This is a genomic window from Arenimonas oryziterrae DSM 21050 = YC6267 (genome assembly GCF_000420545.1).
GTDB lineage: Bacteria > Pseudomonadota > Gammaproteobacteria > Xanthomonadales > Xanthomonadaceae > Arenimonas > Arenimonas oryziterrae.
The window spans coordinates 111,895-168,223 of sequence record NZ_ATVD01000006.1 but is presented as its reverse complement, the minus strand read 5'-3'; the positions used below and the strand labels follow the sequence as shown (position 1 = coordinate 168,223).

The following is a 56,329-nucleotide window of genomic DNA, read 5'->3' as shown; positions in this document are numbered from 1 at the left end:
GATGAATACCTTGCTACCCCAGGTCGGGCGCATCCAGTACCGCGAAGTCGCGGCGACTTCGTTGCGCGGCTATCGCGTCTTCCTGCCGGCGGCGGGCAATCGCGAACAGGCCCTGGCGACGGCGCGCGAACTCGCCGCGCACGGCATCACCGATTACTACGTCGTGACGGCGGGCGACCAGCAGAACACGGTTTCGCTGGGTATTTTTCGCGACCTGGCCAATGCGCGCACACGCCACGACGAGATCGCCGCGCTCGGCTACGACGCCACCATCGAAGCACGCACCGAACAGGCGCCACAATGGTGGATCGATGTCGCAGCCAGCACCGGTTTCGACTGGCGGCGCGTACTCACCGATCCGGCCCTGCAATCGGCAAGCGCCGATTGTTTCTGACCGGCATGCGGACCGGATTTCGGTTTGCCGCGCGAGGCGGCTAGAATCACGCCCATGCCGGCATAGCTCAGTTGGTAGAGCAACCGCCTTGTAAGCGGTAGGTCCCCAGTTCGAATCCGGGTGTCGGCACCAGTCTTGAGCGCGATCGCGCTTGTCTCGCCGCGTTTTGCTGGCAAGGAGAAGTCATGTTGCGCATCGTCCTGCTTTTCCTGGTTCTGAGTCTGCCCGCGCGCGCGACCGAGCCGGCCGTGACACCCACGGAGCTCGCCGCACAGATCGCCGCCGGTAATGCGCCGCTGATTCTCGATGTGCGCACCCAGGAGGAATTCGATGCCGGTCATGTGCCTGGTGCGGTACTGATTCCGCACGATCAGATCGAGGCGCGTATGTCCGAGCTTGGCGAGCCGCGCGACGTCGTCGTGTATTGCCGCAGCGGCCGGCGTTCGGCCTTGGTCGAGCCGGCGCTGGAAAAGCTGGGCTTCCGCGTTCACCAGCTCGACGGTAGCTGGTTGGCGTGGGACGCCGCCGGCCTGCCGGAAGAAAAAAACGAAGACACCACCAAGGAATCCCGATGAGCACCCGCACCATCGCGCTGATAGGCGCCCCTACCGACATTGGTGCCGGCCACCGCGGGGCATCGATGGGACCGGAGGCGCTGCGTGTCGCCGGACTGGCCGAAGCCTTGCGCGAGCGCGGCCTGACCGTCATCGACCGCGGCAATCTGAGCGGTCCGGTCAATCCCTGGCTGCCGCCCGTGGATGGTTACCGCCACATCGATGAGGTCGTGCACTGGAATCGCGTCACGATGGACGCGGTGTATCTGAGCTTGGGACGCGGCGAATTGCCGATCCTGCTTGGTGGCGACCATTGTCTGGGGATCGGCTCGATCACGGCGGTTGCGCGCTATTGCCGCGAGAAAGGCAAAACACTGCGCGTGCTGTGGCTCGACGCCCATGCCGATTTCAATACGCATGAAGTGACGCCGTCGGGCAATGTGCACGGCATGCCGGTGTCCTGTCTGTGCGGACTCGGCCCGAAGGCCCTGACCGAACTGGGCGGCAGCGCGCCCGCCGTGCGCCCGGAGGCATTCCGCCAGATCGGCATTCGCTCGGTGGACGCCGGCGAAAAGAAGCTGGTCAAGGAATACGGCCTCGATATTTACGACATGCGCTACATCGACGAAATCGGCATGAAAAAGGCGATGGAAGAGGCTTTGGAAGGGGTCGACGACAACACGCATCTGCACGTGAGCTTCGACGTCGATTTCCTCGATCCGGCGATCGCGCCTGGAGTCGGCACTACCGTCCCCGGTGGCCCGAATTATCGCGAGGCGCAATTGGTCATGGAAATGATCGCCGATGCCGGCCATGTTGGTTCCATCGATATCGTCGAGCTTAATCCCGCCTTTGACGAACACAACAAAACCGCGCAGTTGGCAGTGGATCTGGTCGAGAGCCTGTTCGGAAAGTCGACCCTGATGCGCGACTGAGCCGATGTCGGGCAAGTTGCGCGACGCATGGCGTATTGCACGACAAAAGAAGCGCATCGACACGGAATGATGTCGCTGCGTTGACACCTTCGACACGAAGCTGAATCTCACTTGCGTCGCGACCGGACGAACTCTTCGCATCGGGGCAGGAGCGAACTACATTTGCTCCGCCCCCAACCCCGGCGATGGAGAATCATATGAAACGTTTCGTACTCACCCTGTTGTTGCTCAGCGTCAGCTCGTCCTTTCTCGCCGCCTGCCACACCATCGAAGGTGCGGGCAAGGACGTGAAGGAAGTGGGCGAGGAAGTGGAAGAAACCGCGAAGGATGCCCGCAACTGATCGCGTGACTCGCGTGTTTGCGGCAGAAACGAAAAGGCCGGGCAAGGATGCCCGGCCTTCTTGTTTTTCAGCCCCGCTTACCAGCGCGGCGGATCGGGAACGAAGCCCACCGGGAACGGATCGGGCCGGCCGTCGCGGCGATAACCGCGCGACGGAATGACGCCGCGATCGGCCAAGGCATCGGTGGAGTCGTAGAACAGCGACACGACCTGGTTGGGACGCGAGCTCTCGCGTTCGAACACCGTCTGCGTCACCGGGTCGTAGCGGCGTTCGCCATGGCCCGTGCCGATCTGCTGCGCCGTCGCGCGGCGTTCGCTGCGGGCCGCCGACGGCGCTTCGGCCGCGGCATCGGAAGCCGCCGAAGCATTGCCGCGTGCGTACGGCGCCGGGGCACCCGCATCGCGTTCACTGACCGAGGGTGCCGGGTAGTAGGGCGTCGGCTCGTAACGGCGTTCGCGGAAGGCCGCCACGCCGACGACACCGACGTTCTGGGCGCGCCCAGTTCGGGCGGCATAGCTGTCGGGCAGGTCGGTGAAGTAGAACTCGGCGACTTCCGAGTAATTCTTGCGCCAGCCACGAATCTCCACGCGCTGCCAGGGCTCGAGCACGTAGCCCGATTGCGCGGCGCTCGCGGTCTGGCCGCTGATCGCGTTGACACCATCGACCGAGAGCACGGCAAGAACACGCTCGCCGGTGAGGTTCTGCAAGGTCACCGAGAAGCGGTGGCCGGGCTGGCCTTCGAGGTATTCGCGACCCCGATAGGGCCAGCGGGGCAAGGTATTGCCGGCATCCAGATCCACGACCTGGACATCGACGAGGTTGGCCGAGCGCGCGCAGGCGCTCAAGGGCAGCAGGCTGAGCAACGAGAGTAGAAGGGCGAGCGAGCGTTTCATGGCGGTCTCCAAGTGGGGCGATCGGTAAAACGCGCCGGGTCCGAGGGCGGGGTTAGTGCGGGTGACGCGGTAAACTAGCCACGGACCTCCAGAACCCTTCCCATGAGCCAGCAGCGCGTCCTCACCGGCATCACCACTTCGGGTACTCCGCACCTGGGCAACTACGCCGGCGCCATCCGCCCGGCGATCGCCGCCAGTCACCAGGCGGGCGTGGAAAGTTTCTATTTCCTCGCTGACTACCATGCCCTGATCAAGGTCCAGGATCCGGCGCGCGTCCAGCGTTCCACCCTAGAAATCGCCGCGTCGTGGCTGGCGTGCGGGCTCGATCCCGACAAGGTGTGGTTCTATCGCCAATCCGATATTCCGGAGATCCCGGAACTGACCTGGCTGCTGACTTGCGTCGCTGGCAAAGGACTGCTCAATCGCGCGCATGCGTACAAGGCCGCTGTCGACAAGAACACGCTGGACGGGGAAGACGCCGATGCGGGCATCACCGCCGGTCTGTTCATGTATCCGGTGCTGATGGCTGCAGACATTCTCGTTTTCAACGCCAACAAGGTGCCGGTTGGTCGCGATCAGGTTCAGCACATCGAGATGGCGCGTGATTTCGGCGCGCGCTTCAATCACCTGTACGGCGAACATTTCCGGCTGCCCGAAGCGGTGATCGATGAAAGCGTCGCGACGCTGCCCGGCCTCGATGGCCGCAAGATGAGCAAGAGCTACGACAACACGATTCCTCTGTTCGCGTCGCCCGCGGAAATGAAGAAACTCATTCTCGGCATCAAGACCGATTCGCGCGCGCCCGGCGAGCCCAAGGAGACGGAGGGCTCGGCCCTGTTCCAGCTCTATCAGGCCTTCGCGACCCCGCAGGAAAGCCAGGCGATGGCCGAGGCTTTCGCCAGTGGCATCGCTTGGGGCGAAGCCAAGCAAGCCTTGTTCGAGCGCATCGATCGCGACATCGCTCCGATGCGCGAGAAGTACGAACATCTGATGGCGCGTCCCGGCGACATCGAAGACATCCTGCAGGCCGGCGCTAAAAAGGCGCGAGCCATCGCGACGCCGCTGTTGACGCGCCTGCGCCACGCTGTAGGTCTGCGCGACTTGCGCGAAGCGCCGACACGTGCGGACAAGGGCGTGGTGAAGGTCGCGCTGCCGGTATTCAAGCAGTACCGCGAGTCCGACGGAAAATTTCATTTCAAGCTGATCGACGCGGACGGAGCCTTGCTGCTGCTGAGCAGTGCGTTCGATTCGCCCAAGGAAGCCGGACGCTGCCTCGGCGAGCTGAAAGCCGGCAACGCGGCGGGGGCAGCGATGTTGCAGGACGGTTCGCTGATCCTGGGTCCGGGCGTGTCCGCGGCGCAGGTAGAAGCCGCGCTCGATACGCTACGTCGCGCCGACGACGAGAAGCCCTGATGCCCTTGCTCGCGCTGGTCCTGTTCGCTCCCTGGTTCGCCATCCTCGGATGGGCGTACTGGGCGTATCCGAAATCGCATGCCGTGACCCCGGCGCGACGCAGGTTGGACGTGATCGCGCTGTTGCTTGCCGTCGTGTCGAGCGCGATCGCCATGTACCTGGCGTATTTCCTGCCCTTCGACGGGGTCGGCAAGATGTGGCCGCAGGTCATTGCCACTCTCGCCGGATATCACGCCTTCCTGCTGGTGCTGGTCGTGGCGTATTTCATCCGCCGGAAAAGATTCCGCTCAGTCTGACGCCGCCCAGCGATTGGGCGTGATGCCGGTCTTGCCCGGCTGTTGGCGAACGACACAGAAGCGATGTCCCGTCGGTGCCTGCATCACCCACCAGCGTTTGCGGAACTCCACGCGGGTCGCACCGAGCTTTTCCAGGCGCGCGGTTTCGGCATCGAGATCATCGGTTTCTATATCCAGATGCACGCGCGGGTCGTGGTCCACGCGCTGCAGCAGGACGAACGGTTCATCCTTGGCCGAGGCGAGTTCTGCGTATTTCCCATCGCCGTCCTGATCGCGACTGACGATCTTGCGGTCGAGCGCGGCGCTCCAGAAATCGACGGCCGGACCGAGATCGCCCTGGCAGTCGATGACGATGGCGATGAGCACGCTCTGATGCGCAGGTTTGCGCGCGTTGTGCGCCGGCGCGGGAACCCGCGGCTCATCGTCGCGCCAACGCACCACGCAAAACCGTTGCCCGGTCGGCGCCTGCATGACCCACCAGCGCCCGACCGGATTGCCGACGCGCGTCGCCCCCAGGCCTTCCAGGCGGTCGGCTTCGGCATCGATGTCTCTCGCTTCGATATCCAGATGCAGGCGCGAGGGATGCGACACGCACTGGGTTTCGATATGCCAGCCGCCCGGCCCCTTGCCGAGCAAGGCGTAACGGCCGGCATCACCCTCGTCGGGATCGACGATCGGCAAGCCCAGTGCCTGGCTCCAGAAGCGACGTGCCATGGCGAGATCCTCGCCCTGGCAGTCGATCATGAATCCGGCCAGCCGACGCATGCTCAGCGCGCGCGTTGCAGGTCGTCGATCATCACGCGCAGGAACCGCGCCGCTTCGCCGCCGGTCACGGCGCGATGGTCGAAGGTCAGCGACAGGGGCATGAGGCGATGCGTTTCCAGTCCGCCCATGACCGGAACGACGGCATGGTGCAGGCGCCCCGCGCCGACGATGCACACGCAAGGCGGGACGACGACGGGCGTCGCGTACTTGCCAGCGAAGACGCCGAAATTCGACAGCATCAAGGTGTAACCGGTCAGATCTTCCGGCGGCAGGCTGCGCGTCTTGACGCCATCGCGCAGGCGATTGAGTTCGGCGCGCACCTGTTGCGGGTCGAGTCGTTCGCAATGGCGCAACGCGGGCACGAACAGACCTTCCGGCGAATCGACGGCGATGCCGACGTCCACACGCGAATGCCGGCGCAAGGTGCCTTCCTTGGCATTGAGCCAGGAGTTGAGCGCGGGCTCGGCTCGTGCAGCGGCCACCAAGGCACGGATGGATCGCGCCATGATGTCCTCGCCCGGTGCCCACGCATGCAAGTCGGCATCGTCCATCAGCGTGGTCGGCACGACTTCGGCATGCGCGGCACTCATCGTGCGCACCATGTTGCGACGGACGCCGCGAATGGGCTCGTCGGTGTCGAGATTCGCGGATGCACGTGGCGCCGGGTCCGCCGCCGCACGCGATACGGCGGGCGTGGACGCGGTCGCGCGATACGCGCTCGGTTCCGGCGCTCGTGTCGGCGCCACCGCACCGAGTTTCGCGCTGCCGGCCTGCGCGGCGTTCTTTACGTCGGCCAGTGTGACCACGCCTTCGGCACCCGTCGGTGTCACGCGCGCGACATCGACGCCGAGTTTCTTCGCGAGCGCGCGCACGGCGGGCATCGCCTTGACACCGCCGATCGCGATGGCCTGTTCGCTGCGCACGGCATCGGAAGTCTGCATCGCTCCGACCACGGTGCCGGCATCGGCGCTCGCCGCTTTCGCAGGAGCGGCCTGGGTAGCGACCGCGGGATCGTTCTGTTCCTCTTCGACGACGACTTGTGTCGCGGCGGGCGCGGCATGGCCGCCGCCATGATGGTGCCCGGTGTCCTGTGCGTCGGCGCGCTGCGGCAGACTCGGATCGAGCTCGACTTCGGCCAGCACGCTGCCGGTCACGATCACGTCACCAGCGGCGCCGGCGAGGCGGATAACCTTGCCCGAGAATGGCGAGGGCACGTCGACGACGGCTTTCGCGGTCTCCATCGATACCAGCGGTTCGTCGAGACGAATGATGTCGCCGACCTTGACGTGCCACTCGACGATTTCCGCGTCGGGCAGGCCTTCGCCCAAGTCAGGCAGGTGGAAGGATTTCTTCTCGCTCATGTCGGTCCTCTCAGCTGGCCGCAAGCGAACGCTTGCAGGCCGCGATGATCTTTTCCACGCTGGGCAGATATTTCATCTCCAGGCGGAACAGCGGGATATGGGTGTCGTAGCCGGTGACGCGCTCGACCGGCGCCTGCAGGTCGTACATCGATTCCTCGGCCAGGCGCGCGGCGATCTCGGCGCCGAAGCCGGCGGTCTTCGCTGCTTCGTGCACGATCACGCAGCGCCCGGTCTTGGCCACGGATTCGCGGATCGTGTCGAAATCCAGCGGCTTGAGCGTCGCCACGTCGATGACTTCAGCGGACACGCCTTCCTTGGCCAGCGCGTCGGCCGCCTCCAGCGTTTCCTTCACCTGTGCGCCCCAGGTCACCAGGGTCACGTCGGTGCCGTCGCGCAGCACGAAGCACACGTCCAGCGGCAGGGCTTCGCCGTCGTCGGGCACCTCTTCCTTGTACTGGCGATAGATGCGCTTGGGTTCGAAGAAGATCACCGGGTCGGGGTCGCGGATCGCCGCGAGCAGCAAACCGTAGGCGCGCTGCGGCGAAGAAGGCATGACCACGCGCAGGCCGGGCACATTGGTGAAGATCGATTCGTTCGCTTCCGAATGATGCTCGGGCGCGCGGATACCGCCGCCCCAGGGCACGCGCAGCACCATCGGGCAGGTCAGACGGCCACGCGTGCGGTAACGGAATCGCGCCGCGTGACAGACGATGTGGTCGACCATCGGATACATGAAGCCGTCGAACTGCGCTTCGGCGACGGGCTTCATGCCCTGCGTAGCGAGGCCGACGGTGAGTCCGGCAATCGTGGTCTCGTCGAGCGGCGTGTCGAGCACGCGCTGCGGACCGAACGTCTGCTGCAGGCCGGCGGTCGCGCGGAACACGCCGCCGTTCACGCCGACATCCTCGCCGAGCACGACGACGCTGTCGTCATGCTTGAGCTCCCACGCAAGCGCCTGGGTGATCGCTTCGATCAGGGTAATCGCCGCCATCTCAGCGACCCTCCCACTTGAGCGCATCGGCGCGCTGCGCGGCGACGTCGTGCGGCATGTCGCCGTAGAGATAGTCGAACATCGCTTCCACCGGCTGCACCTTGGTTTCCAGATAGGCATTGACCTCGATATCGGAGAGCGCGTTGCACTCCTCCTTCCAGGCGGCCTCCTGTTTTTCGCTCCAGACCTTCTCGTTGATGAGGAAGGTGCGCAGGCGCGACATCGGCTCGCGTTCCCAAGCGGCTTTTACTTCCTCGTCGCCACGATAGCGGCGCGCGTCATCGGCGGTGGTGTGATCGGACAGACGATACGTCACGAATTCCAGCACGCTGCCGCCATGGCCGTTGCGCGCGCGCTTGAGCGCGTGGTCCATCGCCGCGCGCACGGCGATGATGTCGTTGCCGTCGACCTGCAGACAGTCCAGGCCGCCGGCGATGCCTTTCTGCGCGAGCGTCTTGGCGCCGGTCTGCGCGCTGCGCGGCACCGAAATCGCCCACTGGTTGTTGATGATGCACTGGATGAACGGCAGCGTGTACGCGCCGGCCGAGTTGATCGCCGCATAGGTGTCGGTCTTGGACGAACCGCCGTCGCCGACGCAGGCCACCGCCACGCGCGGTTCGCCGCGTAGCTTGAACGCGAGTGCCGCGCCGGCCGCATGCAGGTTCTGCGTACCGATCGGCACGCACCAGGAATAGTCGTGCGGCGGGCCGGAGAAATCGTTGCCGCGTTCGTCGCCGCCCCAGTACATCAGGATTTCGCGCGGCTTTACGCCGCGGACGATCTGCGCGCCGTACTCGCGATACGAGGGTGCGAAGACGTCGTCGTACTGCATCGCACTGCCGATGCCGATGTGCGTGGCCTCGTGACCCAGGCAGCTGGCATAGGTGCCGAGCTTGCCCGTGCGCTGCAGGGCGACCGCCTTGGTGTCGAAACTGCGCACGAGCAACATCTGCTTGAGCAGTTCGACGAGATTGTTGCGATCCTGCGCGAACTCCGGCAGGTCATCGCGAACCAGTCGGCCGTCGGGGCCGAGATACTGCAGGTATTCGATTTCGAATGTGGCGACGGTCGGCATGTTGCCCTCCCAGACAATCGGCCTAGTAGAGCCTGTCCGGCCCCGCACTGGCAACCCGTGACCCCCGGAAAAGGAAAGGCACCGCGATGGCGGTGCCTTCCAGTGTGCAGCGTATGGATTTTGACGCGGACCTAACGCGGTCCGCGCGTCGACTCAGTCGAGTCGCGGACTCGGCACCGGCTGCGGCGGAATGCCGTGGCCGACGACGGGGACCGACACGGTGCCCACATTGTTGCCGGCGTTCGGATCGCGCCAGTCCCATTCGCCGCGCACGGTCCTCAGCGTCGCTTCGACGGTCAGCGCGCCGTTGCCCTGTGCGAACGTCGGGGCCACCGTCACCACGATCGCCTTGCTGGTACCTGCGACCAGGACTTCGCCCGACAGCGGTTCGCAAACCCAAACGCTGTCCGTCGGCGTGTCCTGCCCGGCAAGGCAATCGTACTGCGGCGACACGATCTGCCGAACGGCGCCGGCGGGCGCATTCACCCGGACCGAAAGCAGTTGGTGCGTTTCGTCTGCCTGGCCTTCGTTGGCCATCGTCACCAGGAACTTGGTTTCTTCGCCGACCTTCAGAGGGCCTGCGGGGCCTTGCACCTGCGCCACCAGATCGCGCGTGGCATAGATGCTGTGGGAGCGGGTCGCGGAATTGTCGGCAGGATCGGAATCGGTCGCCGAACTCGAAACCGCCGCGCCGAGCGAGACGACGATGTCGTCCAGCGCCAGGCTCGTGGTCATCGTCACGACGAAGGCGTTGCTCGGCGCAATCGACGAGGTGCTGCTCGTGCAATGCGCGAGGAAGTAGCCGGCCGTGTCCTCGGCGAACGCGCCGCAACTCCAGCCCGAGGGCACATCCACCGACAGCAGCGCGGGGAAATCCACGGCGGGCAGGGGCGCGCCGGGTGCCGATCCGAAGAACGGATGGATGGTCAGATCCAGCTTGATATTGCCGACCGGGGCATCGCCGGCATTGCCGACATTCACCACGAAGTCCATGTCGTCGCCGGCGACGACGTCGAAAGGCGGGCCGGGCATCGTTACCGACAAGGCCGTCGTGCGGAAACTCGCCTCTTGCAGGAACAGTACCACCGGGTCGTGATCGGACACGCGCACCGGCACGGCGAAATCGCCGTAGTTGTCGATGCCGAAGTCGGCGTTGATGCGCGCATGTTCAGCGCGCACGCCGGCGAAGCTGTCGAGCACGGCCTGGTTGACGACCATGTGGTCCAGCGACTGCGCATTGCCGTCGAACGAGAACGAATAGCGCTCGGCGGCCGGCGCGAGCTCGGCGGTGTTGGTCAGCGGCGTCGTGATCGGGCTGTCGACATAGCGCAGCACCTGGGTCGGGCCGGCTTCACGGCCGGTCACGATACCCATCGAATCAACGAAGCCGTCATTGAACTCGAACGCGTTGAAGTCGCCGAGCAGCACGATCTTCTCGTTCGGATTCGCCGTCTGCCGCGCCTGGATCAGGGCGGCGAGGAAACGTGCCTGCTCGCCACGCTTGGCGCGCACGCGGTCGCCGACCGTAGCCCAGCCCTTGGTGCCGACAGTGGTGGTGTTGACGTCGATCAGCGAGCGCAGATGGTTGGCGATCACCGTGACCGTCTGGCTGGCGCCGTTGGCCTGGTTGATGCGCGCGACCAACACCAGCGGCGGACGGTCGTTGAGCAGCTCGGTGCTGTTGTCGGCATTGGTGAACAAGGCGTCCTTGCCGATCTGTTCGATGCTGACCACTTCCACGCGCGGTTTGCCCGCCGCGACTTCCGTGGTCTTGAGCAGGAAGCCGACGTCGATGCCGCCGATGTCGTTGCCCTCGATCAGGTAGGCCTGGTAGTGCGGGTTCTCGCTGCAGCTGTTGGGGAACAGCGCATTGCCGCCGTTGGCATTGATGCTGTCGGCCAGATCGGTCAGCGCCTTGATGTGCTCGACTTCGATCACGCCGAGTACATCGGGGTTGCGCGTGTAGGCGCAGATCGCGTTGCCGGTTTTCTTCAGGCGGTTCTGGTAGGCCAGGGTGGTGAGCTTGGTCGCGCCGTTTCCGTCGGCGACGTCGTCGAAGAAGTGCAGCAGGTTGAAACCGCCGATGGTGATTTCGTCCGTCGCACGCGCCGACACCGCCGTCGCCTGCGAACCGAGCACGACGCTCGCGCCGGCCGCCGGGTCGGGCGTGATCGTGTAGTAGGCGAAGCCGTAGTCGAGCACGCCGACGAGGCCGTTGACGGTGTCGCCGACATCCACGCTGATGATCGGCGCGCCGGTCTGGCCGTTGCTACGCACGCGCAGCATTTCCGGGTTGTGGTCGAACACCGGCGGGGTGACGCCGGGCGGCGGCACGATCGGGTCGAGCACGTCGATGCCCGGTTCGCGCATCGGACGCGCAATCGTCGGAAGCACGCCATAAAACAGGCCGTTGCTCGAGGACACCGCCGAGGATTCGGTAATGTTGCCGTCCACCGGCGCGATCACCTTCAGACTCGGCACGCTGACGCGCATGCCTTCATAGCGTTCGAGCCAGCCGAGCGGGCTCGCGGCATTGGCATCGGCGACCGTCAGCACGATCGGCGCGGGCAAGGGATTGCCCGAGCCGACTTGCACGACCGTCGCGTTCTTGAGTTCGGTCAGCGGCAGCTGGCCGCCCGGGTTGTATTCGTCGAGCGTGGCATTGATGCGCACGCGGTTGCCGACTGCGGCACTCGCCGGCGGCGCCGTGCTGGTGAACACGAACACGCCCTCGGACGTGGCGGGGTCCGCGTCGACCTCGGCATCCGGCGTCTGCACGAAGAAACCGTTCGAGGTGCGCGCGGTCACGATGCCCTCGGTCGCGACGATGCTGCCGACCGCGTACGGGGAAACACTGCCGCTGCCCTGAATCGCATGCACGGGCACGAGCACGAAGTCGTCGTTCTGGATCGTGCCGATCGCCTGGGCGTCGGTGACATTCGCGCCGGTGACGGTGTCGATGTCGACCAGAAAGGTTTCGTTCGCTTCCGGCGTGGTATCGCCGTTGATCTGGACGGTGAAGATGCCACTGGTCGATCCCTGCGGAATCGTCTGGCCGTCGAAGGAGGCGGCGACATAGTCGCCATCCGCGACCGTGGCACTGCCGTCGCTCGTGTGGATATTGAACTGCACGCCGCCCGGCCCGGCCGCGCTGCTCAGCGTGATCGTGAACAACATCGTATTGGAACCGCTGTCGCCTTCACCGAAAGCAACGTCGCCGATCGCGAGATTGGGCGTTACCGGTCCAGCGTTCATCGACAGCAGGAAATTGTCGATCGCCAGGCCGTCGTCGGAACCGGAGACATCCACATCCGTCCAGCGCACCCACAGCGTCGCGCCGGCGGGAATGGACACGCCGAGGTTGTGACTGAGCTGAGTGCGGTTCGCGGCGACATTGCCGTCTTTCGCGCCAGTGGGCGCTGCGGTGGCAGGAGTGACGAAATCCAGCGGCGAACCGACGATCGCGCTCCAGGTGCCCGTGCTGAGGCTGGTCGCGTCGGTGCTGTAGTTGAATACCAGCGAATCGGTGCGACTGGCGGCGCCAAGGCGCCATTCTTCGCCGATGTACTCGAGCGCGACCGAGCTGAGCGGCGCACCGGTGTCATTGACGAAACAGGCGCCCACGACCGGCGCCAGGGAGCCGCTGCGCAGCATGCCCAGTGCGCGATCGGATGGCGTGGTCGCCGAGCCGAAGCTATAGGTGTCGCCAGACGTGCCCGAGCCCGTGCCCGCGGTGTAGGTCGTATTGGCGGCCGTGCCGCTTTCGAGCATGTACCAGCCGGCGGGCAGGGTGGTGTTCGCGGCGGTGCCGGTGCCGGCGAGGGAATCGAAGTTCTGGCCGTAGTTGCCGGCCGCGAGACTGACGCAGGTTTGCGCGAAGCCGTTGCTGCTGGCCGCGAGGGCGAGCAGTGCGATCAGGAGTTTGCCGGCAGAGCGGTCGGCGACGAAAACGTGGCGATGATGAAGCGCTTTTTCGGACAACAGCTTGGACCACCACGAAACGCGGTTGTTACGACCCATGTACTTTCCCCGGCAATGTTGAACGACCCACCCCGGCGGGCCGTTTGAAGTACGGGATAGTACGGGCAGATCGGCGTCCGTTCCATGACATGGGCGAGGGATCGGGCGGGGCGATGCGTTACCCTTCACCTCCCCCTGCCGGTTTCCGTCCCGCCGCCCATGTCCCAGCCACCGAACCAACGTCCGATTGAGCAAGGAATAACCACCGACCTCAAGGATCGCCTGAGCTATGCGGGCTATCTGCAATTACCGACCCTGCTGTCGGCGCAGAAGCCGCTGACCAATCCGCCGCAGCACGACGAGCTGCTTTTCATCATCCAGCACCAGACCTCGGAGCTGTGGATGAAGCTGGTGATCCACGAACTGAGCGCGGCGATCGAGCATCTCCAGCGCGACGACCTCGATCCCTGCCTGAAGATCTTCGCGCGCGTCAAACACATCCAGCGCCAGCTCACCGAACAGTGGTCGGTGCTGGAAACGCTGACGCCGAGCGATTACCTCGGCTTCCGTCACGTGCTCGGTCCGGCCTCGGGATTCCAGTCCGCGCAGTACCGCATGATCGAATTCCTGCTCGGCAACAAGAACGCCGACATGGTGCGCGTGTTCGCGCACGACCCCGACGCACGCGCCGAACTCGAGCGCGTGCTGCATGCGCCGAGCCTGTACGACGAATTCCTGCGCCATCTCGCCCGGCGCGGCCATGCGATTCCGGCCGAGTGCATCGAGCGCGACTGGTCCTTGCCGCATACCAGCAACCCCGGCCTGCTGCCGGTGTTCGAGGCGATCTACGAAGGCACCGACGCGAATTGGGATGCGTACCACCTGTGCGAACAGCTGGTCGACATCGAGGTGAATTTCCAGTTGTGGCGCTTCCGCCACATGAAAACCGTCGAGCGCATCATCGGTTACAAGCGCGGCACCGGCGGCAGTTCGGGCGTGGCCTTCCTCAAACAGGCGCTCGAGCTGACCTTCTTCCCGGAGCTTTTCGAGGTCCGCACCCAGTTGGGCGCGCGCTGAGCGCGGGGCCGAGAATCCGGTCACGGTCCGGGCGGGCCAAACCCGTTCAGGTTTGACTCCCATGCGCCCAGCGGTTAAACCTTCCGGGCCCCCGGGGCCCCGTACCTGGCTGTCCGGTTCGCTGCAACGACCACAAACCACAAGAAAACACAGGGAGAGACCGCATGAGCGGTGCCGCCACCACGCCTGACTCGGGCGCGCCTATTCCAGATTTCAAACAGCTGATGGGACATCCCAAGCCGCTGTGGATGTTGTTCATGACGGAATTCTGGGAGCGCTTCGCGTTCTACGGCATTCGCTGGGCGTTGGTGCTCTACATCGTCGCGCAGTTCTATGGCGGCAGCCCGACCGGCGAAGAATCGGCGAGCAAGCTCTATGGTGCCTATCTGGCCCTGGTCTATGCCGCCGCGATTTTCGGCGGCTATGTCGCTGACAAAGTGCTCGGATACCAGCGATCGATCCTGCTCGGCGCGGTCATCATGGCGGCTGGTCTGTTCATGATCTCGATGCCGAACCAGGAAGTCTTCAAGCTCGGCCTGGCCACGATTATCGCCGGCAACGGCCTGTTCAAGCCCAACATCTCCACGATGGTCGGCAAGCTCTACAGCCAGGCCGATGAACGTCGCGATTCCGGCTTCACGATTTTCTACATGGGCATCAACGCCGGTGCGTTCATCGCGCCGATCCTGACCGGCTGGATGGCCGAGCAGTGGTTGGGCACGCCGGAAATGCCGGCTTACAAGTACGTGTTCATCGCCGCTGGCGTCGGCATGCTGATCAGCCTGATCTGGTTCTGGTTCGGCCGCCGCGAGCTGCAGGGCATCGGTCGACCCGCAGAAGGCGAGGGCGGCAAGCAGAAGGTCCTGTACGTGCTCATCGGTGCGCTGCTGGCTATTCCGCTGATCTATTTCCTGCTGACCATCGATGCCAAGTCCTTGCAGTGGTACGTGCTGGCGCCGATGTTCGTGGCCCTGTGCGGCCTGTTGCTGGTCGAAGGCGTGCGCGACGGTCCGGTCGCCCGCGACCGCGCGATCGCGATGCTGATCATCTTTACGTTCAACATCCTGTTCTGGATGTTCTTCGAGCAGGCCGGCAGTTCCTTCACTTTCCTTGCCGACAAGATCGTGAACCGCGATCTGGGCGGCTTCGTGTTTCCCAACGGCTGGTTCCAGTCGGTGAACTCGATCGCGATCATCGCGCTCGCGCCGATCATCGCCTGGATCTGGGTCAAGCTCGGTCGCGCGAATCCGAACATCCCGCGCAAGTTCGGCCTGGGCATCATCTTCAACGGCCTCGCGTTCCTGCTGCTGATGTACGCCCTGACCAGCCTGATTGGCGCGAACGGCAAGATCCCGTTCTGGACGCTGTTCATGGTCTACGTGATCCAGTCGGTCGGCGAGCTGTGTCTGTCCCCGATCGGTCTGTCGATGACCACCAAGCTCGCACCTGTGCGTCTGGTCGGCTTCGGCATGGGCGGCTGGTTCCTGTCGACGGGTATCGGCAACAACCTGTCCGGCATCTTCGCGGGCGAGGTGAGTGGCGAGGGCGGCATGACCACGGCCTCGGCCCTGAGCGGCTACACCTTCGGCTTCTGGGTGTTGCTTGCGGGCGGCGTGGTGTTGTTCCTGATCGCCCCGCTGATCCAGAAGATCATGCACGGCGTGAAGTAATTCAGGCCGCAAACGACGAAAACGGCGACCTTCGGGTCGCCGTTTTTTTTGGCGCAAAGGTCAGGGCTCGCGCGTGGCCAGTTCGCTTTCTTCCATGCGCGTGAGCAGGCGGTCGAGCGCGGCGCGCTCGTCTTCGCGCAATCCGGCCAGCAGGCGACGCTCGTAGGCCAGTGCCAGCGGTGCGACTTCGTCGTACACCTTGTAGCCCTTGGCCGAGAGTTTCAGCACCGAGCGGCGGCGGTCCTCGCCGTGCAATTGCCGCTTGAGCCGGCCGCTGCCGAGCAGGGACGTGACGGCGCGACTGACCGCGACCTTGTCCATCGCCGTGCGTTCGGCGACTTCGTTCGCCGACAGGTCCGGATAGCGACCGAGCACCGCCAGGATGCGCCACTCGGTGACGTTCAGCCCGAAACGTTCGCCATACAGCGCGGCGATGTCCTGGCTGATGCGGTTCGACAGCACCGACAGCCGGTAGGGCAGGAAGCGGTCGAGTTCGAGCACGGCGTGGTCGGGCGGGGCTTTCTTGTTCATGTTCGGCACGGGGCGGGGCGGACTTGCCAATAGTTTCACATGAAACTATATAATCCGGTCCTCGACCGCAAGCCGTTTCGCAGGAGTTGCCCCATGAGCGCCCAGCCCCACCCCCAGGCCCCGAACCTCGGCATGCAGCCGACCACCTTCGAGAACCCGATGGGCATCGATGGTTTCGAATTCGTCGAATTCGCCGCGCCCGATGCCGCGCCCCTGCACGCGCTGTTCCAGCGCATGGGCTTCAGCGCGGTGCTCAAGCACAAGACGCGCAACATCACCGTCTATCGCCAGGGCACGGTGAACTTCGTCATCAACGAAGATCCCGATTCTTTCGCCGCCGATTTCGCCAAGGCGCACGGTCCCTGTGCCTGCGGTTTCGCGATCCGCTTCAAGAAGCCCGGTGCCGACGTATTGGCGACAGTCGTCGGCAACGGCGGCGAAGCGATCGATCACAAGGAAGCCTCGAAAGTCGTCAACGCGCCGGTGGTCAAGGGCATCGGCGACTGCATGCTGTATCTGGTCGACCGTTACGGCGACGCCGGCAGCATCTTCGACGCGGATTACGCGCCAATCCCGGGCGCGGACCCGAATCCGCCGGGCTTCGGTCTGACCTTCATCGACCACCTCACGCACAACCTGTATTTCGGCAACATGCAGAAGTGGTCGGACTACTACGAGCGCCTGTTCAACTTCCGCGAGATCCGCTACTTCGACATCAAGGGTGCCAAGACCGGCCTGGTGTCCAAGGCGATGACCGCGCCGGACGGCGTGGTGCGCATCCCGCTCAACGAATCGTCCGATCCGAAGTCGCAGATCAACGAATACCTCGACGCCTACCACGGCGAGGGTATCCAGCACATCGCCTGCTTCACCGACGACATCTATGCGACGGTCGAAGCGATGCGCGCGGCCGGCTGTGAATTCCTCGACACGCCCGATACGTATTTCGATGTCATCGACGTGCGCGTGCCCAACCATGGCGAGGACGTGCCGCGCCTGCGCAAGAACAAGATCCTCATTGACGCCGATCTGGAAACCAAACAGCGCAAGCTGTTGCAGATCTTCACCCAGAACGCGATCGGTCCGATCTTCTTCGAGATCATCCAGCGCAAGGGCAACGAAGGTTTCGGCGAAGGCAACTTCCAGGCGCTGTTCGAGAGCATCGAGCGCGACCAGATGCGCCGCGGCGTGCTCTGACCCGACAAGGCCCTGCCATGACGTCCTCTTACCAATCGGGTTTCGGCAACGAGTTCGCGACAGAGGCGCTGCCGGGCACCCTGCCCGAAGGCCGCAATTCGCCGCAGCGCGTCGCCCACGGTCTGTACGCCGAGCAGTTGTCCGGCACGGCGTTCACCGCGCCGCGGCACAGCAATCGGCGCAGCTGGCTGTACCGCATCCGGCCGGCCGCGATGCATCAGCCGTTCGCCCTGCTCGACGATGGCGCGTTCCACAATCGCTTCGAGGAGCTGCCGGCGACGCCGAACCAGCTGCGCTGGAATCCGGTGCCGCTGCCGGTGGTCGCGACCGATTTCCTCGACGGGCTGTTCACGCTCGCCGGCAACGGCAGCGCGGCGGCGCAGACCGGCATCGGTATTCATGTCTATGCGGCGAACCAGTCGATGCAGGGCCGTTTCTTCTACGATGCCGACGCCGAACTGCTGATCGTTCCGCAGCACGGTCGCCTGCGCATCGCCACCGAACTGGGTGTGCTCGATGTCGAGCCGCAGGAAATCGCGGTGATTCCGCGCGGCATCCGCTTCCGCGTCGAACTGATCGACGGCTCTGCGCGCGGCTACGTCTGCGAGAACTTCGGCGCGGCCTTGCGCCTGCCCGACCTGGGCCCGATCGGCTCGAATGGTCTGGCGAATGCGCGCGACTTCCTCACGCCGGTCGCGGCCTTTGAGGAAGACGAGGGCGATTTCGAACTCGTCGCGAAGTTCCAGGGCCGCCTGTGGACCGCGGCGATCGCACATTCGCCGCTCGACGTCGTCGGCTGGCACGGAAATTACGCACCGTACAAATACGACCTGCGCCGCTTCAACACGATCGGCTCGATCAGCTACGACCATCCCGATCCGTCGATCTTCACCGTGCTCACCTCGCCCAGCGACACGCCGGGCACGGCGAACCTGGATTTCGTGATCTTCCCGCCGCGCTGGCTGGTGGCGCAGGACACGTTCCGGCCGCCGTGGTTCCATCGCAATATCGCCAGCGAGTTCATGGGCCTGATCGCGGGCGTGTACGACGCCAAGGCGGAAGGTTTCCTGCCCGGCGGCGCCTCCCTGCACAATTCGATGACCGGCCACGGCCCGGATGCGGACACTTTCGACAAGGCGTCCACCGCGAACCTTGCGCAGCCGCATGTCATCGTCGATACCATGGCCTTCATGTTCGAAACGCGTGCGGTGATTCGCCCGGTCCGCCAGGCGCTGGCCGCCGAAACCCTGCAGCGCGATTATTTCCAGTGCTGGCAGGGGTTGCGCAAGAACTTCAAACCCGCCTGAGCCCCGGCCGCTCCCCTTTCCAGACGCGCTCCGGCGCACGCATCACGGACTCGACATGAAACTAGCGTCACTCAAGGAAGGCGGCCGCGACGGCACGCTGATCGTGGTCTCCCGCGACCTGTCGCGCGCGGTCAAGGCCACCGGCATCGCGCCGACGCTGCAGCGAGCGCTCGAGGACTGGGAAACCACGGCGCCGCGCCTCAATGCCGTGTCCGAAGCACTCGACGGCAGCGCCGCCGAGACGATCAATGGCGAGCCGGTGTTCGCCGTTGATTTCGCTGCATTCGCCGCGCCGCTGCCCCGCGCCTACGAATTCGTTGACGGCAGTGCCTATTTGCCGCACGTCGCACGCGTGCGCAAGGCGCGTGGCGCCGAGGTGCCGGAGAGTTTCTACACCGACCCGCTGATGTACCAGGCGGTCAGCGCCGGCTTCTACGGACCGCGCGACGCCGTGCGCGTGCCCGACGCGGCCTATGGCATCGATCTGGAAGCGGAGGTGGTCATCGTCACCGACGACGTGCCGATGGCGGCGACGCCGGAACAGGCGGCGGCGCACATCCAGCTCATCGGCCTGGTCAACGACGTGTCGCTGCGCAATCTCATTCCCAACGAGCTGGCCAAGGGTTTCGGCTTCCTGCAGTCCAAGCCGCGGTCGGCCCTGAGCCCGGTGTTCGTCACGCCCGACGAACTCGGCGAGGCCTGGCGCGACAACAAGGTGCACCTGCCGCTGCTCACGCACATCAACGGCGCCTGGTTCGGCGCGCCCGAGGCCGGCGTGGACATGCAGTTCGATTTCTCGCAGCTGGTCGCGCATGCGGCCAAGACGCGGCCGCTGTCGGCCGGCACGATCGTCGGCTCGGGCACGGTCGCCAACGAGGACACCTCGCTGGGCGCCTCGTGCTTCGCCGAGAAACGCACCGTCGAGACCCTGGAGACCGGCAAGCCGGTCACGCCCTTCATGGCTTATGGCGACACCGTGCGCATCGAGATGCTCGACCGCCACGGCGTGTCGGTCTTCGGCGCGATCGAGCAGCGCATCGTCCCCGCCTGACCGGCCCGGTTGGCCCGCGCTCGCGCGCGGGTGTAGGCTAGAACCCGCGCGGGCCGCTGGCCTGCCACAGCAGGGAGGCCAGTCATGTCGGCAGGGTTGCTTCGGCTGTATTCCTATTGGCGGTCCAGTGCCGCCTATCGCGTGCGCATCGCACTCAATCTCAAGGGCCTGGCCTACGAAACCGTCCCCGTGCACCTGGTGCGCGATGGCGGCGAGCAGCACGCGGCCACCTTCAGCGAACTCAATCCGCAGGAACTGGTGCCCGTGCTCGTGCACGGCAGCCGCATCCTCAAGCAGTCGATGGCGATCATCGAATACATCGACGAAACCTGGGCGACCGCGCCGGCACTGATGCCCGTGGTGGCGCGTGACCGCCAGCGCGTGCGCGCGATCGCGCAGGTCATCGCCTGCGACATCCATCCGCTGAACAACCTGCGCGTGCAGCAATACCTGGAATCGACCTTCGGCGCGACCCAGGAGCAACGCGACGAATGGACGCGGCACTGGCTGCGCAACGGCCTGGCCGCGCTCGAGCACATCCTCGGCGACAATCCCTCGACCGGCGACTACTGCGACGGCGAAGCGCCGACGCTGGCCGACTGCTGCCTGATCCCGCAGGTCTACAACGCCAAGCGGTTCAACATCGACATGACGCCGTATCCGACCGTGCGCCACATCAACGAGACCTGCCTGGCGCTCGAAGCCTTCGACAAGGCGCGACCGGAAAACCAGCCGGACGCGCAGACCGCCGGCTGAGAAAGCGAAGGTGAACGCGGAGCGGGGCGACGCTTAGGTCGTGCCGTACATGTCCGCGTAGGGATCGTGCTCGCCGCTGGAGCCTTCCGACAGGCGGATCTTCAGGGCCAGGCCATCGCGCGAGTCGGCCTTGCGCAGCGCTTCCTCGAGTTCGATCTTGCCGTCCTTGAACATCTTGAACAGCGACTGGTCGAAGGTGTGCATGCCTTCCTGCAGCGACTTGTCCATCGCTTCCTTGATCTCGTGCACCTCGCCGCGACGGATGAGGTCGCGGATCATCGGCGTGTTGATCAGCACTTCGCTGGCGGGCAGGCGCTTGCCGTCCTTGCCGACGACCAGGCGCAGCGAGATGACCGCCTTGAGGTTCAGCGACAGGTTCATCAGGATGTTCTTGTGCGCCGATTCCGGGAAGAAGTTCAGGATGCGCTCGAGCGTCTGGTCGGCGTTGTTGGAGTGCAGCGTCGCCAGGCACAGATGGCCGGTTTCCGCGAACGCGATCGCCGATTCCATGGTCACCGCGTCGAGGATTTCGCCGATCAGGATCACGTCCGGGGCTTCGCGCATCGCGTTCTTGAGCGCGTTGTGGAAGGCGTGGGTGTCCAGGCCGACTTCGCGCTGGTTGACGATGGATTTCTTGTGCTTGTGCAGGAACTCGATCGGATCCTCGATGGTGAGGATATGACCGGTGTTGTTGGAATTGCGGTGGTCGATCATCGCGGCCAGCGCGGTCGACTTGCCCGAGCCGGTGGAGCCGACCACGAGCACCAGCCCGCGCTGCTCCATCACGATGTCCTTGAGGACCTGCGGCAGCTTGAGCTGGTCGATGGTCGGGATCTCGCTCTTGATCGCGCGGATCACCATGCCCACTTCGCCACGCTGCTTGAAGCAGTTCACGCGGAAACGGCCGGCGTCCTTGACCGCGATCGCCATGTTGAACTCGAGATCGCGCTCGAAGGTCGGGACCTGGCCCTCGTCCATGAGCGAGTAGGCGATCTTCTTGACCATGCCGGCCGGCAGGCCGGTATTGCCCAAGGGGTAAAGTTTGCCTTCAACCTTGATGTAGACCGGCGCGCCCGTGGTCAGGAACATGTCCGAGGCGTTTTTTTCCGTCATTAGCTTGAGGAAATAGCCGATGTCCATTTTCGATTCCTTCGTTTCCCTGGGCCGCCCGTTGCACGGGGCTGGGCGGCTGCTGACAATAACGCGTATAAGCTATCCGCGAATGCGCCTTATGACACTATCCCATAGAAAAATCTATCTCGTGCTGGCCCTTCTGGCTGCCAGCGCGGTGGCTTTTGCTGCAACGCCGCCAACGGCGGAAATGGCTGCCGCGCAAGCGGCCATCGCCTCTGCCGAACGTGCCCAGCCGCGGGGTGAGGCCGCCCAGGCCCTGGACGAGGCGCACCAGCTGTACGCGCAGGCGCAGGCGGCAATGGCCAAGAAGAAATACAAGGACGCCCTGCGCTGGGCCGACGAGGCCCATGCCTCGGCCGACCTCGCTGGCGCACGTGCGCGCCTGGCCAATGCCCGCATCGAGGTCGAAGAGAAATCCGCGCGCAACGCCGATCTGCGCCGGCAACTGCTGGTGGTGCCGCAGCGATGAACCTTCGTCCCGCCACCCTGAGTCTGACCCTGTGCCTGGCCCTGGCGACGCTGCCGGTCCTCGCACAGGACGCCAATGCGGATGCTGCCCGTCTCGCTGCCGATATCGCCGCGCTCGATCAGGATCCCTCGCTGGGCGATCTGGCCGGTCTGGAGCGACTCAAGGCGCGGCAGGCCATCGCGGTGCTGCAGGCCGCGCGCTCGCGCGACCGCGAACACGCCCTGTTCCTCGCCGAGCGCTGGGTCCAGGCCGCGCAGGCTGCGGCCCAGGCCGAGTCCCTGCAGCGGCAGTCTGTGCAGCTTGACCGCGAGCGCGACCAGATCATGGTCGAAGCCAGCCGCCGGGACGCCGAACTCGCGCGCCACGAAGCCGACCGTCTGCGCCTGCAAAGCCTCGCCCGCGAGGAAGAAGCCGAGCGCCTGGCCGAGACCAATGAAGCCGAGCGCCTCGCTGGCGTCGCCAGCACCGAAGCCGCGAACGCGCAGGCCGCGCAGGCCCGCAAGCTCGCCGACGCGCGCGCGCGCGAAACCGCGCTGGCGCGCAAGGAAGCCGAACTCGCCGCCGCCGTCGCTGCCGATTCGATGTCGACCCCGGCGACCGGCAGCAACAAACCCGCGACGGCCAGTGCGACCGCGAGCAATCCGCCGCCGCGCACCTCCGCGACCGCCAGCGCTACGACGGCGTCGGCGCCACCGATTCCGACCGGTCGTCCGTTCTTCACCCTGGCCGGCACCGCGTTCGCGACCGGCCGAGCCACGCTCACGCCAGCGGGTCAGCTCAGCGTGCAGCGCATCGCCGCCAAGTTCGCGCCGCGCGGGGCGATCTATATCGAAGGCCACACCGACAGCCAGGGCAGCGACGCCGCCAACCTCAGCCTGTCGCGTCAGCGTGCCGAAGCCGTGCGCCAGGCCCTGATCAGCCACGGCGTGGCCGGCAGCCGGATCCGGGCCACCGGGCGGGGCGAAACCATTCCCGTGGCCGACAACGGCAGCGAGCCGGGCCGGGCGCGCAACCGGCGCGTCGAGATCTTCGTCGAATAGCTACGGAAAACAGGCGCTTGCGCCCTGGGCCGGGCGACCGTACGGGCTAAGTGCTTGAATTTTTTGAGCTCGGCCCAGACCGGAAAATCACCGGCTGAATTTCGGTGATTACCAGCAAAATCAATAACTTAAAAAATCTCTTGCGGCCCCCGAAACCCGGGAGTAGCTTCGATATCCCATGTGGCGCGTTGCCGCATGGCGAACCGAGCCAGGCCGATGAAAGCAGACCTCGTCCTCACGGAAATCGCCGCCCCAATAGCCGGGGCGGGCGACCTTTCTGGGGACGCCCGCGCTAACGACCTGACCTTTCATTTCAATCCACACGCCCGGGCAACCCTGCTTGGGCGTTCGTGTTTCTGAAGGAGGTCAACGATGTTTGAAGGGCAACCACAAACCGAAGTGGACGCGATGATGAAGACCGATCCGGAATTCCGGCAGCTCTACCATCGCCATCGCGAACTCGACAAGCAGGTGCTGGATGCCGAGCTGGGAGTGCTCCCGCTCGACGACAACACGCTTGCGAAAATGAAACGCGAAAAGCTCTATGCGAAGGATCGACTCCTGCGCATGTACGACGCCAAGCATCACTGACCCGCACCTAGCCAGTTCACCGCTGTGGTGGCGGCGGCCCTCCTCGTCGGGCCGCCGCCACCCGCACCTGGGCCCGCCGACCTGACCGCGCGCGCCTGGTCCTCCGCGCTACAATCGACCGTCGGCCCCCGGCCAAACCCGCGCAGCAGCGCCTTTATGACGGTCCATCAAAACGTCCTCGAACTCATCGGCGAAACCCCGATCGTCAAAGCCCGCCATCTCGATGCGGGTCTGTGCGAGCTGTATCTCAAGCTCGAATGCATGAATCCCGGTGGCTCGATCAAGGACCGCATCGGTCTGAAGATGATCGAAGCCGCGGAAAAAGCCGGCAAGATCAAACCCGGCGACACCCTGGTCGAAGGCACCGCCGGCAACACCGGTATCGGACTGGCCCTGGTCGCGCAGCAGAAGGGCTACAAGCTCGTGCTGGTCGTGCCCGACAAGATGAGCCGCGAGAAGATCTTCAACCTGCGGGCGATGGGCGCCGACGTCGTGCTGACGCGCTCGGATGTCGCCAAGGGGCATCCGCAGTACTACCAGGACATGGCCGAGAAGCTCGCCGCCGATACGCCGGGCGCGTACTTCATCAACCAGTTCGGCAATCCCGACAATCCGCTCGCGCACGAAGAGGGCACCGGCCCGGAAATCTGGCGGCAGATGGACGGCCAGATGGACGCGATCGTGTTCGGCTGCGGCAGCTCGGGCACCATGACCGGCCTGTCGCGCTATTTCGCGAAGAACGCGCCGAACGTCGAGATGATCCTCGCCGACCCGGTCGGCTCGATCCTCACGCAGTACATCAACGAGGGCGTGCTCAGCACCAAGTCCGGCAGCTGGCTGGTCGAAGGCATCGGCGAGGACTTCCTGCCGCCGATCTCCGACTTCACTCGCGTCAAAAAGGCGTATGCGATCACCGACAAGGAAAGTTTCCTCGCCGGCCGCGAGCTGCTCATGAAAGAAGGCGTGCTCGGCGGTTCCTCGACCGGCACCCTGCTGGCCGCGGCGCTGAAGTATTGCCGCGAGCAGACCACGCCCAAGAAGGTCGTCGTGTTCGTTTGCGATACCGGCAACAAGTATCTGTCGAAGATGTTCAACGACTACTGGATGCTCGACAACGGCTTCCTCGATCGCCCGACGTATGGCGATCTGCGCGATCTCATCCTGCGGCCTTACGCGCAGCGCGATACCGTCGTGGTCGGCCCGGCCGACACGCTGACCGTCGCCTACCAGCGCATGAAGATGTACGACGTCTCGCAGTTGCCGGTCATGGACGGCGAGAAGATCGTCGGCATCGTCGACGAGAGCGACGTGCTGTTGCACGTCTACGGCGACGAAAAGCGTTTCCAGGACCCGGTATCGACGGCGATGGTGAGCAAGCTCAACGTGCTCGATGTCACCGCCTCGATGGAGTCCCTGCTGCCGGTGTTCGATCGCGGCCAGGTCGCGATCGTCATGGACGGCGCGAAATTCCTCGGCCTGATTACCCGCATCGACCTGCTCAACTACCTCCGCCGCCGCGCCCAGTAATTCCCGATGCTCCCTCGCCCGCTCGCGGGAGAGGGCCGGGGTGAGGGCCGCTCCAACGAAGCCAGACTGGAAACCAAATGTCCGACAACAAAAAACACGGCATCGGCACCCGCGCCATCCACGCCGGCCAGTCGCCCGATCCGAGCACCGGCGCGGTGATGACGCCGATCTACGCGACCTCGACCTACGTGCAGCAGAGCCCGGGCGTGCACCAGGGCTACGAATACTCGCGCAGCCACAATCCCACGCGCTTCGCCTACGAGCGCTGCGTCGCTGCGCTTGAGGGCGGCACGCAGGGCTATGCCTTCGCCTCCGGTCTGGCCGCGACCTCGACCGTGCTCGACATCCTCGATGCCGGCAGCCATGTCGTGTGCATGGACGATGTCTACGGCGGCACCTATCGCCTGTTCGAGCGCGTGCGCCGCCGCTCCGCCGGTCTGGATTTCAGTTTCGTCGACCTCAACGACATGGCCGCGCTCGAAGCCGCGGTGACGCCGAAGACCAAACTCATCTGGTGCGAGACGCCGACCAATCCGCTGCTCAAGCTGGTCGACATCGCCCGCCTGGCCGAATTCGCGCGCAAGCGCGGCATCTGGCTCGCGGTCGACAACACCTTCTCCTCGCCGATCCTGCAGCGCCCGCTGGAATTGGGCGCGCACCTGGTCATGCATTCGGCGACCAAATACCTCAACGGCCATTCCGACATGGTCGGCGGCATGATCGTCGTCGGCGACGATGCCCATCTCGCCGAACAGATGACCTTCCTGCAGAACGCCGTCGGCGGTGTGCAGGGTCCGTTCGATAGCTTTCTTGCGCTGCGCGGCCTCAAGACCCTGCACCTGCGCATGAAAGCGCATTGCGAGAACGCGGGCGCGCTCGCCGAGTGGCTGTCCACGCATGCGGCGGTGGAGAAGGTGGTGTATCCGGGCCTGAAATCGCATCCGCAGCACGAACTCGCAAAGAAGCAGATGCACGGCTTCGGCGGCATGGTCAGCGTTTGGCTCAAGGGCGGCCTGCCGGCCGCGCGTCGCTTCATGGAGCGCACCGAACTGTTCGCCTGCGCCGAATCGCTCGGCGGCGTCGAGAGCCTGGTCAACCATCCCGCGATCATGACCCACGCCTCCGTGCCGGCCGATCGCCGGGCAGTGCTGGGCATCACCGACAACCTCGTGCGCCTCTCGGTCGGCGTCGAGGACGTCGCCGATTTGCGTGCTGAGCTCGACAGCGCGCTCGGATGAGCGCCGACCGGCCGGCATGATCGGAGCCCTCGCCGACAGCCTGCGGTTCCGGCTCGACCTGCTGCACGGCATGGTCCGGCGCGACGTGCTCGGCCGCTATCGCGGCTCGCATTTCGGTTTGCTGTGGTCCCTGTTGTCGCCGCTGCTGATGCTGGTGGTCTACACGTTCGCGTTCCATGAATTGCTCGGCGCCCGCTGGCCGGGCGCCGACAGCCGCGCCGGTTTCGCCACGCGCGTGTTCGCCGGCATGATCGTGCACGGCCTGCTCGCCGAGACCCTGATGCGCGCCCCGCTGGCGATCGCCAGCCGCGGCAACTTCGTCAAGAAAGTGGTGTTTCCGCTCGCCGTGTTGCCGATCGTGCCGGTCGGTGCGGCCCTGTTCCATGCCGTGCTGGCGATGCTGGTCCTGATCGGCGTGTCTTTCGCGACCGGTGCCGGCGTGCAGGCGACCGCGTTGTACCTGCCGCTGATCGCCGCGCCCTTCGTCGTGTTGTTGTGCGGCCTGTCGTGGTGGCTCGCTGCGCTCGGCGTGTACGTCCGCGACCTGAGCCAGCTCAGCGGCATGATCGCGACGATGCTGCTTTTTCTCAGTCCGGTGTTCTATCCCGCGTCCGCGCTGCCGCCGGCCTATGCGCGCTGGATCGCCTGGAATCCGCTGAGTTTCATCATCGAACAGACGCGGGCGGCGCTGTTCCTGGGGCAGATGCCGGACCTGTCGGGCCTTTGCGTGTATGCCTTGCTCGCCGGGCTGTTCGCGGCCTCGGGCCTGTGGGTGTTCCGCAAGTTGCGCCGGGGATTTGCCGATGTGCTCTGAGCAGGTCACGCCGGTGGCCATACGCCTGCGCGGACTGGGCAAGTGCTACCACGTGTATCGCCGGCCGCTGGATCGCCTGTGGCAGGCGATCGCGCCCGGTGCGCGTTATCGCGAGTTCTGGGCGCTGCGCGGTCTGGATATGGACATCGCCGCCGGCGAGACTGTCGGCATCATCGGCCGCAATGGGTCGGGCAAGTCGACCCTGCTGCAGATGATCGCCGGCACGCTCACGCCGACCGAGGGCGAGGTGCAGGTGCGCGGCCGCATCGCCGCCCTGCTTGAGCTGGGCAGCGGCTTCGATCCCGATTTCACCGGGCGCGAGAACATCTATCTCAATGCTGCAGTGCTCGGCCTGCGCCGGCATGAGATCGACGAGCGTTTCGCACGCATCGAGGCCTTCGCCGATCTCGGCGACTACCTCGACCAGCCCGTGCGCGGCTATTCCAGCGGCATGGCCGTGCGTCTGGCGTTCGCGGTCGCGATCAATGTCGATCCTGATGTGCTGATCATCGACGAGGCTCTGGCGGTGGGCGACGAGGCGTTCCAGCGAAAGTGCTTCGCACGCATCGATCAGATGAAGCGCGACGGCACCACGATTCTGTTTGTTTCGCACGCGGCTGCGAGCATCGTGCAGCTGTGCGACCGAGCGGTACTCATCGATGCCGGCGAGCGCGTTCTCACCGGTCTGCCCAAGGATGTTGTCGCGCGCTACCAGCGCCTCGTGCATGCCTTGCCGGAGCGCCGCGCGCAGGTGCGCGCCGAGCTCGTCGCTGAGGACCGCGACTGGCGAGAACACGGGCCGCCGGCAGCGGCGCCGATCGCTGCGGCCAACGATCCCGAATCGCCGGTGGTGCATGCGGTCGCCGGCGCGGCGCATGAACGCCACGATCCCGGTTTCGTGCCGCGCAGCCTGGTCGAATACCCCAGTCATGGCGCGCGCATCCTCGACCCGCATCTGCGCAATGCCGCCGGCGATCGCGTCAACGTGTTGATCCCGGGTCGCGACTACGTCTACACCTACGAGGTCGCCTTTTCCGAGGCGGCGACGGGCGTGCATTTCGGCATGATGATCAAGTCGATGTCGGGCGTGGAGTTGTTCTCGATGGCCTCGCATGCCCATGGCGACGCGATCGCCGAGGTACCGGCCGGCGCGCACGTGCGCGTGGAGTTCCGCTTCGATGCACGCTTCATGCCGGGCACCTATTTTCTCAACGCCGGCTGCCAGGCGCGTCGCGACGGGCAGGACATGTATCTGCACCGCCTGCTCGATGCCGCGTGTTTCCGCATCGAAGTGCCGGCAAGCGATCGCCGCCTCGGCGGCTTCTTCGATCTGAGCCGTGAACCGGCGGCGACCTGGCAGACGCTGCCATCGGTCGTTCGGCTCGACGACGCGGAGAACGCGTCATGAGTCGGGGCTTGCTCGTACTGGGTGCGCATCGCAGTGGCACGTCTGCCTTGAGTCGGGTGCTGAACCTGTGCGGCGCGAGTCTGGGCGATCACCTGATGGGTGCAGCGCAAGGCAACGAAGCGGGCCATTGGGAATCCGCGCAGGCGGTCGCGATCGACGAGGCCCTGCTGCAGGCACTGGATCGTCGCTGGAACGATTTGCGACCCTTGCCCGAGGGCTGGGCTGAGAGTGCGGCTGCGGACGTCGCGACCCGCGCGATTGCCGACTTCGCTGCGGCCCAATTGCGCGCGCATCCGCTGTGGGCGATCAAGGATCCGCGACTGTGCCGGCTGCTGCCGGTGTGGCGAAAAGGATTGACTCAGGCGGGCCTCGAACCGACGGCCGTCATCATCTATCGCCATCCCGCGGAAGTCGCCGCATCGCTGGCGGCACGCAACGGCATGGCGCGGGACGAGGCGATGTGGCTGTGGTGGCTGCATCTGGCCGACGCCATCGTCGGCAGCCGCGGATTGCCCCGCTGCGTGCTCAGCTACGACGAACTGCTGACTGACTGGCGCGGCACGATGGCGCGCATCGCCGCGAGCACGGGCGTCGCGCTCGATCTGTCGACGCAGGCGCGGTTCGTCGACGAATTTCTCGCTCAGGACCTGCGCAACCATGCGTTGCCGACGGCAGCGCTGCCGGCGGCCGTCGATGACTTGCTGCGCACACTCGTCGCTGCGCGCGAACAGCCGCTGGCGCTGGACGATTACGCTGCCGGCGTCGCACGTTTCGCGAGCGTCGTCGACTTGCAGGGTCGGGCCCTCGGCGATGCCTGGGCGGCGCTCGACGCGATCGCATGGCAGGAGCAGGCGCAGAAACTCGCGCAGCCGGAAGCCAGCCCACCGGCCACGACGCTGGCGCGGGCACTCGCGGATCAGGCGGATCAGCTCGCGCGCCTGGCTGCGTCCGACACCACGGCGGAATCGACGTCGTCAGCGGATCTGCGCGAGGCCGCGCGTCGCGCCCGCGAACATCAGGCGCGCGCCGACGCCCTGGAAACCGAACTGGCGCAACTGGGCCGCGCACATCGGGAATTGCTCTCGCGCCAACAGCAACAGACGGCGACCGTTTCGGCGTTGCGCGCGCGTGTCCAGCGTCTGCAGCGCAAGGCCGATCTCTTCGCCGTGCTCGGCGGCCGCGCGCCGTGGCCGACCGGCGCGCTGACACGGCGCCTGAAAGCCTGGCGCGAACGCAAAACTACCGACGCGACGCCCTTCGCTCCGGCGCTGTCGACGCAGCCGAATCGTCTGCCAGCCTTGCCGCCGGTGCGCGAAGACACGGCCGATGTTTTTCTTTGGTGTCCGCAGGACTGGGCGCAGCTCGATGCAAACACGCAGACGGCCGCGCGCACGCGTGCGGCTGAGGGCGGTCGTGTCTTCGTCATGGCCCGCGCTGTCATCCCGCATGATCAGCCCGGTTTCCGCGTCGAAGCGCTGCCGTCGGTGCCGGGCGCGCTGCAGATCAACTTGTTTGCTCCGCAGGTACCGTTGGTGAGTCCGCTGGAGGCAAGCGCCTTCGCCGCCTTGCGCGCGAGTCTGGGCGAGCTGCTGGCCTGGACGCAGAGCGAGCGCACGCAGTCCTGGGGCGGGGACGCGCATTGGCGCGACCTTGCCGACTGTTTGCCGAACCAGATCCACGTCGCAGGCGAGGGTGCCTCGCTGGCCGAGTTGCCGCTGAGCATCGTCATCAGCACCCGCGATCAACTGCCGTTCCTGCGCGCCTGTTTGCGCAGTCTCGACGAGTTGTCCGATTACCCGGCGCCGGAAATCATCGTCGTCGACAATGCCTCGCGCGACGGCACCGCCGATTTCCTCGCGTCCTGGGCGGCACAGCGCCGGCACGAACGTCGTGTCATCACCAATGCCGACGATCGCGGCCAGGTCGTTGCGCGCAACCAGGGTCTGCAGCTCGCGCGCGGTGACGGTCTGGTACTGCTGACTGCCGACAGTTTCGTGACCGCTGGCTGGCTGCGCACCCTGGTCGCGCACCTGCGTCGCGCGCCGCGCCGGGGCCTGGTCCTGCCGACCGGCCCGGCCGACGGCGCCGGCATCGACTACGCCGATCTCGACACCATGGCCGTGCTCGCGCGTGCATTCACCGCCCGTCATGCCGGTCTCGCGCAGCCGCTGGAACGGGCGACGCTGCACTGCGCGCTGCTGCGGCGCGCCGCGTTCGCCGAGGTCGGTCCGTTTGACGAAAGCTTCGCCGCCGGCGGTTTCGAGGACGAGGATTATTGCCGGCGTCTGCGCGAGCGCGGCTGGCAGATCGCGCGTGCCGAGGATGTGTTCGTGCACCATCATCCGGCCCCGGCCTTCGATCCGTTCGAAGCGGCCCGGCGCGAGCAGCGTCTGCAGGCCGACCGCGCCGCGTTCGAGCGCAAATGGGGCCCGTCGCCGCCGCGCGAGCTCGATCGGGCCTGAGCGCCCCGGCCAAAAGTACGATGCCGTATCGCCCGGGTGCGCGGTAAACTCGGGACTTTCCGGTCGCACGAGAACGTCGCCATGACGCAGTCCCCCGCCACGCCCGCCGCCCGCCGCGGCATGGACAAACTCTATCCGGACGCGGCGACCGCGCTGCGCGATCTGGTGCGCGATGGCCAGACGCTCGCAGTCGGCGGCTTCGGTCTGTGCGGCATTCCCGAAGCATTGATCGCGGCGCTGCGCGACAGCGGCGCCAAGAATCTCACCGTGATCTCCAACAATGCCGGTGTCGACGGCTTTGGTCTGGGCATGCTGCTGAGCACGCGGCAGATCAAGAAGATGATTTCGTCCTACGTGGGCGAGAACAAGGAATTCGAACGCCAGTACCTGTCGGGCGAGCTGGAGCTGGAATTCAATCCGCAGGGCACGCTCGCCGAGCGTCTGCGCGCTGGCGGCGCCGGTATCCCGGCGTTCTACACGCGCACCGGCTACGGCACGATCGTCGCCGAAGGCAAGGAAACCCGCGAGTTCGACGGCCACCAGTACGTCATGGAAACCGCGCTGCGCACCGACGTGTCGCTGGTGAAGGCGTGGAAGGCCGATAAGGCGGGCAACCTGGTGTTCCGCAAGACCGCGCGCAATTTCAATCCGGCCGTGGCGATGGCCGGCAAGGCCTGCGTGGTCGAAGCCGAAGTCATCGTCGAGGTCGGCGCGATCGATCCCGACCAGGTGCATCTGCCGGGCATCTATGTCGATCGCATCGTGCATAACCCGACGCCGGAGAAGCGTATTGAGCAGCGGACGGTGCGGGCTTAGGCCGGCGCTTTCGCACAGTTGCCCTCACCCGCGCCTTCGGCGCGACCTCTCCCCGAGGGAGAGGTGGATTTTCAAGGAGATGACATGTCCTGGTCACGCGATGAAATGGCGCAGCGCGCCGCGAAAGAACTCACTGATGGCGCGTATGTGAACCTCGGCATCGGCTTGCCGACCTTGGTCGCGAACCATATTCCGGTCGGCGTCGATGTCTGGCTGCAGTCGGAAAACGGCCTGCTCGGCATCGGTCCGTTTCCGACCGAAGCCGAAGTCGACGCCGATCTCATCAATGCCGGCAAGCAGACGGTGACCGCGCGCGAAGGCGCGAGCTATTTCGGCAGCCACGATTCCTTCGCGATGATCCGCGGCGGCCATATCGATCTGGCGATTCTCGGCGCGATGCAGGTGACCGATCGCGGCGATCTCGCCAACTGGATGGTGCCCGGCAAGATGGTCAAGGGCATGGGCGGCGCGATGGATCTGGTCGCGGGCGTCAAGCGTGTCGTCGTGCTCATGGAGCATGTCGCGAAGGACGGATCGCACAAGATCCTCAAGGACTGCGATCTGCCCCTGACCGGCGTTGGCGTGGTCAACCGCATCATCACCGACCTGGCGATCTTCGATGTGGCCGACGATGGCCTGGTACTCATCGAAGCCGCCGACGGTGTCAGCGACGACGAGCTGCGTACCAAGACGGGCTGCGCCTTCCGTCGCGCCGCCTGAAGAAAGAACCGGCGCCGCGCCTCAGCGGCGCGGGTCGCCCGGCATCGGAATCAAACCGTCGCGCGCGGTCAGTACCGCGCGTTCGCCGCGGCACCAGCGGCCCGGGTGTTTGCCGAAAAACGCCGCCTGAAAACGCGCGTCGCCGGCGTCGTTCCAGAAGCCCAGCGGCAGGGACGGAAAGGGCGCCGTGCATGCGAGATCGCCGGCTTCGCCGACCACCGGAGTGCCCTGCGCATCGAGCACTTCGACCTTCATGCCCAGGCCACGGCAGGACAGTTCGCCGCGCCACACCGGCAATAGCGGCGCGCCGATCGCGAAGCAGGCGAGGGTGTCGCCGCCAGTGCTGATCGGCGAAAGGAAAACGCGTTCCTTCACGTCGCGATAGACGAAATCGTAGCTTTCCGGCGCGAGCGTGCCGCCTGCGGTCAGGATCGTCTTCAGCGGCAGCAGGCGATGCGAATCTTTCGGTACACCGCCCGCTGTCGCGGCGGCATTCAACCAGTCGCTGTGCACGCCGAGCACGGTGATGCCGAATTCGTCGACGCGATCCCACAACCGCGGGCCGTCGGCCGGCAGCTCGGCATCGGCGAGCAGCACGATGGTCGCGCCGACCGCGAGACTCGAGGCCAGCCAGTACCAGGCCATCGAATCGATGCCGGCATGGAACAGCACCTTGTCCTCGCGCTTGAGATCGACATGCAGCACCCATTCCTTCAGGTGCTGGATCAGCGTGCCGCCGGCGCCGTGCACGACGCGTTCGTCGCCGGCCTCGGTCAGGTACAGCGGATGATCGAACGCCACCGGAGTGTAGTCGCTGGCCGCGTCGGCAAAGGGCGCGACGAAGTCGGCGAGCGCGGTGGCCGCCTCGCAGATCGGCGTCGCCTCGACGCCGGACAATTGCACGAGCGTTGCGAGACCGGGCACGGCCGCGCGCAAGGCACGCAGCGTGCCCGCGCCGGCCGCGCCGTCGGCGACGAACACCAGGCGCGGCGCGAGATCGGCCAGTCGGCGGCAGGCGTCGTCGAGATCGCCGGTCGGCGCACGCGCGCTCCACACGGCACCGATACTCGCCGTCGCCAGCATCGCGATCAGCGCGTCCGGGCAAGCCGGCGCGAGTGCCGCGATGCGGTCGCCGGGCGCGATGCCCTGCGCGCGCAAGGCCGCCGCGAGCGCCGCCACCTGTCGCTGCAACTGGGCATAGCTGGTGGTGAGGTTGTCGCCGTTGGCGGTGCGGAAACGGATCGCCACGCGTTCGTCGTCGAAGCGCAGCAGGTTCTGCGCGAAGTTCAGGCTGACATTCGGAAACCAGCGTGCGCCGGGCAGACGATCGGCGTCGACGATGACGCAACTGCGATCGCCGCTGCCGCGGATGCCGCAGAAATCCCAGAGCAGGGTCCAGAAACGATCAGGCTGTTCGACCGAAAACCGGTACAGCGGTGCGTAGCTGTTGACGTCGGCATTGCCGGTTTCTTCGCGCACGAAGCGCATGAACCGGCTGAGGTTCGCGCGTTCGACGCGCTCTTCCCCCGGCGACCAGACCGGTTTGCTGGGAATCATGGCGGGCTCAATGGCAGGGGAGCGACTGCATGCGCGTGCGGCCGAGTTCGCGGCCACTCGCGCGGTCGCGCAGGATCAGCACGATCGCCGGCGTCACCCAGTTTCCGGTGTTCTGCGAACCGGTACCGCCGCCATCGGAGAACAGGCGTTCGACGCCATCGCCGTCGACCGTGACCACGCGCACTTCGCTCGTGCCCGTCGACGCGTCCACGCGCCAGCTCACGGTCGCATTGATCGGTGCCTCGCAGGCGCGCATCGCGGCGGGCGTGAGGACAAATTCCACGCCAGCCTGGTTCGCGACCGGTGCCGCTGCCGCCGATTCCGGCTCGCGGCTGGCGGTGCAGGCGACCAGCGCGAAGCCCGACAGCGCGGCGAGGATCAGCAGACGCTTCATCAAAGGATCAGAGCGCTTTTTCGAGTTCGGGAATGATCTGGAACAGATCGCCGACCAGGCCGAAGTCCGCGATCTCGAAGATCGGTGCATCGCCGTCCTTGTTGATCGCCACGATCGTACCCGCATCCTTGATGCCGGTCAGATGCTGGATCGCGCCGCTGATGCCGATCGCCATGTACAGCTCCGGCGCGATGATCTTGCCGGTCTGGCCGACCTGCAGTTCGTTCGGCACGTAGCCCGCATCGACTGCGGCACGCGAGGCACCGACCGCCGCACCCATCTTGTCGGCGAGCGAATAGATGATCGAGAACGCATCGGCCGACCCGAGCGCCCGACCGCCGCTGACGACCTTCGAGGCACTCTGCAGGTCCGGGCGATCGCTCTTGCCCTGCTGCAGGGTCACGAAACGCGTGTGCGTGGGCAGGGTCGCATCGACACTGGCGGCTTCGATCGAGGCGCTGCCACCGGCGCCGGTCGCCGGCCACGAGGCCGTGCGCACGGTTGCGACGACGGCGTGTTCGGCCGGCGCGGTGACGGTGATGATCGCGTTGCCCGCATAGATCGGACGCTTGAAGGTGTGCGGACCGTCGACGGCCATGACGTCGCTGACCTGGGCCACGCCCAGCAGGGCGGCGACGCAGGGCATGAGGTCTTTGCCGAACGTCGTCGACGGACCGAAGACGTGCGTGTAGCCGGCGGCGAGTTTGGCGATCTGCGGCGCCAGCACCTGCGCGAGCGCGTGCGCATTGGCGGCGTTGGCGACCGTGATGACCTTCGACACGCCGGCGATCTGCGCAGCCTGCGCGGCGATCGCATCGGGGGCGTCGGACAACACGACGATGTCGATGCTGTCGGCGTGGATCGCCTTCGCGCAGGTGACGCAGCGCGCGGTGGCGGAATTGAGTTGGCCGTTGAGGTGTTCGGCGACGATCAGGACTTTGCTCATGGGATTCTCCTTACACCAGGCCCTTGGCCTTCAGCGCCGACACCAGCTCGGCGACGTCCTTCACCATCACGCCCTTGCTGCGCTTGGGCGGCGGCGCATAGTGCGTGGTCGTCAGCAGGTCGCCCGACGCCACGCCCAGGTCGGCGATCGCGATCGTTTCCAGCGGTTTGCTTTTGGCTTTCATGATGTCGGGCAGCTTGATGAAGCGCGGCTCGTTCAGACGCAGGTCGGTGGTGATGACCGCGGGCAGATCGACTTCCAGCGTTTCCAGGCCGGCGTCGACTTCGCGCGTGACCGTGGCCTTGTCGGCAGCGACCTCGACCTTGCTGGCGAACGTCGCCTGCGGGCGACCCCAGAGCGTGGCGAGCATCTGGCCGGTCTGGCTGGCGTCGTCGTCGATCGCCTGCTTGCCCAGCAGCACGATGCCGGGCTGCTCTTTCTCGACCAGCTTGAGCAGGGCACGCGCGGCGGTCAGCGGCTGGATCGGCTGGTCGGAGACGACATGGATCGCGCGGTTCGCGCCCATCGCCAGGCCATTGCGCAGATGCGCCTGGCAATCGGCCGGGCCGATCGTGGCGACGATGACTTCGGTCGCCAGGCCCTTGTCGAGCAGACGCAGCGCTTCTTCGAGCGCGATGTCGTCGAACGGGTTGGCCGACAGTTTCACGCCGTCGGTGACCACGCCCGAGCCGTCGGGTTTGACCTGGATGCGGACGTTGTAATCGACGACCCGCTTATAGGCGACCAAGATTTTCATGCGCTGTTTCCTGTGGGACAGGCCGTCCACGCGGGCAGGCCGCGGGCAGGCTTTGGGGAGGGGCGATTGTACCCGGAGCGGGCTGGGGCTCACACCCTAAAATCCCGCTCCTACAAAGCGAGCAGGTTGGCGGCGAAACGGTCGGCCGAGGCGTCGTCGTACAGGAAGAACAGCGAAGGCTCGGTGAGCTCGAGCTCGAGCAGGCGCGGGCTACCGTCGGCCGCGCGGATCAGGTCGATGCGCGCATAGGTGAGCGGACCGGCCAGACCGAGCAGGTCGGGCAGGGCGGCGACCACCTGCGTGGCGAGGGCGGTCTCGTCGGCGCCCGGCACGCGCGCGGTGATCTTTTCCGGCGCGAACAGGTGATCGGTCGGGCCCTCGTCGCGCTGCAGCAGCGGACCCTTGCGGATCGCATGACTGAACTGGCCGCTGAAAAACATCAGCGCGGTTTCGCCGTCCTTGTCGACCGAGGCCAGGTAGGGCTGCAGCAGCACGCTGCGTCCGCCGTCGAGCAGACGCGCGACATGCGTGGCGGCGGCCGCGTGCTGGTCGCGCGCGTAACGTTGGGCATCGCGCGAGCCGGCGCCGACCGCGGGCTTGACCACGAATTCGGCCGCGTCGGCGAACTGCGCGAGAAACGCCGTCAGTGCCTGCGCCGCGTCCTCGCCGGGTTCGGCGAACACGCTCGGCACCACCGCGATGCCGGCGCGCGCGAGATCGGCCAGATAATGCTTGTCGGTGTTGCGTTCGATCACGTGCAAGGGATTGAGCAGGCGTGTCTGCGCATCGATGCGCCGCGCCCAGGCCAGGAATTCCGCCAGGCGTTCGGTGTAATCCCAGGGCGAGCGCAGCAAGGCGACATCGAAGCGCGACCACGACACCGTCGGATCGTCCCAGGCGAGGATCTGCGCGTCCGCGCCGGCGCGTTGCAGCGCCGCGAGCAGGGGCGGCAGGTCGTCGTCGAGGGCGAACGCAGCGATGGCGGTGACGAGGGCGATTTTCATGCCGCGATTCTACGGCATCGTATCGAGCAGCAACTCCACCCAACGGGCATACATCGCGCCCGACGGATGCAGGCCATCGTCGGCGAGCATGTCGGTGTCGCCGCCGTTTTCGCGCACCAAGGGGCTGATGTCGAGGAAGTTCGCGCCTTCCAGCGAACAGATGTCGCGCGCGATCTCGTTGTAGGCGTCCAGCTCGCGGGCGATCTGCACGGCATCGCGGCCGCTGGCGCGCGCGAAGGGGGTCACGCCCCAATCGGGAATCGCGAGCACGATGACCTGTTCGGGGCGGTCGCCGACCAGGCCGATCGTGCGTTCGATCAGGGCGGCGAATTCGGTGCGATAGATGTCGGCGCTGCGGCCGCGGTACTGGTTGTTCACGCCGATCAGCAGCGAGGCGAAATCGAACTGCCCCAGCGGCTCGGCGGCATCCATCGCCGCCCACAACTCATCGGTCGTCCAGCCGGTGCGCGCGATGATGCGCGCGTCGACGGCGACATCGGCCTTGCGCAGGGCCGCGCACCATTGTTCGGGCCAGCGTTCGTGCTCGGCGACGCCTTCGCCGATCGTGTACGAATCGCCGAGCGCCAGATAACGCAGTGACTGCATTGGGCTCAGGCGACAGCGGCGGCGCGACGTTGCGCCGCGCTCTCGGCGTAACGGCCGAGCAGGGCGTCGATGCGCCGGAACACTTCGCGCATCGTGCTCGCTTCGGGCAGCAAGGTGACGCGGAAATGATTGCGATAGCGCACGTTGAAGCTCGAGCCGGGCACGACCAGCACGCCTTCGTCTTCCATCAATTCCAGCGCGAAGCGGTGATCGTCGAAACCTTCCGCGGCGGCGCCGACGACAGCCGGGAACGCGTACAGCGCGCCTCGCGGCGTGACCAGATCCAGATGTTCGCTGCCCGCGCAGATGTCCATGACCGCGCGCCGTGTTTCGTACAGGCGGCCGCCGTCCACGCACAGCGGCGTGATCGTGTCCGGACCGCTGAGCGCGGCGGGCACGGCGAATTGGCCGGGCACGTTCGCGCACAGGCGCAGCGCGCCGAGCAGATCCATCGCGTGGTGATAGTCGCCCAGGCGCGTCGCTTCGCCCGACAGCACCGCCCAGCCCACGCGCCAACCGCAGGCGCGATGCACTTTCGACAGGCCGCCGAAGCTGATGCAGGGATGGTCGCCGGCCAGCGGCGCCAGCGGCTGGAACGCCGCGTCGTCGTAGGTGATGCCGTCGTAGATCTCGTCGGCCATGAGCAGCAGGCCATGCCGGGCCGCCACGTCCACGAGCTGCACCAGCAGCTCGCGCGGATACACGGCACCGCTGGGGTTGTTCGGGTTGATGATGACCAGCGCGCGCGTGCGCGGCGTGATCAGCGCTTCGACCTGGGCGGGGTCGGGCAGGAATCCGTTTTCCGGGCGGCAGTCGTAATGCACCGCCTTGCCGTCGTTGAGGATGGTCGCGGCGGTCCACAAGGGATAGTCGGGACTCGGGATCAGCACTTCGTCGCCGGGATTGAGCAGGGCGCGCAGGGAAATGTCGATCAGTTCGGACACGCCGTTGCCGACGAACACGCGCTCGAGCGTCGCGTTCGGCGTGCCGCGCTTCTTGTAGTGCGCCGCGATGTACTCGCGCACGGCCGGCAGGCCCTGCTGGTGCGTGTACGGATCGGTGCCCGGCAGGTTCTGCGCGATCGCCTGCTGCAGATGCTCGGGCGCACGGAAACCGAAGGCGCCGGGATTGCCGATGTTGAGCTTGATCAGCGGGCGGCCCTGGGCCTCGAGTTCGAGCGCCCGGCGGGCGAGTTCGCCGCGGATTTCGTAGCGGACTTCGGACAGGCGTTCGCGGGTGACAAGGCGGTTGTGCGGCATGGGTTAAAAATCAGTGAAAACCGCCGCCGAGCCTACCGCAAACCCCTAAAGCTTTGTAGGCGCCGGCTCGCTGGCGACCCGCCCTTTGGCCTTGCTCCGGCTCAGCAACCAGCCCGCCACCCCGGCGAAGCCCAGCTCCCAGACCAGGGCGATCGCCAGGAAGGGTGTCGCGACCCCGGTCAGGGCGATCGTGGCCAGGCGCACCGCGCCGATGCCGCCATTGCTGGCCAGGGTCAGCCACAGGCCCGGCCGGCGCAGTCCCCGGCGTTTGGTGCAGGCGAGCAGGAAGCCGCCCAGGCCCAGCTCCAGGCCCCCGTAGAACGCGCGCAGTTCGATCAGTCCGGCCGCGTCGCGGGCCCCGACGCCGACCCCCGCCAGACCGCCGGCCGGGTCGATGACCAGCCACACGCCGAAGCCCAGGAAGCCCAGGCCCGCCAATGCCACCCACACCCGCGAAAAGGTTTTCATGCCCGCAGGCTGCCCGGTGGCCGGTCAAGAAAAGGTGCACGGGGCTAGAATGCCGGCAATGTCCACCGAGTCCGAACCGATCGAACCCGAATCGAGCCACGCCGCGCCATCCTCCACCGACCCGACCGCCGCCGATCGTTACGCCGCGCTGCGGATCATCGGCTGGCCCGACGATGAAGAACTGCGGCTCGCCGCCGGCGACGCCCGCATCGCCCGCGTCATCGGCCAGCACCGCAGCGGTTTCGATGTCGCTGAATTCGCCGGCGACCAGCGCCGCGTGCAGCCCCCGGCCGCCTGGACCCGCCCGCGTGGCGACCCGACCGAGCGCGCCGTCGTCGGCGACTGGGTCGCCCTCGATGCCGAGGGCAAGAACATCGCCCGTCTGTTGCCGCGCAAGGCCCTGCTCAAGCGCGGTGCCGCCGGCGAGCACTACCGCCAGCAGCTCATCGCCGCGAACATCGACCACGTGCTCGTGGTCAGCGGTCTGGATGCGGACTTCAATCCGCGCCGCATCGAGCGCTACCTGCTGATCATCCAGGCCAGCGGCGCCGCACCCGTGCTGGTGCTGACCAAGGCCGACCAGTGCGACATCCTCGACGATGTGCTCGAGGTGCTGGAAAACGAGCGCCTCACCGGCATTCCCGTTTATCCGGTCAATGCCAAGGACGCTGCAAGCCTCGTCGTGCTGCATCCGTATCTGGGTCCGGGCAAGAGTGCGGTGCTGGTCGGCTCGTCCGGTGCCGGCAAGTCGACGCTGACCAATACCCTGCTCGGCACGCAGAAGATGAAAACCAACGAGGTGCGCGCGAACGACCAGCGCGGCCGCCACACCACGACCAATCGCGTGCTGATTCCGCTGCCGCAGGGCGGCTGCCTCATCGACACGCCCGGCATGCGCGAGCTCAAGCTCAGCGGCGAGGAGGATCTCGCCGACGGCGGTTTCGACGACATCGAGGCGCTCGCGGGCAACTGCCGGTTCAGCGACTGCGGACACAGCAACGAGCCGGGCTGCGCGGTGCGCGCGGCGATCGAATCGGGCGAGCTCGACGACGTGCGCTACGCGTCCTACTGCAAGCTGCGCGACGAACGCGATGCCGCGGCGGTGACGCTGGCGCAGCGCCGGGCCGAAGACAAGGTGTTGAACAAGGCGCTCAACAAACGCCTCAAAGACAAATATGGACGTCGCTGACCGCAAGCCCTTGCCGATCGAAATCGCCCACCACGCCGCGCTCGACGCGCGCATGGAGTCGGCGGTGCGCGGCATCCGCCTGCTCGAATCGGTGAGCTGGCCGCAGGCCGCGCAGCAACAGTTCCTCGACGGCTGGCGCAGTGGCAAGCGCGCCTTGCCGGTCATCGAATACCGCAAGGAAGACCACGCGCAGACACGGCGCGAGCTCGAGGCGATCATCGCCGCCGCTGATGCCGAACATCCGCTCGGGCAATACCTGCAGCGCACCGCGACCAGCTGGATCATCGCCACGCAATTGCTCGAAGCACTCGGCACGCCCGCCGTCACCGACTATTCCGTGCGTCTGTTCGGCCGTCCCGGCGATGCGTTGCCCGGCAACGGGCCGAGCAATATCGAGGCGGCGACGCATTTCATCGAGCTCGCCGACGAACTCGACCGCGAGCTCGCCGTCGCCGAGGCCGACTACTGCCTGTCGGCGACGACGATGCAGGAAGAACTGCAGGCCTCGCTCGACAAGTTCTTCGTGCACCACCAGGTCAAGATCGAACTCGATCCGAACCTCATTGCCAAGGCCGCCGCCGGCCCGACCCGCATCCGTCTGCGCAGCGGCGCGGCCTTCAGCGAATACGACCGGCACCAGTTGCTCGAACACGAGGCCTTCGTGCATTCGCTGACCGCGCTCAACGGCCGCGAGCAGCCTTACTTCAAGAGTTTCGCGCGCAATTCGCCGCGCGTGACCGCAACCCAGGAAGGCCTGGCGACGTTCGCCGAGCTCATCACCGGCGCGATCGACATCGAGCGCATGAAGCGCATCAGCCTGCGCATCATCGCGATCCACAAGGCGCTGCACGGCGCGGATTTCATCGAGGTGTTCCAGTTTTTCCTCGACGCGGGGCAGGCCGAATCGGACAGTTTCGCCTCGGCGCAGCGCGTGTTCCGCGGCGTGCCGGTCACGGGCGGCAGCGCGTTCACCAAGGACACGGTGTATCTGCACGGCCTGCTGTCGGTGCACACCTTCTTCCGCTGGTGCCTGCGCCATCGTCGCCTGCGCCTGACCCGCCTGCTGTTCGCCGGCAAGATGAGCCTGCGCGACGTGTTCGCGCTCGAGCCCCTGTTCGATGCCGGCTATCTCGTCGAGCCGCTGTACCTGCCGCCCTGGGTGCAGAAGGCCAATGGCCTGGCGGGTATGCTCGCGTTCTCCCTGTTCGCCAACAAGATCCGCCTCGACAACGTCGACGCCGACGACCTCGTGCTCGGCCTCTAGGCGCCACGGGCCATACGCCCACGTCGGCAACCGTCACGCCGGCACGCTAGAATCGGCGTCTTACGCCGTCCGCGCCCTGAAAGTCCCCGCCATGTCCGAACAAGACGAATTCAAGCAAGCCGCCCTCGACTACCACCGGCAGTCGCCGCCCGGAAAGATCAAGGTCGTCGCGACCAAGCCCATGGTGACCCAGCGCGACCTCGCGCTCGCGTATTCGCCCGGCGTCGCGCATGCCTGCGAGGCGATCATCGCCGACCCGCGCGAAGCCTTCAGCCTGACCGCGCGCGGCAACCTCGTCGCCGTCATCACCAACGGCACGGCGGTGCTCGGCCTGGGCGACATCGGTCCGCTCGCGGGCAAGCCGGTCATGGAAGGCAAGGGCGTGCTGTTCCAGAAATTCGCCGGCATCGATGTATTCGATCTGGAAATCGCCGAACGCGATCCCGACAAGCTCGTCGACATCATCGCCAGCCTCGAACCGACCTTCGGTGGCGTCAACCTCGAAGACATCAAGGCGCCGGAGTGTTTCGAAGTCGAGCGCAAGCTGCGCGAGCGCATGAAGATCCCGGTCTTCCACGACGACCAGCACGGCACCGCGATCATCGTCGGCTCGGCGATGCTCAATGCCCTGCACGTGGTCGGCAAGAACATCGAGGACGTCAAGCTCGCGACCAGCGGCGCCGGCGCGGCCGGCATCGCCTGCTTGGACATGCTCGTGTCGCTGGGCATGAAACCGGAAAACATCCTCGCCTTCGACCGCGACGGCGTGCTCTACACCGGCCGCGGCCACATGGAAGCCGACAAGCAGCGTTACGCGCGCGACACCGACAAGCGCACGCTCGCCGAGATCGTCGCCGGTGCCGACGTGTTCCTGGGCCTGTCCGCCGCCGGCGTGCTGAAACCGGAAATGGTCGCGACAATGGCCGACAAGCCGATCATCTTCGCGCTCGCCAATCCCAATCCGGAAATCCTGCCCGAAGACGCCAAGCGCGTGCGGCCGGACTGCATCATCGCCACCGGCCGCTCGGACTATCCGAACCAGGTCAACAACGCGCTGTGCTTCCCGTACATCTTCCGCGGCGCGCTCGATGTCGGCGCGACCACGATCAACGAAGAGATGAAGCGCGCCTGCGTGCGCGCGATCGCCGAGCTCGCGCGTCGCGAAGCTTCCGATCTGGGCACGGCCTACAGCGGCGAGACACCACGCTTCGGTCCCGAATACCTGATTCCGCGTCCGTTCGATCCGCGCTTGCTGATCTCGCTGGCGCCGGCCGTTGCGAAAGCCGCGATCGAGTCCGGTGTCGCCACGCGACCGCTGGCCGATCTGACCGTCTACACCGAGCAGCTGTCGCAGTTCGTGTATCGCACCGGCCTGCTCATGAAGCCGATGTTCGACCGCGCGCGCGCCGAGCTCAAGCACGTCGTCTATGCCGAGGGCGAAGAAGAAACCGTACTGCGCGCCGTGCAGACGGTCGTCGACGACGGCTTGGCGCGTCCGATCCTCATCGGCCGTCCCTCGGTCATCGAAAAACGCATCCAGCGTCTGGGTCTGCGTCTGAAGGCCGGCGTCGATTTCGATCTGACCAATCCCGACGACGATCCGCGCTTCAACGACTACTGGCAGCACTACCACCAGATCATGGCGCGCCGCGGCGTGTCGCCGCCGGCCGCGAAAGCAATCGTGCGCTCGCGCAGCACGGTCATCGCGGCGCTGATGGTCAAGCGCGGCGAAGCCGACGCGATGCTCTGCGGCCTCGTTGGCCGCTACCAGGGCAAGCTCAAGCATGTCGTCGACGTGATCGGCCTGGATCCGGGCGTGAAATCACTGTCGGCGTTGTCGGTGGTGATTTCCGACAAGGGCCCGTTCTTCTTCACCGATACGCATGTGCAGTACGACCCGACCGCCGAGCAGATCGCCGAATCGGCGCTGCAGGCCGCGTACCGTCTGAAGCTGTTCGGCATCACGCCGAAGGTCGGCCTGATCAGCCATTCCAATTTCGGTTCCAATGATTCGGCGAGCGCGCAGAAGATGCGTCGGGCGCGCGAACTCATCCTCGAGCGCAATCCCAGGCTCGAAGTCGAAGGCGAGATGCATGTCGACGCCGCGCTGAACTCGGAAATCCGCGAGCGCATGTTCCCCGATTCGCGCCTGACCGGCCGCGCCAACCTGCTGGTGCTGCCCAACCTCGATGCCGCGAATACTGCCTACAACCTCACGCGCGTGATGACCGACGGTATCGGCATCGGCCCGGTGCTCATGGGCATGGCCAAACCCGCCCACGTGCTGACGCCCTCGGCGACGGTGCGGCGCGTGGTGAACATGACGGCGATCGCGGCGGTCGAGGCGCAGATTCGGGCGGCGCGCGGGGCGTAAGCGCGCTTCGTCGAGCTGCCCCTCACCCCGGCCCTCTCCCCGCGCGCGGGGAGAGGGAGTGCCGCGATGTTCTCCCTCTCCCCACCGGGGAGAGGGCCAGGGTGAGGGGCGCATCAATTTGCGCAAACCCCACCATACCCACCCGTAGCGCCCCTTTCCCGCCCCCTGCGCTAAACTTGCCAGTTCCTACGACCGACACAGCGCCGCGCCCGACGCGTGGTGAAAGAGGATCGCAATGAGCTGGCTGAACGACATCCTGGACACCGACGCGGATCCGAAAGAAACCCGCGAGTGGATCGAATCCCTCAAGGCGGTACTCGACCACGACGGTCCCGAGCGCGCCCATCACCTGCTCGAGCGCATGGTCGAACTGACCCGCCGCGCCGGTGCGCAGCTGCCGTTCCAACCGACCACCGAATACATCAACACCATTCCCGCGCATCTCGAACCGCCGATGGACGGCGACCCGGCGATGGAATGGCGCATCCGTTCCATGATCCGCTGGAACGCGATGGCGATGGTCGTACGCGCGAACCGCAAGCCCGGCGAACTCGGCGGCCACATTGCCAGCTTCGCTTCCAGCGCAACGCTCTACGACGTCGGCTTCAACCATTTCTGGCGCGCCCCGTCCGCCGATCACCCGGGCGACCTGCTGTACATCCAGGGCCACAGCTCGCCGGGCATCTATGCGCGCTCCTTCCTCGAAGGCCGCATCAGCGAAAGCCAGATCGACAATTTCCGCATGGAAGTCGACGGCCAGGGCATCAGCTCGTATCCGCATCCGTGGCTGATGCCGAACTACTGGCAGACTGCGACCGTATCGATGGGCCTTGGCCCGATCAGCGCGATCTACCAGGCGCGCTTCTGGAAATACCTCGAAGGCCGCGGCCTCATGCCCAAGACGGATCGCAAGATCTGGTGCTTCCTGGGCGACGGTGAAACCGACGAACCGGAATCGCTCGGCGCGATCGCGCTCGCCGGCCGCGAAGGCCTCGACAACCTGTGCTTCGTCGTCAACTGCAACCTGCAGCGTCTCGACGGTCCGGTGCGCGGCAACGGCAAGATCATCCAGGAGCTCGAAGGCAGCTTCCGCGGTGCCGGCTGGAACGTGCTCAAAGTCATCTGGGGCAGCTACTGGGATCCGCTTCTGGCGCGCGACAACTCCGGCATGCTGCGCAAGCTCATGATGGAAACCGTCGACGGCGAATACCAGAACTGCAAGGCCTTCGGTGGCGCGTACACGCGCGAGAATTTCTTCGGCAAGTATCCCGAGACCAAGGCGCTCGTCGCCAACCTCAGCGACGAGGACATCCGTCGCCTGAACCGCGGTGGCCATGATCCGCACAAGGTGCACGCCGCGTATGCCGCAGCGGTTGCGCACAAGGGCCAGCCGACCGTGATCCTCGCCAAGACGGTGAAGGGGTACGGCATGGGCGCGGCCGGCGAGTCGCTCAATCCCACGCACAACACCAAGAAGCTCGACACCGAAGCGGTGAAGATCTTCCGCGACCGTTTCCAGGTGCCGATCAGCGACGACCAGCTCGAGAGCCTCGCGTTCTTCCATCCGGGCAACGACTCGCCCGAGATCCAGTACCTCAAGCAGCGTCGCGAAGCCCGCGGCGGCTCGCTGCCGCAGCGCCGCGCGAAAGCCGACCAGAGTTTCCCGGTGCCCGAGCTCAGCGCGTTCGACCGCCTGCTCAAATCCTCCGGCGAGCGTGAGATCAGCACGACGATGAGCTTCGTGCAGACGCTCAACATCATCCTGCGCGACAAGGATGTCGGTCCGCGCGTCGTGCCGATCGTCGCCGACGAAGCGCGCACCTTCGGCATGGAAGGCCTGTTCCGACAGATCGGCATCTACGCGCCGTTCGGCCAGAAGTACAAGCCGGTCGATGCCGACCAGCTGATGTACTACCGCGAGGACACCGCCGGCCAGGTGCTGGAAGAAGGCATCACCGAAGCGGGCGCGTTCAGCAGCTGGCTCGCGGCGGCGACGAGTTATTCCACCAACAACCAGCCGATGCTGCCGTTCTACATCTTCTACTCGATGTTCGGCTTCCAGCGCATCGGCGACAGCGCCTGGCAGGCCGCCGACATGCGCGCGCGCGGCTTCCTGCTCGGTGCGACCGCGGGCCGCACCACGCTCAACGGCGAAGGCCTGCAGCACGAAGACGGCCACTCGCATCTGCTCGCCGGCGCGATTCCGAACTGCAAATCGTATGACCCGACCTTCGGCTTCGAAGTCACCGTCATCGTGCAGGACGGCATGAAGCGCATGCTCACCGAGCAGCGCGACGAGTACTACTACCTGACCTTGATGAACGAAAACTACACCCACCCGGAAATGCCGGCGGGTGCGGAAGCGGGCATCCTCAAGGGCATGTATCTGCTGAAGGACGCGGGCAAGGCCAAGAAGGGCGAGCTGCGCGTGCAACTGCTCGGCAGCGGCACGATCCTGCGCGAGGCGATCGCGGCGGCGGAACTGCTCGACAAGGATTTCGGCATCAGCGCCGACATCTGGAGCTGCCCGAGCTTCAATGAACTGCGTCGCGACGGGTTCGACGCCGAACGCTGGAACCGTCTGCATCCGGAAGCCGAGCAGCGCAAGGCCTATGTCACGCAATGCCTGGAAGGCCGCACCGGTCCGGTCATCGCCGCGACCGATTACGTGCGTGCGTTCGCCGATCAGATCCGCGCCTTCGTGCCCGCGCGCTACACCGTGCTCGGCACCGACGGCTTCGGCCGCTCGGATACGCGCGCGAACCTGCGCCGCTTCTTCGAAGTCGACCGCTACTACATCGCGCACGCCGCGATCGCGGCCTTGGCGGCCGAAGGCAAGATGAGCGCGAAGGACGTCGCCCGCGCGATCAAGCAGTACAAGATCGATCCCGAGAAGAGCAATCCGATCGGCGTGTGATCGGCGCGATCATCGCAAAAAGAAAGGGCGGCCCAGGGCCGCCCTTTTTGTGGGTGTCGCGATAGTTACTCCTGAGGACTGGCCGACGTCGCCTGCGCCGAACCCGCGCCTTCCGCGACCACGGCCTCGACCATCGATTCCGAGTACGGCTCGCCGGTCGCTTCCGTGCGCGCCATCAGGCGCTTCCACAGCGTGAACGCATCCACGCCCGTCGCTCCGAATCGCATCAGCCCGCACGTGTAGTGCTCGCGCCAGACCAAGGGCAGCGACGGATCCGCGGCGTGCTTGGCTTCTGACTCGCGGCATTCGCCCTGCATTTTGGTTGTCAGCTCGACGACCTCGGCATGCGTCCACATGCCCGCCGCTTCCAGCGCCTGCAGCGACAGGACTTCGGCGCCGCCTTCATGCACCCAGGGCTGCGTGTCGCCGATGCCGCCGCGCGCGACCTGCATCTGCCAGACATGCGCGAGTTCGTGCGCCGCGAGCTGCTGCATGCGATGACGGCCCTGCGGCGAGCCCTTCGCCAGGTCGCTGCCTTCCAGGGTGTAGACGATCTGGCCGGGCATCGCGCCGCCCTTGATCGAGTAACCCGGTTTCGCGAGTCCGTTGGCACCGACGATCAGCGCCAGCGTCGCCGGCGCGGGGCGGCCGAGTTCGCGCGCATAGACGACGGCGAGCTTCGAAGCGGTTTCGGCCAGCGATTCGCGGATCCACGCGGGCGTCGCCGGATCGATGAGCACGCGCAGGGCGCCGGTCGCAGGAATCTTCTGCGGGCCGAAATACGCGTAGACGCCGAGGTCGCGATTGGCTTCTTCGGGCAGGAAGGTCGTCTCGCCGCGCAGACCTTGCAGGCGGATATGTAGCAACAGGGCGCGCTCCGCGCCGTGCTGTTTCACACGGCCCATGAAGTGGCCCAGATAGATCGCCGTGCCGCCGTCGCTGTGGCGGTCCATCGGCACGTAGGCGTTGTGCGCCCAGGGGTTGTACTGGTGCACGGCGACGCGCAAAGACTTGAACGGCGCGCCGGTGCTGCGCAGGAGTTCGTTGTCCGCATCGCCGGCGAGCTCGACACCCGGCGTGGCCACGGTCCAGGCCTCGCGGCGGAAATTCACGACCGCCGGACCGAAGTCCACCGCATCCACGGCCTCGCTGAAACGGTAGTCCGCCTGCCAGACATCGGCCGAGACATGGCGCAGGGTCAGCGAGCCTTTGACCGGCGCGGGCTCGGCGGCGATCGCACCGCAAGGCAACAACAGCAGCAACAGGAAGAATGCGCGCACAGCGGCCGTCCTTGGTGGATGCGCCGGGGTCGGCACGAGACAGGCATTGTTCCCAAGGATCGCGCCTGCCGGCATGGCCCACAAGTTGGGCAGACTATCGGCGCCCCCGCGGGCTGGCCGCTACCGGAGCTGGGCGAACACGATGCCCGCGATGCCGACGAAGCACAGCAGCTGCACGAAGAAGAACGTGAAGCGGATCGTGACGATGCAGTCGGTTTGCACCGAGGAGATATGCACCAGCGACTGCACGATGCGCGCCGCCAGTGCGGCCCCCGCTAGGGCATCGGCGGTGCCGCTGGAAATGCCGCTCGCCTGCAGGGCGAACACCACCACGGTGAACAGCGGCAGGTTTTCCACGCAGTTGGCATGTGCGCGCATCGCGCGCTGGTACCAGGCCGCACCGTCGCGACCGTCGGCGGGGAACGAGGCCATGCCGGCGCGACCGGTGAAGATGTGACTGAAGCGGTACGTGCCGATGGCGAACACCAGGATCGCGGCGGTCCACATCGCGAAGCCCAACAGCATCCAGAGCGGGAAGGACATGACGTTCTCCTGGCCAGTCATTTGACGATGACGACCTGTAGATATTCTGCCGGAACCACCAGCGACTCCGGGCCGCCGATATTCATGCTTTCGAGCAGCGCGGTGATGTCGGCCGCCAAAGACTGCTGACCGGCGGCATCGAGCGCCGCGAACGCCTGGTGGGTCGGGCCGTAGAAATCGCGGAACACCTGCAGCCAGTGCGCGGCCGACGCGTAGCGCATATGGAACATCCGCCGCTCGCAACGGATATCGAAGGCCTGCCGACCGAACAGACGCACGATATGCGGCTCCGTGCCCCAGAGTGCCGGCGAGTCCACGCCCGGAGGCGGCGGCAGTCGCCGGCCGATGACCTCGAACAGGCGGCCGACAAAACCTTCCGGCGTCCAGTTGGCCAGGGCAATGCGACCATCGACGCGCACCACGCGCATCAGCTCGTCGGCGGCACGCGCATGGTCGGGCGTGAACATCACGCCGAATGTCGACAACGCGGTATCGAAACTGCCGTCGTGAAACGGCAGCGCCTCGGCGTCGGCGGTCTGGAAGCGGATGTTCAGTCCCTCGGCGCGTGCGCGCTCGGCGCCGCGGGCGAGCAGGGCCGGCACATAGTCGGTGGAAGTGACCTGGGCGAAACGCCGCGCCGCCGCGAGACTGGCATTGCCATTGCCGGCAGCGACATCGAGCACGAGCTCGCCGGCACGAATATCGGCGGCCTCGGCCAGGGTTTCGCCGACGATCTGCAGGGTCGTACCGATCACGGCGAAATCGCCGCTGGCCCAGGTGGCTTGCTGACGCTGTTTGACGGCGGTGAAATCGGGCTTGGGCACGGCGATGGGGCGGGGTTTCTCGGTGGACGAGGACATGACGGTTTCCGGGTGGGAGGGCTCGCCGCCATTGTTCGTCGCGCCCCGCGCCGCGGCTTGACCGAAACGCCTCGCCATTCTTCCCGGCGTCCGGAACTGCCGCCCCGGCGTAGCGACGCCGGCGGCGGCTCTGCCAGAATCGGCCGTCGGGAGAATCCCTCCCCGGGAGGTGCGCCCATGAGCCACGACACGCTTTCGGATGTGCTGCGCACCGTGCGCCTGCGCAGCTCGATGTTCTTCGACCTGGCCTGCGGCGGCCAATGGCTGGCCCAAGCGCCGGGTTCGCGCGACATCGCCGCGATGGTGATGCCCGAAGTCGACCAGGTCATCGACTACCACGTGGTCACGCGCGGCGAATGCTGGATCGCGGTGCAGGGCGAGCCGCCGCTGCGCATGCGCGAAGGCGACATCATCATCCTGCCGCAGGGCGACCCGCATGTGGTGTCGAGCGCGCCGGGGCTGCGCGCGGATCCCGGCGCCGACTGGACGCGGGAGATGCAACTGCACAATCGGCCGTTCCGCGTCGCGCAAGAGCGGATGCCGATTCCGGGGCCGCCGTCCTGCGGCGGCGAACCAGGCAAGGACTACGAAGTCAGTACCTCGCTGATTTGCGGCTTCATCGGCTGCGACCGCCGGCCCTTCAATCCGCTGCTCGCGACTTTGCCGCGGCTGTTGCATCTGCCCGCCAGTGCCGGCACGACCTGGGGCGCGCAGTTCGCGCAGCTGGCGGCCTCCGAATCCGGCAGCCGGCGCCCGGGCAGCGAAGCCTTGCTCGAACGCCTGAGCGAGATGATGTTCGTCGACGCGATCCGCCGCCACATCGATGAAATGCCCGACGCCTCGACCGGTTGGTTGGCCGGATTGCGCGATCGTTTCGTCGGTCGCGCCCTGTCGCTGCTGCACGAAAATCCCGCGGCCGACTGGAGTATCGACGAGCTCGGCAATCAGGTCGGCCTGTCGCGTTCGGCCCTGCACGAACGTTTCGTCGCCCTGGTCGGTTTGCCACCGATCCAGTATCTCGCGCAGTGGCGCATGCAACTGGCCGCGCGCATGTTGCGCGAAAGCCAGTCGAGCGTGTTGTCGATCGCGCTGCGCAGTGGTTACGATTCCGAGGCGGCGTTTGGCCGCGCCTTCAAACGCATGGTGGGCATGCCGCCGGCCACGTGGCGACGCAAACAGGGGCAATCGGTCGCTGCCTGAGTCATCGGCGGATTCCGGGACAAACGGGCAGGACGCCCGGTGGAGCGTGGCAAGTGGGTGTGCCGGAACAATGGCATCGCACTAGCGCCACTCCCCATCGACCAAGGATTTCTCCCATGAATGCTGTTGCTACCGACACCGCCCACACCGCTACCGAATCCAGCCGCTACGCCAAAGTCATCGAAGTCTCCAAGCGCGTGCGCTGGGAAATCGACCGCGATGTCATCAAGGGCCGGCGTTTCGATTTCAATACCAAGTTCCTGCCCGACGGCCTGAGCCGCCTCGATCGTTCGAGCCTGCGCAATCCGACCGAACGCCGCATGATGAGCCACATCCAGGGCCGCACCTACGCCAACATCTTTGGTCTGGTCGAGCGCTTCATCAATGCCAAGATGCTGGAGCTGAGCCAGCATCACTGGTTCGGCGACCAGACCGCACTGGAAGCGCTGGTTCGTTTCAGCGACGAAGAGATCAAGCACCAGGAATTGTTCCGCCGCATCGAAATGCTGATCGGCGCGTTCATGCCCAAGGGCTATGTCTGCACGGCCGATCCCAACGCCGTCGCGCACGCCGTGCTCGGATCGAGCACCTGGGCGGTGCTGGCCCTGACCTGCCATATCGAGCTGTTTACCCAGACGCATTACCGTCAGAGCATCGCGCCCGACGAGTCGCTGTCGGAGCTGTACAAGGATGTGTTCCTGTTCCATTGGCGCGAAGAATCGCAGCACGCGATCCTCGACGAGCTGGAATGGCGACGTGTGGATGCGCAGATGACGCCGTCCCAGCGCGACGCGGCGGTCGACGATCTCATCGCCCTCGTTGGCGCCGTCGACGGCATCCTGCAGCCGCAGGCGCGCGCCGACGTCGCATACTTCGCCGAGATCGTGCCGCGTCAGCTCTCGTCCGAAGAGCTCGCGGTCCTCGAAGCCGAAACCCTGGCCGCGTATCGCTGGCAGTACATCGTCTCCGGCGTGCAGGAACCGCGCTTCCAGAGCGTGCTCGCCGAACTGGTCACGCCCGCGCAGATGGATCGCATCGGCACAGCGCTCGCGCCGCTGCTCGCGGCGGTTGCCTGATCAAAACAAAACCTGGCGGCGGCCAGCGTGCCGCCGCCTCATCGAGGTTCACACCCATGTCCGCTCTAATGAATCGAGAGACCCTGCAGATCGTGTTGTTCCTGTGCTTCGCGCTGGTCATCGGCTGGCTGCGTCGACCGACGGCGTACGATCACGAAACCGCAGGAACGAAAACCACCGGTGGACCGGACACCGGATCGCGCGCGCGCAGCGATGTCGCAAAGAAAAAGCTCCAGCCACCGCAGTGGTGCCGGGACTGGATGGAGCGCGGTTAGCCTTTCACGGCATCGGACCGGCGGCTGCTGGCCGCCTTTGTCTTTTCCCGGCGTTGGAATTTGCGAACGACACGTGTCGGTCATCCGTGACCGGCGACTCCCTCGCATTCCTCCCAGGTGTTCACAACGCCTATGGCCAAGGTTTCCCATCTCGCTGCGTGGTTGGGTAGTTGGTGTCATCCGCCGCGCAAACGTTGCCGCTGCGTGTCTTCCGCGTCGAGCATGCCGCTGAAGGATCCGCCGAAGCGTCCCGACCCGGCGATCTACAGCCAGGAACTCGTCGTCGCGGCGGGGCAGGTGCCCACCTGGGATCCGAAAGACCTGCGGTGCCTGTGGGTCGGCGGCGAGTGGGAGCAGCAGCAAGGCGGGCAGAGCTCGCACTTCTTTCCAACGCTCATCGCCAAGCCGCGCAACATCGGCGAAGCACAGGCGATCAACATCACGGTGCGCGCGAGCACGTCGCGCTTCGGCATCGGCCTCGTGCGCGAGGCATTGCCGATGGCGATCCTGTCGCTGCCGCCTGGTGCCGCCGGCGAAGTGCGCATCCTGATACCGGAGAATTTTCCGCAGGACCTCATGCGTCCGCCCGGCCTGCATGTCGAGCTGCTGCATCCGCACGACAAGGACGAAAGCAACAATCGCTGCTCGTACAACGTCGCGCGCATCCGCACGGTGGATGAAGGGCGCGTTCTCAGCTTCGAGTGCCCGGTCCGCAATCCGACCGAAGCCACGGCGACGATCCAATTGCGCAGTTACGCCAGCGCCGGCGTCACCATCAACGCGCCCGCCAGCATCACGCTCGCGGCGGGGGAGCAGCAGGCGGTGACCGTCGGTGTCGTGGTGTCGCCGACGATCCATGGCACGGACCAGCAGGCGCTCGACCTGGAGGCCACTCTGATTGGTTCGGCGCCGGGCTTCCTCGACGGCGTCACCTGGAACCTGCTGGTTCACGACTAGGAGCGCACCCGTGGCCCCATCCGCCCTGTCCAAATTCCTCAAGAGCCTGTCGCTCTGCGTCGTGCTCGGCCTGCTGCTTGGCATGTTCTGCGGCGCGATGCTCGTGCTCCTGGGGCAGATGCATCACCACGCGCTGCCGCCCGATGATCGCTGGCGCGTCGTGCTGCTGCTCGCGGCGGGTGCGTCGCTGTTCGGCTGGTTCTTCGTCATCGCGCGCTTCGGCGTGTACGTGCCGACGCTGCTGATGATCTGCCTGCTTTCGCTCGCGATCGCCGCATTGCTGGTGCTGCTGATCGTCCTGTTCCCTGCCTTGCAAGCGGTGGCGACCGTGCCGGGCGCACTCCTTGGCCTGATCCTCGGCAAGCTGGCCTGCCTGCTTTGCCGTCCGCGGAAGGTGCACCATGTCTAACAAGCCGCCTTGCCTGCAGGAAATGCCGACCAACCCCATCGGTTGGGCCGTCGCCTTTTCAGCGATCCCGATTGTGCTCACGCCGATCATCGCGACTTTCGCCGATGAGATCTCGCAGACCATCGTGGGTCTGTCGGGAGGTCTGGCCGGGGGCGCCGCTTTTATCGGCGGCATCATCGTCCTGATCGCATTGGTCCCGACCGCCACCTGCGAAGCCGGCACGATGAAAGGCTGCATCGCCGGTGTCGTCAATGCCGTCGACCCCGGTGTGGACGGCGGCGATGCCGCGCTGCCGTGGATGGAAAGCCATCCCAGCGTGCAACTCGTGTGCAAGAGCAGCTATTGGCCCTTCCTCATGGAAGCCGAGACCGAGCAGACCAATCCGCCGGCGGGCGCCTGGTGCATCGAAACCGGCCGCCACTCGCCGTACATCGTCTGCTACTACTACTCCGAAGTGCTGTGCAATGCGTCCAAGGGTGCGCTCGCGGGCGCGGCGATCGGCGGTGTCGCCGGCGTGCTCGTCGCGATCGCCGTCGTCGCGGCGATCGCCTGCAGCTCCGTCATCGGCTGCCTGTTCGCGCTATTGCTTGCCGCCCTCATCGGCGCAGCCTTCGTGTTCGGCGGCATGATGGCCGGCGGCCACGCCGGCGCCGCGGCCGGCACCGACATCGAAGTCGAAGACTCCGAAGACGGCGTCAACGTCCAGGTCGGCGACTACGTCACCCTGAAAGGCAAATTCGGCTATGGCCAGCAGACGGAGCGCATTGGTCTGTTCATTGAGGAGACCGCGATCCATGGGCGATCGACGGAGTCGGCGCCGTTTTCGTTCACTGATCCGGACAGCAATCTGACGGATGATGATTGTCCGGTGTCTGATGTGCCGATGTGAATTAGGCGGCTATTTCTGATTTTTCTACTGGAAACAAGTGGAATGCCAAAATGGCACTTCAGGCGAACAAGCAATTGAAGACGAATCTAGAAAGTGGTTGCACAACAAAATGTGAGATTGACGGAACGAGTTGGGGCGGCAGCTAGCCCCTTGTCTATGCGAGTGTTGGATGAGGCAGTCTGGCCACATTCCAATTCTGGGAGCATAGTCCGCCAAGGAGCTACGAAGATGTCCGTCAACCTTTCATAGGGCCTAGCTGATGTCAAAGCCGCATTTATTTGGGAGTGGCTGAATATGGCAACGCCTCCCGGTCATATCAAATGGCTAGGCCTGACTACCGCAAAAATTGCATCCAGTGATGGATTGCCCGTCGACACTTGGGAGCTAAGCTATGTCGATGCTGACGAAGCTGCATGGAGCGAGTGGGCGGCTCACTTTCGTCGCCATTATTGCGACGATGCCTTAATAGATCGAATGAAGGCTGGCACGCCATTTGAGAGTTCCAGAAGAGACTATCTAGTCAATCTTGTGTTTCCGGACAAAAGTTCAAGGCTTGGCCCGGCCGTTAGATCCGGAGATTTCGCTGAAATTCTAGTCTCAGACTTGCTGGAGCATCACCTCGCCTATTGGGTGCCTCGAACTCGATTCGCTGCGAAACAAGTTCGCGACGAGTCTGCCAAAGGAGTCGACGTCATCGGAATTCGCCAAATGGATGAATCCGTTTCATCACCAAACGATGAGCTAGCAACTGCTGAGGTAAAGGCTCAGATGTCGGGAAAGAAAGCGAAACCGAGGTTGCAAGATGCCGTGAAGGCATCCGAAAGAGATGAGTTCAGGAAGGCCGAGACGTTGAACGCAGTCAAACAGCGCTTCATTGAAACGGGGGAAAACGAGCTTGCAGCGAAGATCAGTCGCTTTCAGGATCCGCTTGGCAATCCATATGTTGACGTGACAATAGCCGCAGCTGTGTTCTGCGGTTCAGTATTTGATGCCACTAGCATCGGTGCGACTACAGATTGCGCAACGCACAGGAATAGGCCTGGTTTAAAGCTGCTGGTCGTTCATGCGAAAGATTTGATGAAGATTGCCAATAAGATATATGCGAGAGCAGCTGATGAAGCCTAGTCGGATCAACAGGCAAGTTGCTTCGATGGTTAGATCTCAAGCGAAAATGTTTGAGTATCGAGTGCCTGTCGAGTACTACGATACAGTCTCCAACGTGGTTGTTCCGGAGCGTCTTTTTACACCCGCAATCGCTACTCTTGGCGACATCGCGGCTGGAATTTCTAGGCGGCGACTAAGTGACGTCCAAGCACTAG

The 56,329-nt window shown here is 65.6% G+C and carries 53 protein-coding genes, 1 tRNA gene and 1 pseudogene (2 of these 55 running past the window's edge); 35 read left to right on the top strand and 20 right to left on the bottom strand.

The window, feature by feature from the left end:
- The 5 genes from G467_RS0113845 to G467_RS17925 form a co-directional block, all read left to right on the top strand.
- Positions 1-394, top strand: the 3' portion of a protein-coding gene (locus G467_RS0113845; RefSeq protein WP_022970338.1) for an SPOR domain-containing protein. 263 nt of this gene lie to the left of the window's left edge; the window shows 394 of its 657 coding nt (coding positions 264-657); its start codon lies beyond the left edge, outside the window; it ends in the stop codon at positions 392-394.
- 56 nt (positions 395-450) lie between these two features.
- Positions 451-526 (top strand) — tRNA-Thr (locus G467_RS0113840).
- Positions 527-579: 53 nt separating this feature from the next.
- Entirely contained in the window at positions 580-969 is a 390-nt protein-coding gene (locus G467_RS0113835) for a rhodanese-like domain-containing protein (protein ID WP_022970337.1), read from the top strand.
- Entirely contained in the window at positions 966-1,883 is a 918-nt protein-coding gene (gene rocF, locus G467_RS0113830) for an arginase (protein ID WP_022970336.1), read from the top strand. The genes G467_RS0113835 and rocF overlap by 4 nt, the downstream gene beginning before the upstream one ends.
- Before the next feature lie 197 nt (positions 1,884-2,080).
- Positions 2,081-2,224, top strand: coding sequence for an entericidin A/B family lipoprotein (locus G467_RS17925; RefSeq protein WP_081644697.1), 144 nt, complete (start codon positions 2,081-2,083; stop codon positions 2,222-2,224).
- A gap of 77 nt (positions 2,225-2,301) precedes the next feature.
- Here G467_RS17925 and G467_RS0113820 read toward each other — a convergent pair whose 3' ends face one another.
- Positions 2,302-3,117, bottom strand: a complete 816-nt coding sequence (locus G467_RS0113820; RefSeq protein WP_026802704.1) for a hypothetical protein — start codon at positions 3,115-3,117, stop codon at positions 2,302-2,304.
- Positions 3,118-3,219: 102 nt separating this feature from the next.
- On the opposite strand from G467_RS0113820, the gene G467_RS0113815 reads away from it, so the two are divergent.
- Together G467_RS0113815 and G467_RS0113810 are read left to right on the top strand one after the other, a co-directional pair.
- Positions 3,220-4,530 carry a tryptophan--tRNA ligase gene (locus G467_RS0113815; RefSeq protein WP_022970334.1) on the top strand — a complete coding sequence of 437 codons (1,311 nt, stop codon included), beginning with the start codon at positions 3,220-3,222 and terminating at the stop codon, positions 4,528-4,530.
- Complete coding sequence (locus G467_RS0113810; protein ID WP_022970333.1) at positions 4,530-4,826, top strand: hypothetical protein; 297 nt, start codon at positions 4,530-4,532, stop codon at positions 4,824-4,826. The genes G467_RS0113815 and G467_RS0113810 overlap by 1 nt, the downstream gene beginning before the upstream one ends.
- Here the strand turns inward: G467_RS0113810 and G467_RS0113805 are convergent.
- The 6 genes and pseudogenes from G467_RS0113805 to G467_RS16980 all read right to left on the bottom strand — a co-directional run bounded on the left by G467_RS0113805 (position 4,818) and on the right by G467_RS16980 (position 13,038).
- On the bottom strand, positions 4,818-5,192 hold the full coding sequence (locus G467_RS0113805; RefSeq protein WP_026802708.1) for a VOC family protein: 375 nt from the start codon (positions 5,190-5,192) through the stop codon (positions 4,818-4,820). The genes G467_RS0113810 and G467_RS0113805 overlap by 9 nt on opposite strands.
- Positions 5,193-5,228: 36 nt before the next feature.
- A pseudogene (locus tag G467_RS18375) lies at positions 5,229-5,591 on the bottom strand (VOC family protein); the annotation flags it as partial.
- Positions 5,592-5,593: 2 nt separating this feature from the next.
- On the bottom strand, positions 5,594-6,952 hold the full coding sequence (locus tag G467_RS0113795) for a dihydrolipoamide acetyltransferase family protein (RefSeq protein ID WP_022970332.1): 1,359 nt from the start codon (positions 6,950-6,952) through the stop codon (positions 5,594-5,596).
- A gap of 10 nt (positions 6,953-6,962) precedes the next feature.
- Positions 6,963-7,970: an alpha-ketoacid dehydrogenase subunit beta gene (locus tag G467_RS0113790; RefSeq protein WP_051130491.1), complete on the bottom strand. Its 1,008-nt coding sequence runs from the start codon at positions 7,968-7,970 to the stop codon at positions 6,963-6,965.
- Positions 7,945-9,018 carry a pyruvate dehydrogenase (acetyl-transferring) E1 component subunit alpha gene (pdhA, locus tag G467_RS0113785; protein ID WP_022970330.1) on the bottom strand — a complete coding sequence of 358 codons (1,074 nt, stop codon included), beginning with the start codon at positions 9,016-9,018 and terminating at the stop codon, positions 7,945-7,947. Before pdhA ends, G467_RS0113790 begins: the two co-directional genes overlap by 26 nt.
- A gap of 153 nt (positions 9,019-9,171) precedes the next feature.
- Entirely contained in the window at positions 9,172-13,038 is a 3,867-nt protein-coding gene (locus G467_RS16980; protein WP_022970329.1) for a nuclease, read from the bottom strand.
- A 159-nt stretch (positions 13,039-13,197) separates the two neighbouring features.
- On the opposite strand from G467_RS16980, the gene G467_RS0113775 reads away from it, so the two are divergent.
- Both G467_RS0113775 and G467_RS0113770 read left to right on the top strand, forming a co-directional pair.
- A complete protein-coding gene (locus G467_RS0113775; protein WP_022970328.1) occupies positions 13,198-14,055 on the top strand; it encodes a tryptophan 2,3-dioxygenase in 858 nt (285 codons plus the stop codon).
- A gap of 164 nt (positions 14,056-14,219) precedes the next feature.
- Positions 14,220-15,725 carry a peptide MFS transporter gene (locus tag G467_RS0113770; RefSeq protein ID WP_026802703.1) on the top strand — a complete coding sequence of 502 codons (1,506 nt, stop codon included), beginning with the start codon at positions 14,220-14,222 and terminating at the stop codon, positions 15,723-15,725.
- A 60-nt stretch (positions 15,726-15,785) separates the two neighbouring features.
- Here the strand turns inward: G467_RS0113770 and G467_RS0113765 are convergent, their stop codons facing one another.
- Complete coding sequence (locus G467_RS0113765; RefSeq protein WP_022970326.1) at positions 15,786-16,256, bottom strand: MarR family winged helix-turn-helix transcriptional regulator; 471 nt, start codon at positions 16,254-16,256, stop codon at positions 15,786-15,788.
- A 93-nt stretch (positions 16,257-16,349) separates the two neighbouring features.
- On the opposite strand from G467_RS0113765, the gene hppD reads away from it, so the two are divergent.
- The 4 genes from hppD to maiA all read left to right on the top strand — a co-directional run bounded on the left by hppD (position 16,350) and on the right by maiA (position 20,567).
- A complete protein-coding gene (hppD, locus tag G467_RS0113760; RefSeq protein WP_022970325.1) occupies positions 16,350-17,453 on the top strand; it encodes a 4-hydroxyphenylpyruvate dioxygenase in 1,104 nt (367 codons plus the stop codon).
- 17 nt (positions 17,454-17,470) lie between these two features.
- Positions 17,471-18,760 (top strand): homogentisate 1,2-dioxygenase, encoded by a 1,290-nt coding sequence (gene hmgA / locus G467_RS0113755; RefSeq protein ID WP_022970324.1) that lies wholly within the window; start codon positions 17,471-17,473, stop codon positions 18,758-18,760.
- A gap of 55 nt (positions 18,761-18,815) precedes the next feature.
- Complete coding sequence (locus G467_RS0113750; protein WP_022970323.1) at positions 18,816-19,811, top strand: fumarylacetoacetate hydrolase family protein; 996 nt, start codon at positions 18,816-18,818, stop codon at positions 19,809-19,811.
- Positions 19,812-19,895: 84 nt separating this feature from the next.
- On the top strand, positions 19,896-20,567 hold the full coding sequence (maiA, locus tag G467_RS0113745) for a maleylacetoacetate isomerase (RefSeq protein WP_026802701.1): 672 nt from the start codon (positions 19,896-19,898) through the stop codon (positions 20,565-20,567).
- 33 nt (positions 20,568-20,600) lie between these two features.
- Here maiA and G467_RS0113740 read toward each other — a convergent pair whose 3' ends face one another.
- Positions 20,601-21,707 (bottom strand): PilT/PilU family type 4a pilus ATPase, encoded by a 1,107-nt coding sequence (locus G467_RS0113740; protein WP_022970321.1) that lies wholly within the window; start codon positions 21,705-21,707, stop codon positions 20,601-20,603.
- On the opposite strand from G467_RS0113740, the gene G467_RS17915 reads away from it, so the two are divergent.
- The 10 genes from G467_RS17915 (at position 21,700) to G467_RS0113690 (ending at position 32,786) form a co-directional block, all read left to right on the top strand.
- Positions 21,700-22,170, top strand: coding sequence for a DUF4398 domain-containing protein (locus tag G467_RS17915; protein WP_081644696.1), 471 nt, complete (start codon positions 21,700-21,702; stop codon positions 22,168-22,170). The two genes, G467_RS0113740 and G467_RS17915, sit on opposite strands and share 8 nt — an antisense overlap.
- Entirely contained in the window at positions 22,167-23,210 is a 1,044-nt protein-coding gene (locus G467_RS17680; RefSeq protein ID WP_022970319.1) for an OmpA family protein, read from the top strand. Before G467_RS17915 ends, G467_RS17680 begins: the two co-directional genes overlap by 4 nt.
- A gap of 372 nt (positions 23,211-23,582) precedes the next feature.
- Positions 23,583-23,801 carry an HP1242/YdcH family protein gene (locus tag G467_RS0113725; protein ID WP_022970318.1) on the top strand — a complete coding sequence of 73 codons (219 nt, stop codon included), beginning with the start codon at positions 23,583-23,585 and terminating at the stop codon, positions 23,799-23,801.
- 156 nt (positions 23,802-23,957) lie between these two features.
- Complete coding sequence (locus G467_RS0113720) at positions 23,958-25,328, top strand: pyridoxal-phosphate dependent enzyme (RefSeq protein WP_022970317.1); 1,371 nt, start codon at positions 23,958-23,960, stop codon at positions 25,326-25,328.
- Between the two features lie 77 nt (positions 25,329-25,405).
- On the top strand, positions 25,406-26,566 hold the full coding sequence (locus G467_RS0113715; protein WP_022970316.1) for a cystathionine gamma-synthase: 1,161 nt from the start codon (positions 25,406-25,408) through the stop codon (positions 26,564-26,566).
- A 16-nt stretch (positions 26,567-26,582) separates the two neighbouring features.
- Positions 26,583-27,380, top strand: a complete 798-nt coding sequence (locus G467_RS0113710; protein WP_022970315.1) for an ABC transporter permease — start codon at positions 26,583-26,585, stop codon at positions 27,378-27,380.
- Positions 27,370-28,788, top strand: a complete 1,419-nt coding sequence (locus G467_RS16965; protein WP_022970314.1) for an ABC transporter ATP-binding protein — start codon at positions 27,370-27,372, stop codon at positions 28,786-28,788. Before G467_RS0113710 ends, G467_RS16965 begins: the two co-directional genes overlap by 11 nt.
- Positions 28,785-31,250, top strand: a complete 2,466-nt coding sequence (locus tag G467_RS17675; RefSeq protein ID WP_022970313.1) for a glycosyltransferase — start codon at positions 28,785-28,787, stop codon at positions 31,248-31,250. The genes G467_RS16965 and G467_RS17675 overlap by 4 nt, the downstream gene beginning before the upstream one ends.
- An 81-nt stretch (positions 31,251-31,331) precedes the next feature.
- Positions 31,332-32,066 (top strand): CoA transferase subunit A, encoded by a 735-nt coding sequence (locus G467_RS0113695; RefSeq protein WP_022970312.1) that lies wholly within the window; start codon positions 31,332-31,334, stop codon positions 32,064-32,066.
- A gap of 84 nt (positions 32,067-32,150) precedes the next feature.
- Positions 32,151-32,786 carry a CoA transferase subunit B gene (locus G467_RS0113690; protein WP_026802707.1) on the top strand — a complete coding sequence of 212 codons (636 nt, stop codon included), beginning with the start codon at positions 32,151-32,153 and terminating at the stop codon, positions 32,784-32,786.
- Between the two features lie 21 nt (positions 32,787-32,807).
- Here the strand turns inward: G467_RS0113690 and G467_RS17200 are convergent, their stop codons facing one another.
- The 8 genes from G467_RS17200 to G467_RS16950 all read right to left on the bottom strand — a co-directional run bounded on the left by G467_RS17200 (position 32,808) and on the right by G467_RS16950 (position 39,777).
- A complete protein-coding gene (locus G467_RS17200) occupies positions 32,808-34,343 on the bottom strand; it encodes an AMP-binding protein (protein ID WP_051130489.1) in 1,536 nt (511 codons plus the stop codon).
- Positions 34,344-34,350: 7 nt separating this feature from the next.
- Entirely contained in the window at positions 34,351-34,737 is a 387-nt protein-coding gene (locus G467_RS0113680) for a hypothetical protein (protein WP_022970311.1), read from the bottom strand.
- A gap of 7 nt (positions 34,738-34,744) precedes the next feature.
- The gene (locus G467_RS0113675) at positions 34,745-35,683 is read right to left on the bottom strand and encodes an electron transfer flavoprotein subunit alpha/FixB family protein (protein WP_022970310.1); all 939 of its coding nucleotides are present in this window, start codon (positions 35,681-35,683) and stop codon (positions 34,745-34,747) included.
- 10 nt (positions 35,684-35,693) lie between these two features.
- A complete protein-coding gene (locus G467_RS0113670) occupies positions 35,694-36,440 on the bottom strand; it encodes an electron transfer flavoprotein subunit beta/FixA family protein (protein WP_022970309.1) in 747 nt (248 codons plus the stop codon).
- Between the two features lie 110 nt (positions 36,441-36,550).
- Complete coding sequence (locus G467_RS0113665) at positions 36,551-37,444, bottom strand: ATP-grasp domain-containing protein (protein ID WP_022970308.1); 894 nt, start codon at positions 37,442-37,444, stop codon at positions 36,551-36,553.
- A 9-nt stretch (positions 37,445-37,453) separates the two neighbouring features.
- A complete protein-coding gene (locus tag G467_RS0113660) occupies positions 37,454-38,050 on the bottom strand; it encodes an SGNH/GDSL hydrolase family protein (RefSeq protein ID WP_022970307.1) in 597 nt (198 codons plus the stop codon).
- Positions 38,051-38,055: 5 nt separating this feature from the next.
- The gene (locus G467_RS0113655; protein WP_022970306.1) at positions 38,056-39,309 is read right to left on the bottom strand and encodes an aminotransferase class I/II-fold pyridoxal phosphate-dependent enzyme; all 1,254 of its coding nucleotides are present in this window, start codon (positions 39,307-39,309) and stop codon (positions 38,056-38,058) included.
- A 45-nt stretch (positions 39,310-39,354) separates the two neighbouring features.
- The gene (locus tag G467_RS16950) at positions 39,355-39,777 is read right to left on the bottom strand and encodes a DUF4345 family protein (protein WP_022970305.1); all 423 of its coding nucleotides are present in this window, start codon (positions 39,775-39,777) and stop codon (positions 39,355-39,357) included.
- A gap of 58 nt (positions 39,778-39,835) precedes the next feature.
- Between G467_RS16950 and rsgA the strand changes: the two genes are divergently transcribed.
- From rsgA to aceE, 4 genes are all read left to right on the top strand, one after another.
- Complete coding sequence (rsgA, locus tag G467_RS16945) at positions 39,836-40,966, top strand: ribosome small subunit-dependent GTPase A (protein ID WP_022970304.1); 1,131 nt, start codon at positions 39,836-39,838, stop codon at positions 40,964-40,966.
- Entirely contained in the window at positions 40,953-42,230 is a 1,278-nt protein-coding gene (locus G467_RS0113640) for a peptidase MATCAP family protein (protein ID WP_022970303.1), read from the top strand. Before rsgA ends, G467_RS0113640 begins: the two co-directional genes overlap by 14 nt.
- A gap of 91 nt (positions 42,231-42,321) precedes the next feature.
- Positions 42,322-44,604 (top strand): NADP-dependent malic enzyme, encoded by a 2,283-nt coding sequence (locus G467_RS0113635; protein WP_022970302.1) that lies wholly within the window; start codon positions 42,322-42,324, stop codon positions 44,602-44,604.
- A gap of 235 nt (positions 44,605-44,839) precedes the next feature.
- Positions 44,840-47,521 (top strand): pyruvate dehydrogenase (acetyl-transferring), homodimeric type, encoded by a 2,682-nt coding sequence (gene aceE / locus G467_RS0113630; protein ID WP_022970301.1) that lies wholly within the window; start codon positions 44,840-44,842, stop codon positions 47,519-47,521.
- A gap of 65 nt (positions 47,522-47,586) precedes the next feature.
- On the opposite strand, the gene G467_RS0113625 is transcribed toward aceE, so the two are convergent.
- The 3 genes from G467_RS0113625 to G467_RS0113615 form a co-directional block, all read right to left on the bottom strand.
- Positions 47,587-48,801: a hypothetical protein gene (locus tag G467_RS0113625; RefSeq protein WP_022970300.1), complete on the bottom strand. Its 1,215-nt coding sequence runs from the start codon at positions 48,799-48,801 to the stop codon at positions 47,587-47,589.
- Between the two features lie 120 nt (positions 48,802-48,921).
- The gene (locus tag G467_RS0113620; RefSeq protein ID WP_026802699.1) at positions 48,922-49,344 is read right to left on the bottom strand and encodes an MAPEG family protein; all 423 of its coding nucleotides are present in this window, start codon (positions 49,342-49,344) and stop codon (positions 48,922-48,924) included.
- 17 nt (positions 49,345-49,361) lie between these two features.
- Positions 49,362-50,204, bottom strand: coding sequence for a class I SAM-dependent methyltransferase (locus tag G467_RS0113615; RefSeq protein WP_022970298.1), 843 nt, complete (start codon positions 50,202-50,204; stop codon positions 49,362-49,364).
- 177 nt (positions 50,205-50,381) lie between these two features.
- On the opposite strand from G467_RS0113615, the gene G467_RS0113610 reads away from it, so the two are divergent.
- The 8 genes from G467_RS0113610 to G467_RS17905 all read left to right on the top strand — a co-directional run.
- The gene (locus G467_RS0113610; RefSeq protein WP_022970297.1) at positions 50,382-51,404 is read left to right on the top strand and encodes an AraC family transcriptional regulator; all 1,023 of its coding nucleotides are present in this window, start codon (positions 50,382-50,384) and stop codon (positions 51,402-51,404) included.
- Positions 51,405-51,520: 116 nt separating this feature from the next.
- Positions 51,521-52,480, top strand: a complete 960-nt coding sequence (locus G467_RS0113605) for a hypothetical protein (RefSeq protein ID WP_022970296.1) — start codon at positions 51,521-51,523, stop codon at positions 52,478-52,480.
- A gap of 56 nt (positions 52,481-52,536) precedes the next feature.
- Complete coding sequence (locus G467_RS0113600) at positions 52,537-52,755, top strand: hypothetical protein (RefSeq protein WP_155844902.1); 219 nt, start codon at positions 52,537-52,539, stop codon at positions 52,753-52,755.
- Positions 52,756-52,977: 222 nt separating this feature from the next.
- The gene (locus G467_RS0113595; protein ID WP_022970294.1) at positions 52,978-53,712 is read left to right on the top strand and encodes a hypothetical protein; all 735 of its coding nucleotides are present in this window, start codon (positions 52,978-52,980) and stop codon (positions 53,710-53,712) included.
- Between the two features lie 10 nt (positions 53,713-53,722).
- The gene (locus G467_RS0113590) at positions 53,723-54,121 is read left to right on the top strand and encodes a hypothetical protein (protein WP_022970293.1); all 399 of its coding nucleotides are present in this window, start codon (positions 53,723-53,725) and stop codon (positions 54,119-54,121) included.
- A complete protein-coding gene (locus G467_RS0113585) occupies positions 54,114-55,010 on the top strand; it encodes a hypothetical protein (protein ID WP_026802698.1) in 897 nt (298 codons plus the stop codon). Before G467_RS0113590 ends, G467_RS0113585 begins: the two co-directional genes overlap by 8 nt.
- 294 nt (positions 55,011-55,304) lie before the next feature.
- On the top strand, positions 55,305-56,135 hold the full coding sequence (locus G467_RS17910) for a Hachiman antiphage defense system protein HamA (RefSeq protein ID WP_081644695.1): 831 nt from the start codon (positions 55,305-55,307) through the stop codon (positions 56,133-56,135).
- Positions 56,110-56,329: the 5' end (the start) of a DEAD/DEAH box helicase gene (locus tag G467_RS17905; RefSeq protein WP_081644694.1), read on the top strand. It continues 2,933 nt past the right edge of the window; only the first 220 of its 3,153 coding nucleotides appear in the window; its start codon is at positions 56,110-56,112; the stop codon falls past the right edge of the window. Before G467_RS17910 ends, G467_RS17905 begins: the two co-directional genes overlap by 26 nt.

Excerpts from the sequence above, each read along its gene's own strand:
- G467_RS0113835 (WP_022970337.1), top strand. The coding sequence starts at position 580 with ATGTTGCGCATCGTCCTGCTTTTCCTGGTTCTGAGTCTGCCCGCGCGC.
- rocF (WP_022970336.1), top strand. The coding sequence starts at position 966 with ATGAGCACCCGCACCATCGCGCTGATAGGCGCCCCTACCGACATTGGT.
- G467_RS17925 (WP_081644697.1), top strand. The coding sequence starts at position 2,081 with ATGAAACGTTTCGTACTCACCCTGTTGTTGCTCAGCGTCAGCTCGTCC.
- G467_RS0113820 (WP_026802704.1), bottom strand. The coding sequence starts at position 3,117 with ATGAAACGCTCGCTCGCCCTTCTACTCTCGTTGCTCAGCCTGCTGCCC.
- G467_RS0113815 (WP_022970334.1), top strand. The coding sequence starts at position 3,220 with ATGAGCCAGCAGCGCGTCCTCACCGGCATCACCACTTCGGGTACTCCG.
- G467_RS0113810 (WP_022970333.1), top strand. The coding sequence starts at position 4,530 with ATGCCCTTGCTCGCGCTGGTCCTGTTCGCTCCCTGGTTCGCCATCCTC.
- G467_RS0113795 (WP_022970332.1), bottom strand. The coding sequence starts at position 6,952 with ATGAGCGAGAAGAAATCCTTCCACCTGCCTGACTTGGGCGAAGGCCTG.
- G467_RS0113790 (WP_051130491.1), bottom strand. The coding sequence starts at position 7,970 with ATGCGCTCAAGTGGGAGGGTCGCTGAGATGGCGGCGATTACCCTGATC.
- pdhA (WP_022970330.1), bottom strand. The coding sequence starts at position 9,018 with ATGCCGACCGTCGCCACATTCGAAATCGAATACCTGCAGTATCTCGGC.
- G467_RS16980 (WP_022970329.1), bottom strand. The coding sequence starts at position 13,038 with ATGGGTCGTAACAACCGCGTTTCGTGGTGGTCCAAGCTGTTGTCCGAA.
- G467_RS0113775 (WP_022970328.1), top strand. The coding sequence starts at position 13,198 with ATGTCCCAGCCACCGAACCAACGTCCGATTGAGCAAGGAATAACCACC.
- G467_RS0113770 (WP_026802703.1), top strand. The coding sequence starts at position 14,220 with ATGAGCGGTGCCGCCACCACGCCTGACTCGGGCGCGCCTATTCCAGAT.
- G467_RS0113765 (WP_022970326.1), bottom strand. The coding sequence starts at position 16,256 with ATGAACAAGAAAGCCCCGCCCGACCACGCCGTGCTCGAACTCGACCGC.
- hppD (WP_022970325.1), top strand. The coding sequence starts at position 16,350 with ATGAGCGCCCAGCCCCACCCCCAGGCCCCGAACCTCGGCATGCAGCCG.
- hmgA (WP_022970324.1), top strand. The coding sequence starts at position 17,471 with ATGACGTCCTCTTACCAATCGGGTTTCGGCAACGAGTTCGCGACAGAG.
- G467_RS0113750 (WP_022970323.1), top strand. The coding sequence starts at position 18,816 with ATGAAACTAGCGTCACTCAAGGAAGGCGGCCGCGACGGCACGCTGATC.
- maiA (WP_026802701.1), top strand. The coding sequence starts at position 19,896 with ATGTCGGCAGGGTTGCTTCGGCTGTATTCCTATTGGCGGTCCAGTGCC.
- G467_RS17915 (WP_081644696.1), top strand. The coding sequence starts at position 21,700 with ATGTCCATTTTCGATTCCTTCGTTTCCCTGGGCCGCCCGTTGCACGGG.
- G467_RS0113740 (WP_022970321.1), bottom strand. The coding sequence starts at position 21,707 with ATGGACATCGGCTATTTCCTCAAGCTAATGACGGAAAAAAACGCCTCG.
- G467_RS17680 (WP_022970319.1), top strand. The coding sequence starts at position 22,167 with ATGAACCTTCGTCCCGCCACCCTGAGTCTGACCCTGTGCCTGGCCCTG.
- G467_RS0113725 (WP_022970318.1), top strand. The coding sequence starts at position 23,583 with ATGTTTGAAGGGCAACCACAAACCGAAGTGGACGCGATGATGAAGACC.
- G467_RS0113720 (WP_022970317.1), top strand. The coding sequence starts at position 23,958 with ATGACGGTCCATCAAAACGTCCTCGAACTCATCGGCGAAACCCCGATC.
- G467_RS0113715 (WP_022970316.1), top strand. The coding sequence starts at position 25,406 with ATGTCCGACAACAAAAAACACGGCATCGGCACCCGCGCCATCCACGCC.
- G467_RS0113710 (WP_022970315.1), top strand. The coding sequence starts at position 26,583 with ATGATCGGAGCCCTCGCCGACAGCCTGCGGTTCCGGCTCGACCTGCTG.
- G467_RS16965 (WP_022970314.1), top strand. The coding sequence starts at position 27,370 with ATGTGCTCTGAGCAGGTCACGCCGGTGGCCATACGCCTGCGCGGACTG.
- G467_RS17675 (WP_022970313.1), top strand. The coding sequence starts at position 28,785 with ATGAGTCGGGGCTTGCTCGTACTGGGTGCGCATCGCAGTGGCACGTCT.
- G467_RS0113695 (WP_022970312.1), top strand. The coding sequence starts at position 31,332 with ATGACGCAGTCCCCCGCCACGCCCGCCGCCCGCCGCGGCATGGACAAA.
- G467_RS0113690 (WP_026802707.1), top strand. The coding sequence starts at position 32,151 with ATGTCCTGGTCACGCGATGAAATGGCGCAGCGCGCCGCGAAAGAACTC.
- G467_RS17200 (WP_051130489.1), bottom strand. The coding sequence starts at position 34,343 with ATGATTCCCAGCAAACCGGTCTGGTCGCCGGGGGAAGAGCGCGTCGAA.
- G467_RS0113680 (WP_022970311.1), bottom strand. The coding sequence starts at position 34,737 with ATGAAGCGTCTGCTGATCCTCGCCGCGCTGTCGGGCTTCGCGCTGGTC.
- G467_RS0113675 (WP_022970310.1), bottom strand. The coding sequence starts at position 35,683 with ATGAGCAAAGTCCTGATCGTCGCCGAACACCTCAACGGCCAACTCAAT.
- G467_RS0113670 (WP_022970309.1), bottom strand. The coding sequence starts at position 36,440 with ATGAAAATCTTGGTCGCCTATAAGCGGGTCGTCGATTACAACGTCCGC.
- G467_RS0113665 (WP_022970308.1), bottom strand. The coding sequence starts at position 37,444 with ATGAAAATCGCCCTCGTCACCGCCATCGCTGCGTTCGCCCTCGACGAC.
- G467_RS0113660 (WP_022970307.1), bottom strand. The coding sequence starts at position 38,050 with ATGCAGTCACTGCGTTATCTGGCGCTCGGCGATTCGTACACGATCGGC.
- G467_RS0113655 (WP_022970306.1), bottom strand. The coding sequence starts at position 39,309 with ATGCCGCACAACCGCCTTGTCACCCGCGAACGCCTGTCCGAAGTCCGC.
- G467_RS16950 (WP_022970305.1), bottom strand. The coding sequence starts at position 39,777 with ATGAAAACCTTTTCGCGGGTGTGGGTGGCATTGGCGGGCCTGGGCTTC.
- rsgA (WP_022970304.1), top strand. The coding sequence starts at position 39,836 with ATGTCCACCGAGTCCGAACCGATCGAACCCGAATCGAGCCACGCCGCG.
- G467_RS0113640 (WP_022970303.1), top strand. The coding sequence starts at position 40,953 with ATGGACGTCGCTGACCGCAAGCCCTTGCCGATCGAAATCGCCCACCAC.
- G467_RS0113635 (WP_022970302.1), top strand. The coding sequence starts at position 42,322 with ATGTCCGAACAAGACGAATTCAAGCAAGCCGCCCTCGACTACCACCGG.
- aceE (WP_022970301.1), top strand. The coding sequence starts at position 44,840 with ATGAGCTGGCTGAACGACATCCTGGACACCGACGCGGATCCGAAAGAA.
- G467_RS0113620 (WP_026802699.1), bottom strand. The coding sequence starts at position 49,344 with ATGTCCTTCCCGCTCTGGATGCTGTTGGGCTTCGCGATGTGGACCGCC.
- G467_RS0113615 (WP_022970298.1), bottom strand. The coding sequence starts at position 50,204 with ATGTCCTCGTCCACCGAGAAACCCCGCCCCATCGCCGTGCCCAAGCCC.
- G467_RS0113610 (WP_022970297.1), top strand. The coding sequence starts at position 50,382 with ATGAGCCACGACACGCTTTCGGATGTGCTGCGCACCGTGCGCCTGCGC.
- G467_RS0113605 (WP_022970296.1), top strand. The coding sequence starts at position 51,521 with ATGAATGCTGTTGCTACCGACACCGCCCACACCGCTACCGAATCCAGC.
- G467_RS0113600 (WP_155844902.1), top strand. The coding sequence starts at position 52,537 with ATGTCCGCTCTAATGAATCGAGAGACCCTGCAGATCGTGTTGTTCCTG.
- G467_RS0113595 (WP_022970294.1), top strand. The coding sequence starts at position 52,978 with ATGCCGCTGAAGGATCCGCCGAAGCGTCCCGACCCGGCGATCTACAGC.
- G467_RS0113585 (WP_026802698.1), top strand. The coding sequence starts at position 54,114 with ATGTCTAACAAGCCGCCTTGCCTGCAGGAAATGCCGACCAACCCCATC.
- G467_RS17910 (WP_081644695.1), top strand. The coding sequence starts at position 55,305 with ATGGCAACGCCTCCCGGTCATATCAAATGGCTAGGCCTGACTACCGCA.